The sequence below is a fragment of the Treponema sp. R80B11-R83G3 genome (genome assembly GCF_054786115.1).
In genome coordinates this window covers 1-57,671 of sequence record NZ_BDHF01000068.1, presented here as the reverse complement: position 1 = coordinate 57,671, position 57,671 = coordinate 1, and the positions used below count along the sequence as shown (strand labels likewise).

Below are 57,671 nucleotides of genomic sequence, written 5' to 3'. Positions count from 1 at the left end.
CGTGAGGTGATAAGGGAGAGCAGGAATCTTGAAAATGTAACGCAGGAGATTACCGGAGGCATCAATGAAATAGCGTTAGGAGCGGAGCAGATCAACGAAGCCGTAAACATGGTGAACGACATAACTGTGAAGAATAGGGAGAGTATTAATTTATTAGTAAAGGAGGTGTCATTGTTTAAAGTAGAGTAAAGAGCAATGAGCAGTGAGCAATGAGCAGTGTTGCTGTTAGCAAGCACAGCGTGTAACCTCACGCGCAGATTAGAGAGTGGGATTATTGTTTGAAAGTGCGGCGTGGTACTTCACGCGCAGATAACGAACAAAAACATTGCTCACTGCTCACTGTCACTGCTTCCCACTCCAATTTAAAAAAATTAATTAACAGTTTTATCTATTAAATACTTTTTTAGTACTGAAGACACTACCCCAAAATCCAACGGTTTCCCTACATGGTCATTCATGCCGGCGTTAAGGCAGCGTTCCACATCCTCGCGGAAAACGTTAGCTGTCATGGCTATTATAGGGACGGTTTTCGCTCTTGGGTGGTCGAATGCGCGGATAAGCCTTGTGGCTTCATAGCCGTCAATGCCAGGCATGTGGATGTCCATAAAAATAAGGTCAAAAGAATCGGGATTGGCGCGGAAGATATCGTATGCTTTCTGTCCGTCTTCGGCTTCCATTATTTCCAGCCCGAGAGGTTCCAATACGGTAATGACAATTTCACGGTTTATTTCAACATCTTCAACGAGTAAAATTCGTTTCCCGTGATAATCAGGCTCTTGTTCGCCGTCAGGCGCGTTATGCGCTTCTTTTGCGGGAGCGCCGGCAGTTTCCGGCTTTTGCGTTTCATCGTTTACAGTTTCTACGCGGATAGTAATAATAAAGGACGCTCCCTTGCCTATATCCGATTCCATCTTTATCTCACCTTGCATCAACTCTACAATTTTCTTGGAAATCGCAAGACCAAGGCCGGTGCCGCCGAATTTCCGCCCTATGCCGGAATCTACCTGCACAAAAGAATCAAACAGTTTTTTTTGCTGTTCTTTTGATATTCCTATTCCAGTATCACTGATAATAATTTCCAGAGTGCAGAAATCACGCTCTTGATCCAGGCGCCTGACGGAAAGGGTAATATTCCCGCCTTCAGGAGTGAATTTAACGGCGTTACCTAAAATGTTTGTGATAACCTGCGCAAGCCGCTGATCATCCGTTTTTATCTTTTTAGGAAGGGAAGGATCAAGATTAACGGTAAAATTTTGTTTTTTCTCTTCTAATCTAAATTCAAAAATATTAACCACTCTCTGTATCATGGCGGACAGTTCAAACTCGACATAAGAAAGTTCAAATTTATCTTCTTCAATTTTTGACATGTCAAGAATATCGTTGATAACCCCGAGCAGATGATTGGAGGCGCTCTCTACTTTTTCCAGACAGTAATCTTTACGCTCCAACTCATTTGAATTCTTGGCGATGGCGGTCATGCCGATAATGGCGTTTAACGGCGTGCGGATTTCATGGCTCATGTTGGCAAGGAAAATAGACTTTGCCCTGCTTGCCTGTTCGGCGCGGTTTTTGGCTTCCAGAATGTCGGTCATGTCATGGAAAAGTATAAAAGCGCCTTGAAACTCTTCTTTGCTGTTGAACATTGGGGTAAAGTGAATCTCATAATGGCGGTTGTTTCCCTCGCCGCTAAAATCTAAAATACGCTCAAAAGTTACGGGTTTTTTGTTGTATATTGAATTATTAAAAAAAGTTGTAATTTGATTAAGCATTTCATAATCCGTAAAAAGTCCGAAAACTTCATCATAGCTTGCTTTGCGTATATCTTCAAAACTTTTAATTTTCGCGCTTTTCAGGAAAGTTTTGGCGCAGTGGATAAGGCCGCTGTTTTTATCCATAAGCATAATAATATCGGGACTGTTGTCAAAAACTAAATTCATGTAACTGTCCTGACGCGCCAGATAGCGGTCTTTATATGAACGCACATATTCATATACTATTGTAAGAACCATTACAAAGAAATAAACGCCGCACAAAAGGGCCGCTTCCTGAAAGGAATATCGGTATTTCGACAAACCCCCGAAAGTTCCGAATAGTGCGGCTATTAAAATAAGCAGTGCGGGGATAAGCCCTACGGGAAGCCCCAGCGTAAAAATTGCCATTAACGGAAAAGAATAAATCCACAAACTGGAAAGCCCGTTCATTTCATATTTGACAAAAATTGACAGTCCGCAAAAAGCGCCGAAAATCGCCGTAATTATCAGGCCGCTTGTATTAAAAGGCATTTCAGTGCGCAGTAATAAAAGATTTAAAAAAGTCATAAAGCCAAGAATAACCGTAAGCAGTCCGCCGTCAACATTTCCTTTTTGCATGTCTATAACGCCCAGCGTGATAATTAAGACGGAAGCGATTGAATAGATGATGTTAAGGACTATGAGGCGGAGCATATTGTCCATATTGGTCTCATCCCGAAAACTTGAATACTTGCCGCTGGTTAAAGCCGATATAATTATTCTTTTAATGTTTTTAATCATTAACGGATGATTTCCTTATCTTCACTTTTATTAAGCAGTTTTACCGCGCAGGAAACCGCGACAAGAATTCCCAATACCAGCAACAAAATGGCAATTAACATTTGAATGCCGTCAACTGCGGGATTAAATTCGCCGTCCAATAAAAGCAGAATTTTATTTTTTATGCTCAAAGAAAGGGAAGTATAGGTGACAGCTAACATGATCATGGTTGGAACTATCAGCATAAAAATACGCCGTCCCGTCTTTTTAAAAAACAGGGTGCAGGCGATTAGAGTGAGCGCGGCGAGAAGCTGGTTTGCGGCTCCGAATAACGGCCAGATGATTTCATAACCCATTCTCGCCAAAAGATAGGCCGGCAACAGGGTAAAGATCGAAGAAGCCGCCCTGTTTTTTAAAATTTTTGCCCATAGTTTATTTTTCTGTTTTTGCTCGTCAGCTGAAAAAAGCTCCTGAAAAGAGAGACGCCCCAACCGTGCGACCGTATCCAGCGTGGTAAGCACAAACGACGAAACCGCCAACGACACTATTGTAAATGACACCTGATGGGGCAGTCCAAGCTGTGAAAGAAAACCCGAAACCGCAGTCGCAAAAATGACCGGCGGAGTCCCCTCAGGCAATTTCCCGTTCCACGCAAGAGAGCCGACCGCAATAAGAGCTAGAACCGCCACGAGAGTTTCAACTAACATCGCGCCGTAAGAAATTGGAAGCATGTGTTTTTCATTGCTTATCTGTTTGGACGCGGCCCCCGTTGCTACAAGGGAATGAAAGCCTGAAATCGCGCCGCAGGCAATAGTGATAAAAAGGCCGGGGAACAATAAATTTCCCTTTACATTGAAGCCCGCGAACGCGGGGATTGAAATTGGCGGCGCGGTAAAAACAACTCCTATAAAAGCCGCCAGCAGCATGGCTATCAATAAGAAAGAATTAAGATAATTACGGGGCTGGCCTAATGACCAAACGGGAACAATAGAAGCGATAAAGATATATGCGAAGATAAGGTAGAACCAGACGGATTTTTCCATAAAAACAGGAAAGAAAATCCCAAGAGCAATACAGACAATAAGAAGATCAATCGCGATGATGCCGCTTGCCAAATCGGAAGCCTTGCGCCTGCGGATAAATAAGCCAAGAATTATTGCCGCGAGTATAAAAAGGCTTGAACTGGACGCTACGGAGGCGTTTATTCCGTTACGCGCTCCAAACTCGTTAAACCCGTCAAATGTGCCGGCTACTATGTCCGCAAAAGCCGCCGCTATAAGTATCGAAAAAAGCCATACGAAAATCAAAAAAAGACGCTTGCCTGTTTTTCCCACATATAGCTCAATTACGTATCCGATTGACTTTCCCTTGTTTTTAACTGAAGTGTAAAGCGCCGCGAAATCATGCACCGCGCCGAAGAAGACGCTTCCAAATAAAAGCCATAACAGCGCCGGAACCCACCCAAACATTGCGGCGATAATCGGCCCGTTTATCGGCCCTGCCCCTGCGATAGACGCAAATTCATGCCCAAATAGCACTGCCCCGGACGTGGGAACGTATTCCTGCCCGTCTTCCATTTCGCAAGCCGGGGTTTTTCTGGAAGGGTCTATTCCCCATTTTCTGGCAAGAAATCTGCCGTAGAATAGATAGGCAAAAAAAAGCGTGACTACGGAGATCAATAAAAGCAGTAAGCCGTTCATTTTGTTAATTATATACAGAAATGACCTTATTGTGAACTGTTATTAAATTAAAAAATGACACATTTACGGTAAAATAGTGGTTTTAATGGGATTTGACACAATTAGTCTTGTATGATATTATAACGTATATATGGATATTTAAATGACCGCCTGTGAAATAAGGTTTAAAATAATAATATGCGTGTGTTCAAAATAATTAATATTCTTGTCAACAAATACAAATCGCGGTTTCAATCTTACGGCGAAGATTCAAGCCGTGAAACTTTTTACGGCGAGCTTAATTATATGTCCGGAAAAATATTCTATATAGTTTTCATTACCTTGTTTTTGATGCTGATCTATATTCCCGGCGACATAAAAATTCATCCCTTCCCCACGCTTGCAATTTCAATTCATTTGGGGTATACGCTGTTAAGCGCTATCCTTATCGCCCTTAGGTTTACAAAACATTTTAAAAATCAGCCTTGTATTTTAATGATGGTTTTAACCGCGTATTTTTTCCTTGGAACTTCCGTCATAACCGCGTCCTCAGGCTCAAATATCCACGCGTATATCGGCGCTCTTTCCGTCATACTGATGCTGCCCGTGTTCGCGCCGTTTCCCATAAAATTTAAAATTGCGAACATAGCGTTCGCGCTAATTGTGTTCTTTTCGGTGGCGCGCGTCTGCGGGATGGATTTTTCGGACTACAAGACAAGATATATTATAAACGACCTTATGGTAGCGGTAGCGGTTTCACTTTTGTTTTCTATAAGCCAGGACAGGCTTAGGCGAAAGTCGTGGGAAGCGCGCATAAATCAAAACAAATTAATGCGGGAAGCCAAACAACGGGAAAATTTATTGGGTATGGTGAACAACGCGGCCAATGTTTTGTTGTCCGTCAGTGATGATGAATCGTTTGAAAGCGCGTTGTCAAAGAGTTTTAAGCTTGTTGGGGACTGTCTGGATGTTGACCGCGTTCAAATTTGGCGTAACGAGATGATTGACGGCGAATTGCATTTTGTCCGCCGCTATGAATGGCTCAGCGATTATGGTTATGGAATAACGACTCCCGTAAGTTTATATTTTCCCTACAGTTGGAAGCCTGAGTGGGAAAAATTATTCCTGCGCGGAGGGCATATAAACGCGCCGTTCTCCGCTTTGTCACGGGACGATCAGGCATTCTTGCATCCGTATTATTTAAAGTCTATTGTAATTATTCCGATGTTTTTGGAACGGCAGATGGCGGGTGACAGACGGATGCAAAAAATTGCCAGAAGACAGGCGATATTAGAAAGACGGAAATTAGGATATGAAAACAGGCAGCTTTTTATTTATGACAGGCGGCTGTCAAAAGAAGACAGGCGGAAAATAATAGGCGACAGGCGGCAGGCGAAAATTGACAGGCGGCAGGCATACGGCGCCCAGGGCAGTTTTTGGGGTTTTTTCAGCATTAACGACTGCCGTCGCGAGCGGACATTTACAGAAGAAGAAATCCATATATTAACGTCCGTAGGCTTAATGATGAGCAACGCAGTAAACAGAAACCTGCAAAGTGCTAAAAACATGAAAGAAAGCGAGGATTCCCTTGCCATGAGCCATTGGTATAAATCAATTCTAAACGCCATACCGCTGCCAATATCGGTTACGGACGTGGATGCGAAGTGGACTTTTATAAATTCGGCAGTTGAAAAAATTTTAAATGTTTCGCACAAAGACGTTATTGGAAAACCGTGCAGTAATTGGAACGCCGATATATGTAATACGCCGAACTGCGGAATTGAATGTGCGAAAAGAGGGGAAAAATATACCTATTTCTCAGATGAGGAATCATCTTTCGAGGTCAATGTTGAAATCCTTAAAAGTTTGGACAATAAAACAATGGGCTATATTGAAGTGGTGCATGACGTTACCAATTTGAGAAAAATGGCGAAAAAACAGGCTGACGCTGAAGCTGCAAATAACGCGAAATCCGCGTTTTTGGCAAAGATGAGCCATGAAATCCGCTCTCCCATGAATGTGATTTTGGGCATTACGGAAATGCAGTTGGAAAAAAACGGACTTTCGCAGGACATTAAAGAAGCGTTGGGTAAAATATATAATTCAGGTTACCTGCTTCTTAAAATTATCAATGACATATTGGATCTGTCAAAAATAGAGGCAAACAAGCTGGAACTTTCGCCTGTTAATTATGACGTAGCAAGCCTTATTAGCGATACCGTGCAGTTTAATGTTTTGCGCTTTGACAACAAGCCTATTCAATTTGAACTGAAGGCGGATGAGAACATTCCCGTAACATTATTCGGCGATGAGCTTCGCATTAAACAAATATTAAATAATATCCTTACTAACGCGTTTAAATATACGGATTCAGGAAAGGTTTCAATGACGGTTACGGCGGAAAATAAAATGCTGGAACAGGGAGAACCGCCGTACACTATGCCATGCATATTGCTTATTTTCAGTATAAGCGACACAGGGCGCGGAATGACCCGCGAAGAGGTTGACAAGCTGTTTAACGAATATACCCGCTTTAATCTGGAAGCCAACCGCGCGACTGAAGGCACGGGACTGGGCATGAGCATTACCAATCGCCTTATTCATTTAATGAACGGCGAAATTATTGTAGAAAGCGAAGTGGGCAAAGGATCGGTTTTTACGGTGAAGCTGCCGCAGGGGATTGTTCCCGGCGCGGATGTGATTGGCAGGGAATTGGCCGAAAACATCAAAAAGTACAGCAGTGGAAAATCGGCGCACGTAAAAAAATCATCGCAAATTTTCCGCGAATATATGCCCTACGGAAGAGTACTGATTGTAGATGATATGGAGCCGAATCTGTATGTCGCGCGCGGGCTTTTGACCCCTTACGGATTGTCGATGGAAACCGCTTTAAGCGGAAAAGAGGCGATTGAAAAAATTAATAAAGGCATAACATTTGACATTATTTTTATGGATCACTTTATGCCGGAAATGGACGGTATAGAAACGGTGAAGAGGATACGCTCTCTTGGCTACACGCGGCCTATTGTCGCTCTGACAGCTAACGCTTTGGCGGGACAAGCGGAAATGTTCGCGGAAAACGGTTTTGACGGGTTTATTTCCAAACCAATTGACATACGCCAGCTTAACGACCTGTTAAACAAAATGATACGCGATAAATACCCTGAAGAAACAGTTGAGGCGGCGCGGCGCTTAAAAGACAGCTTGATAAAAAAGACCGGCGCGGTTAATATGGATCTAAGCCATATTAAGGTGCTGGTAGTGGACGATTTTCTGCCTAATCTGAACGTGGCCGCCGGAATGTTGCGCAAATATAAAATGCATGTAGACTGCGTGTTAGACGGGTATGAAGCCATAAAACGGATAGAAAGCAGGAATCCGGTATACGACATTATTTTTATGGATCATCAGATGCCGGATATGGACGGCATAGAAACGGCTCTTAAAATACGTTCCATTGAAACTGAATACGCTAAAAATGTGCCGATTATCGCCTTGACGGCAGATGATGTCTTATTAGGCTCCGCCGAGGAGGGCGGTAAAGTTGGACAAATATTTTATGACAACGGTTTTCAGGCGGTTTTATCAAAGCCGCTTAGTTTTTCAAAAATAGACGCGTTTATGAAAGACTGGATTCGTAAAAAAATCACAAAGGATGCTGATGCTTCTAAAGGGAAGGAGAAAAAAATGGAAATAAAAATACCCGGAATTGACAAAGACAAAGTTATGGAATTGTATGACGGCGATATGGAGATTTATCTGCCCGTTCTTCGTTCTTATCTTTCAGTTATACCGGCGACATTGGCTAAAATGCGCTCTGTATCTGCGGAAAAATTATCGGAATATAAAGTAAGCGTACACGGCGTGAAGGGTACCAGCGAAAGCATAGGCGCTGAAACTGCGCGAAAAATGGCCGCAGAACTGGAAGCGTTGGCAAAAGCCGGCGATATATCCGGCGTTTTAGCTAAAAATCAAGCTTGCATAAGTTATATTGAAAAACTTTTATCAGATATAGAGAATTGGCTGGATCTTAATATAAGTTTAAATTTCACTATTTAAGCCTTAAAAATGGTAAATTTAAACAAATTACCTACAATTAACGGTCAAATATATTGATAAATACTCCAAAATAACGTTATACTATTAAGAACAATACATTAAGGGGCAGTTTATGAATGACAATAAAAAGTTCGGACATTTTGGCCTGCAACTAAAATTATCAAGCATATCAATTACATTTATGCTTTTGGCGATTATCATTTTTTCGATTATCAGCGTAAATGCGATACAGAAATCCAGTCTTGAAACCGCCGTTATCATGGGGAAAAACAAGCTATCGAGCGATATAATTAATTTTGCGTACAGACTTCAAATTGAATATGGGCAATTAAGCCTTAATGACGGCGATCTTAAGGGAGCGGACGGCACTTCTTTAAAGTATAATTATAAATTGATTGATGAAGTGAGTTCCGATCTTAACATAGCGGCGACTGTTTTTATCAAGGATGGCGAAGATTACCGCAGAATAACTACAAGTATTATAGACAACGCCGGAAAACGGGCGGTGGATACAATGCTGGGAATGGGCAGCGCCGCATATCCGTCCATACAATCCGGTAAAAGCTATTCGGGAGAAGCGGTCATTCTTGGCAAAAAATATCTTACCGAATACCGTCCTATTTTAGCGCAGGGAAGCAAGGATGTTATCGGCATTTTGTTTATAGGCAACGAGATGACGGCAATAAACAAAGTCATCAGTAACAACGTTGTTGGCCAAGTAAAAATAATCGCGCTTATCGCGCTTGCGATTCTATTGGTTTCCATCTTGGTAAACACGATGAGTTACAAGTTTATCTTATTAAAGCCCATTAATACCGCGACCGGAATGCTCACGGAAATAGCCGAAGGCGAAGGGGATTTGACCAAACGCTTGAATGTTAAAAGCAAAGATGAAATCGGCGATATGGCCACGTATTTTAACAAAACATTTGAAAATATAAAGGATCTTATAAGCATCATAAAATATAAGGTAAACGCCCTTACCAATACCGGTTTGGAACTTTCCAGCAATATGGAAAAAACGGGAATTGCCGTCTCGCAAATTTCAACTCAGTTTGAAAGCATGAAAGGCCTTGTAGCCCAGCAGGAAAATGAAGCTAAAGAAGCGGACAAGGCAGGGGATAATATCAAGGTTAATATTACGAACCTTAACAAACTGATAGAAGATCAAGCTGAAAGCGTTAATACGTCGTCTTCCGCCATTGAAGAAATGACGGCTAACATTAATTCTGTAACCAAAACATTGGTGGAGAACGGCAAAAATGTCAGCGCCCTTGCGGAAGCGTCCGAAATCGGCAAGACCGGGCTTCAGGCGGTGGCGCAGGAAATACAGGAAATCGCGCAGGAGTCCGAGGGGCTTTTGGAAATTAACGCGGTAATGAACAGTATCGCCGCCCAGACGAACCTGCTTTCCATGAATGCGGCTATTGAGGCGGCTCACGCCGGAGAGGCGGGGAGGGGCTTTGCCGTAGTTGCCGATGAGATTCGCAAACTTGCAGAATCATCAAGCGGGCAGTCTAAAACCACAACCTCTATGCTGAAAAAGATAAAGGCTTCCATAGACAACATAACCAAGTCCTCCAACGACGTGCTTGCCCGTTTTGGCGCCATAGATACAGGCGTGAAAACGGTATCGGAACACGAACAAAATATCCGTAATTCGATGCAAGAGCAGGAAGAAGGCGGAAAGCAGCTGCTGGAATCCGTAGACCGCCTGAAAGATATTACCGTATCAGTCAGAAAAGGCGCGGAAAATATGGCGCAATCGGGCGGGGACCTGGTAAATAAAACCGCCGAATTTATAAAGATAAGCAATCAGGTTGTCGAGGGCATGAATAAAATAGTAAGCGGCGCCATGGGCCAGATAAAGAGCGCGGTTGACAATGTAAATGAAATGAACGCTGAAAACAACCGTAACTTTGAAGATCTAAAAACAGAAACTGAAAAGTTTAAGATTCAAACCGGCAATGAAAAGAAAATTGTGCTTGCGGTGGATGATGAACAGCCTCATCTTGTAGCGGTCAAAGGAATGTTGGATAAAGACTATGAAGTTATTACCGCCTCTTCGGGTCATGAAGCTTTAAAATTGTTCTATCAAGGCCTTGTTCCCCATGTAATTTTGCTGGATTTAATTATGCCGGGCATGGACGGATGGGATATTTATCAAAGGATAAAGCAAATCAGCAACCTGCATTTTGTCCCGATAGCCATTTATTCGTCATCGGATGATCCGTCTGACAGAGCCAAAGCCAAGGAAGTGGGAGCGGTTGATTTTATCAAGAAACCATGCAATAAAGATGAACTCTTATCCAAGGTAGGATCAATTATTAAACAATACGCTGATTCGGTAAAGTGATGAAAACTATCTTTGCGGTAGATGACAGTGACACTAATTTGTCATTAGTAAAAAAAGCGCTGGAAAACAATTATCGCGTATTAACTATGCCGTCGGCGGTAAAGATGTTCGCGCTTTTGGAAAAAATTACTCCTGATTTAATCCTGCTTGATATAGAAATGCCGGATATGGACGGCTCCGAAGCTTTACAAGTTTTAAAGTCTAATTCTTTATACGCGAATATTCCCGTTATATTTCTTACCGGCTTTTCAGACGATGAGACTGAGGCCAGCGGCTTTGAATTGGGCGTGGTGGATTTTGTCACAAAACCGTTTTCTTCGCACGTATTGCTCAACCGAATTAAAACACATTTGGATATTGACGAACTAATACGCGAACGCACTGATCGAATCAAGCGTCTGCAAAACGGCATTGTAACCGTTTTAGCCGACGTAGTTGAAGAGCGTGATGAAGGGACTGGCGGGCATAATGACAGAACGTCGGCGTATGTTAAGATACTGATAGAAGGAATGTTTAAATACCTGGCGTATACCGATGAAATGCGCGAATGGGATATGGAAAAAGTAGTTTCAGCCGCCAGATTGCATGATTTGGGAAAAATCCATGTAAAAGACGCGATTTTAAACAAACCCGGCAAATTGACAAGTGAGGAATATGAACAAATAAAAGTTCACACAACGGAAGGCGCGCGGATAATTGACAGAATGATTAGTCAGATTGGCGAAGATGAATATTTATCTAACGCAAAATTATTTGCGGAATATCACCATGAACGGTGGGACGGCAAAGGTTATCCGCACGGGCTTAAAGAAACTGAGATTCCGCTGCAGGGGCGCATTTTGGCGATTGTCGACGTATATGACGCGGTTGTTTCCAAAAGGCCGTATAAAGAGCCGGCTACTGACGAAGAAGCGATAGACATTATCGCTGAAGGGGCAGGCAAGTCTTTTGACCCGAAAATTGTAGAAGTATTTCTTAAAGTAAAAGATCAAATTAAAGCCGTCAGGGGAGCTTTGTAATGGGTTCTTTTTTTAAGAAATTGCGGAAGCTGCGTTTTCACGCGCAAGTAGCTGCAATTTTTTTGGCTTTTGCGTTAATGGTGGTTACAACTTATTTTTTTGTAAGCAGGATTGAAAATGAAAATTTGCGGAAAAGGGTAAAAGAGTCTATTTCCTATACGGAAGCCAATATCAAAGCCGCGATGTTGGAACCGGAAACGATTTTGGCGGGTATCGCTCAAACAATACGCGGTATGATTCTATGGGGAAATGATACGAAAGCAATAAAGGAATATGTGCAATATATTAATAGTTATGTGCAAAGCAATGAAGAAAACCGTCTTTCGGGCGTAATTGGTTTTTTTGGAATTTTTGACGTTTACGGCAGATTTTTCACAGCTGGAGATGAAGGTTATTTTCCAAAAGGAAGGTATGAGTTGGAAGACCATCAATGGTATAAGGCGGCTGTAAAGGCAAACGGCGATATAGGAATCACACGGCCGTATTTTGACAGCGCGTCTCCAAAAGGCAGAATTACTTTTTCCAGAAGTATTTTTAACGGGGACGGCGCGGCGATGGGTATCGTTTGTCTGGAAATGAATTTTGACAGGATTGGGGATCTTTCAGTTAAAACGCCTTTTTCCGAAAAAAGTTTTGGATTTATGTTAAGCGAAGATCTGATGATAATCGCCCATCCGCAGTCTAATATGCTTGGCAAGGCGTTACATGACGTTAATATCGGTATCGCCGCGTCTTTTGCCGAATTGGAGCATCATGGTTTTGTTTCTGAATTTAAAACAACCAATTACAGGGGCGTTAAAAGCGTTCTCTTTGTTGAAAAGCTTTTTAACGGCTGGTACATCGGGGTTATCACGCCCGAAGACCTGTATTATCAGGGTACAAGAAACCTTGCGTTAATTCTTATCACTCTGGGTACGGTGCTGTCTGTTTTACTGGCTATTATATTGCTGAGTATTTCCTCGGAGAGAAATAACGTTGAAGAACGTTTAAGGGTTTTATTTAACGCCACGCCTTTAGGCGCAAATATTATTAAAAGAAATTATAAGTTTATCGACTGTAATGAGAGCGCTCTCAATCTGTTTGAACTGTCGGACAAACAGGAATATTATGAAAAATTTAATCAGCTTTCGCCCGAATATCAGCCGGACGGGAGCCTGTCAGCCAAAAAAATGGTTGAAAATGTCGAAAAAACGCTTACCGAAGGTTACTATTGCTTTTCATGGATGCATCAAAAGCTGAACGGAGAGCTAATACCGTGTGATGTTACAGGCGTGCGCGTTAATTTTAATAACGAATACGCTTTAGCTTTTTATCTGCGTGATTTGCGCGAATTAAAACAAATGATGGGCAGAATTGAAAGCAGGGAACATTTATTAAACACGGTGAATGCCGCCGCCAATATCCTTTTATCCATAAATGATGAAAAATATTTTAACTCGTCTCTGATAAAGAGTTTTGAACTTTTGGGATATTGTCTGGACGTAGACCGTGTTCATATTTGGAGCTATGAGCTTATTGATGATGAATGGTGTTTTGCCCTCCAATATGAATGGCTTAGCGATTATGGCCATTGTTATAAGCAGATTCCAGTAGGTTTTCATATTCCCGAAAGAGAAAAACCGGAATGGAAAAAAATGTTTTTACGCGGCGATCATATAAACACGCCTCTGTCCGCGTTACAGGAGAGCGAGAGGGAATTTTTCAATACTTACGGGATACAGGCCATCGTCGCTATCCCAATGTTTATAGAAAATAATTTTTGGGGATTTTTCAGCATTGACGACTGTCGGCGGGAGAGGATATTTTCAAATGATGAAACGCGCATATTAACATCCGTAGCTTTAATGATGAGCAACGCCATTAACAGAAACTTGCAGACCAACAAACTGCGCGAGGCGGACAAACGAATGCGCGTTATGTTTGACACCGCCCCTATTGGAACAAATTTTTGGAACAGTAACTGTTATCTTATCGACTGCAACATGGAATTGGTAAAAATGTTTGAACTGACAAGTAAAGATGAATATTGCGAAAGGTTTTATGAGCTTTCCCCTGAATATCAGCCGGATGGCAGTCTGTCAAAAGAGATAGCGCTTAAATATGTAAAAAAAGCTTTTGACGAAGGTTACTGCCATTTTGAATGGATACACCAAAAATTGGATGGCGAGATTATACCATGCGATATTACCCTTGTACGCGTTAAGTATGATGATAATTTTATTGTTACGGGATATACTTATGATTTACGCGAGCTAAGAAAGATAGTCGCCCAAATGAACGCGTCCAAGCGCTCGCTCAATATTATGGAAAATATTTTAAATGGCATTGACGCGGTAGTCTATGTTACCGTTCCCGATACCGGAGAAATTTTATTTGTAAATAACTACATGAGACAGGAATTAGATTTGAGAACGGATTGTATTGGGCAAATGTGTTATAAAGTTGTGCAGAATGCCGATAAAAAATGCGATTTTTGCCCCTGTTACAAACTTGATAAAGAACCGGACAGTACAATCGTATGGGAAGTGCACTACACCGCAACGAAACGCATTTACCGCTGTATGGACAGGTATATAGAATGGTATGACGGCAGAACAGTCCATATCCAACACGCCATTGATATGACTGAATTGATTGCCGCGAAAGAGACTGCCGAGCAGAGCAACCGTTATAAAAGCCAGTTTTTGTCCCGCATGAGCCACGAAGTACGCACGCCAATGAACGCTATTCTTGGCATTACTGAGATACAAATGCAAAACGGAAAGCTTCCTGCCGATATTAAGGAAGCCTTAAGTAAAATCAGCGCTTCAGGTTATTTGTTGCTTGGAATTATCAACGACATACTGGATATGTCTAAAATTGAAGCTGGTAAGCTGGAACTGGCGCATCTTCCTTACGAAACCGCAAGCCTTATCAGCGACGCCATGAATATGAATATTTATAAGTACGACTATAAACCGATTGAATTTAACCTTGTTGTAGATGAGAATATTCCCGTTAAACTGTTAGGTGACGAACTAAGAATAAAGCAAATTTTAAATAACCTGCTTTCCAACGCTTATAAATACACGGATAAAGGCAGTATTGCCATGTCGATCTCCGCCGAATATCCGCAGCAGGAAAGTTCTGGCAAATTGACGCTTGTTTTCCGCATAACTGACACGGGACAGGGCATGACGCGCGAACAGATGGATAAACTGTTTGATGAGTATACCCGTTTTAATATGGAAACAAACCGCTCCGTAGAGGGAACTGGTTTGGGCATGAGCATTACGAATAATCTTGTCAAATTGATGAAAGGCGAAATTTCCGTGGAAAGCGAGGCGAATAAAGGTTCCGTATTTACCGTGCGCCTGCCGCAAGATATCGCGGACTCAAGCAAATTAGGCAAAGAAACCGCTGAAAACCTCATGCAATTTCATCAGACGCAAGCGCGGCAGGCGAATAAAACGTCGCAGTTGGTACGCGAGTATATGCCTTACGGCAGGGTTCTGATTGTGGACGATATGGAAACAAATCTGTACGTGGCAAGAGGGCTTATGGCGCCGTACTGCCTGTCGCTTGAAACTGCCACAAGCGGTTTTATCGCGATTGAAAAGATAAAAGCAGGCTCTACTTTTGATATAATATTTATGGATCATTTTATGCCAAAAATGGACGGGATTGATACTGTAAAAATTATTCGCGGACTTGGTTATACTAAGCCCATAATCGCGTTAACGGCGAATGCTCTGGCTGGAATGGCGGAAATGTTCACGGCGAACGGGTTTGACGGATTTATTTCCAAACCGATAGATATACGCCAGTTGAACTTTTATTTAAATAAATTTATACGCGACAAGTATCCGCCTGAGGTGGTTCAGGCGGCTCAGAAGCAGGCGGCCATTATCAAAATATCAACCGATATGGAAGAAAAACCGACTGCCGACGAAGGATTAAAGACAGTTTTTTTGCGCGATGCCGAAAAGGCGCTTGAAAGATTGACTGTAATACAAAATAATTCTTACCGCAGGGGGGATGATATTAAGCAGTTTATTGTTAATACTCATGCGATGAAAAGTACGCTTGCCAGTATTGGCGAAGCCGCTCTTTCCACCGAAGCGTTTGAATTGGAAAAAGCGGGGAGAGATGAGAATATGCCTTTAATATTGGAAAAAACCCCGCAATTTTTGGCGGAGTTGAAAAAAGTAATAGAAAAATTAAAACCAAAAGAAAACGACATAGATGAGGAGTGGGAGGATTCAGAATATGACGTAGAGTTTCTGGACGAAAAACTTCTTGTTATTCAAAAGGCATGCGCTGAGTATAATGAGCAAAGCGCAAATACCGCGCTGAAGGAATTGGCGAAAAAAAAATGGTCACATTCAGTTAATGAACTGTTGGACTCCATTTCCGAATATTTGCTGCATAGTGATTTTGACGAAACTGTAAACATTATTGGGAATTATATAAATAATAATATTCCTCAAACTGTTAAAGGATAAATATATGTCAATATTTAACGAGTTGATTAAAAGAATTAAATCAAAAAACGAAGCGACGGGAAAAAAAGGCAAGAACGTCAAAATTGGAAAGAAAGCTTTATCCGACCGCCGCGCCGCAATTGTTGAAGCTTTGACCAAATCAATTGAGATATTTTCAGCTAATCAGGAAAAAACATTTGAAGAAGTAATGACCGTCGGCATACGGCCTTTCGCTGACGCTGTCGGGCTGGATCGCGTAGTCTTTTATATGATGGTTGACGTTGAAGACGGCAAACGTCTTGGGCAGGTCTACCGTTGGGACAACTCGAAAGGCGGTTTAATGTCTCTCGCCGATGAACTGCGGATTTTACCACGGATTCCGGTTCTGGATCAATGGATAGCGGCCGCGCGGAAAGGCGAACATGTAAGAATGCGGGAAAGAGATTATAACGAAGATCAGGCGGCTTTTTTGAACGCGTATGGCATTAAATCAATACTGATGATGCCCGTTTTTACGCATGGTGATTTATGGGGAATTGTAACTTTTCAGGATCATAACAACGATCGTTATTTTGACGATGGCTGCTCTGATTTATTCCGCGCTGCGGCGCGAATATTCTCCAACGCGGTTATCAGGGCGGATACTGAACACGCCGCCAAAAGGGCCATTGAAACGCTTAAACGCCGCGAAAAAATGGCGGATACGCTTAACAGGGCGGCGGTAATATTTCTCTCTAACAGTAAAGAAAAATTTGAGGAAACAATGACGACGGGCGTGAAAGAAATCGCCGATGTGTTCGATTTGGACAGATTTTCGATTTGGCGTAACTTTGTCATGCCTGATAATTTGCACGTATCGCAGATATACCGCTGGGACAGGGAATCAGGCGGCACTACGATACCGACTAAAGGGCTGGAAAACGTCACTTATGAGCAGTTAGCGCCGCGATGGGAAGGTCTTTTAGCTTCGGGCGTTACGATTAACAGCCCTGTAGGCCTTTTGCCCGAAGCGGATATGCTGCGCTCGTTTGGCTCAGTGTCGGTGTTTGTAACGCCGTTATTCTTTAATAAAGCTTTTTGGGGTTTTGCCCTTCTTGAAGACCGCCACAGTGAGCGATTTTTTGAAGAAGAAAGCGTTGATATGATGCGTTCGGCAGCGTTCCTGTGCGCAAATACGGTTATACGTTCTGAAATGGAGCGCACGATAGTCGATGTTAACGAATTTAACCGCGCCGTGCTTGATGCTTCGCCGCTTGGATTTACCGTTTTTGACGAAAACGCCCGCGTTATTGATTGCAACGACATTACTTTAAAAGGATTGGGGACTACAAAGGAATACTATATTGATCATTTTTATGATTTTTCTCCTGAATTTCAGGATGATGGAAAAAAATCCACGGATAAGGTGCCGGATGTAATTAAGAAGGCGCTGAGCGGGGAAAAACTGGTGTTCGAATGGATAAATATTACTACTGAGAATAAGCCCGTTCCTTATGAAGTTACGCTGACGCGCACGAAGTATAACGGAAAATATGTGGTGATGGCTTATCAATATGATCTGCGTAATTTTAAAAATTTGGAAAAAAACATACAAGTACAAAGCGAATTGCTTAAAATCAGGCTGGAACAGCAGGAATTGATATCTGAAATTTCAAGAGGTTTTATTTCATCCGGCGATTCTGAAAACTATGTAAGGGAAGCCATTTCAAAATTGGGCCGGTACCATAAAGTTTCTATAGTTTATATTTACGGAATTGATTACAACCGTAAAAACACATATTTGGCGTATCATTGGGTTGCGGATAACACCCCTCCATGTCTCGCGCAATTTGATTTGTTGTCCGTAATCAGGTCATATTTTCCCGAAAGACTGCCCGACTACACCACGACGGCGGTGGTTTTCAGCGATGATATCGCCAACAGTTCAAACGAATCTTTCCGCCCTATGCTGTCTGTTGGCGTGCAGGCTTTTATCGCCGCTCCGCTTTATGTGGAAGGCCGTTTGTGGGGGATTTTAAGCGTTGAACAAAAGTCCGTACCGCGCCAGTGGACGAGCGTGGAGAAAAATTTTGTCGGCATGATAGCAAGTACCATCGCGGGCGTAATTATGCGCGACATTTATAATACGAAACTCAGGGACGCGCTTCACAAAGCTACGCAGGCAAGCAAAGCGAAAGGGGAATTCCTTTCAAACATGAGCCACGAGATGCGCACTCCGATGAACGCGATAATCGGCATGACGACAATCGGCAAAAACGCGAAAGACATAGAACACAAAGATTACGCCTTAGGCAAGATACAAGACGCGTCAACTCACCTGCTTGGAGTAATAAATGACGTGCTTGATATGTCAAAAATTGAAGCTAACAAGATGGAATTGTCTCCCACTGAATTTTATTTTGAAAAAATGCTTCAAAAAGTATCCACGGTTATTAATTTCCGCATGGACGAAAAAAAGCAGAAGTACTCGGTGCATGTTGATAAAGATATTCCCAAATCAATGATTGCCGACGACCAGCGGCTGGCGCAAGTCATTACCAACCTGTTGAGTAACGCGGTAAAATTTACGCCGGAAGAAGGCACCATCACCCTTGACGCGAAATTTTTGGGGGAAGAGAACGGGCTTTGCACCATTCAAGTCTCCGTAAAAGATTCAGGGATAGGCATAAGCCGCGAACAGCAAAAACGCCTGTTCAGTTCTTTCCAACAGGCGGAAAGCAGCACGACGCGCAAGTTCGGCGGTACGGGGCTGGGTCTTGCCATTTCCAAAAGCATTGTGGAAATGATGGGCGGCAAGATTTGGATTGAATCCGAGGTCGGAAAAGGAGCCGCCTTTATTTTTACAGTTCAGGTTAAGCGCGGTACGACAAATGAAAGGCAAAGGCTTTTGCCTTCTGATATTGATTGGGACAATATCAGCGTCATTGCGGTTGACGATGACCCTGAAATATTATCGTATTTCAAGGAAATAGCGCAGGGTTTCAGCATATCGTGCGAGACGGCCAAAGACTGCAAAGAAGCTCTTTCACTTATTGAACAGAAAGGCGGCTTTAATATCTATTTTATTGATTGGAAAATGCCTGATATGGACGGCATACAACTGGCGCGTGAAATAAAGGCGCGAAAGGCGGAAAATTCCGTAATAGTAATAATGTCTTCCGAGGATTGGAGCGCCATTGAGGCTGAGGCAAAAAATGCGGGTGTTGACAAATTTATGTCCAAGCCATTGTTCGCGTCTACCATTGCTGAAATTATAAATGAATGTCTTGGTATAGACGAGGATCAGGCTAAGGAAAAAGAAGTTGATATTAACGGTATTTTTTCAGGACACCGTGTTTTATTGGTTGAAGATATGGAAATTAACCGCGAAGTTGTAATGGCGCTGCTTGAACCGACGCAGTTGGATATAGATTGCGCTGAGAATGGGATGGAAGCGGTGCGAATGTTTAAAGATGATCCTGACAAATACGCTTTGATTTTCATGGATATACAGATGCCCGAAATGGACGGTTATGAAGCGACAAGGCGCATCAGGGTTATTGAAGCGGACTTGGATGTTAACGCAAACTCCATAAAAGAAATAACTGGCAACGGAAGCGATAATAGGAATTTGCGCAAGCAAATTCCTATTATCGCAATGACCGCGAACGTGTTCCGCGAAGACATTGAGAAATGCCTTGACGCGGGAATGGACGACCATGTTGGCAAACCTATTGATTTTGAAGAAGTCATGGGAAAATTGAGAAAGTATCTATTGGAATGAGGAAGATTGGATGCCGGCAATTATGAATAACAAGATAAGGCAGAAGCGCCTTCTTTATAAACAAATATTATTTACTATCCTCATCTTTTTATTGGTTTTATTTTCAGGATGTAAAAAGCCATCAAAAAACGCGAACGATGAACCTTTCGCTTTTACTTCGTATCGTGACATTCCCGGCGTAACAAATGAAGAAATTGCCGCTATTGAGGCGATTAAAGCGAAAACCCCTTCCTTTGTTTACGGGATGCTTTCAACTATTGAAACTTTCGAAATAGGAGACGGGGGAATCGGAGGATTTTCCTCTTTGTTATGCGATTGGCTTTCACAACTTTTTAGAATCCCGTTTAATCCCGCTATTTATGAATGGGGCGATTTAATCGCGGGGATAAACTCAAAAGAAATTGATTTTACCGGAGAGATGACCGCTACCGATGAAAGGCGAAAAACATGGTTAATGACCGACCCTATCGCGGGCCGTACTGTAAAAACAATACGGCTTGCGGACAGCGAGCCTATTTTGGAAATCATCGGTTCGCGCCAACTGCGCTGCTGCTTTTTTGAAGGCACTATCACAATAAGAGACGTTATTTCGCGCTTACAGGGCGAGTATGAAATTATACTGGTGAACGATTATTATTCCGCTTATCAGAAACTTAAAGACAATGAAGCTGACGCCTTTTTTTTAGAGAGTCCTATGGAAAGCTCTTTTAGCGTTTTTAAAGATATAATATCCGAAGATTTTTTGCCTGTAATTTACAGTCCGGTTTCCATAGCGACTTGTAACAGCGGCCTTTGGCCTATTATCTCAGTCGTTCAAAAAGCCCTGCAAAACGGCTCATTAAATTATTTAAACGGCCTGTATAAAATGGGGGAAAAAGAGTATTGGCGGCATACTCTGTTAATGCGTCTGTCCGAAGAAGAAAGGGAGTATATTCAAAATCATCACGTAGTATCATTTGCCGCCGAGTATGATAATTACCCGATCAGTTTTTACAATAAATATGAAAAAGAATTTCAAGGAATTGCCTATGACGTGTTAAAAGAAGTGGAAACGCTTACAGGTTTAACTTTTAAAATTACAAACGGCAAAAATGCCGAATGGCCTGAATTATTACATTCGCTTGAAACGGGAAAAGTATCCATGATAAGCGATCTTTTAAAGACGAATGAGCGCGCCGGATCATTCATTTGGCCAAAGACTGCGATTATGACGGATAATTACGCTCTCATATCAAAGTTAGATTACCCCGTCATTCGGATAAACGATTTACTGGGCATAAGAGTCGGCTTAATGGAGGACAGCGCCTACGCTTCATTGTTCCGAAGCTGGTTTCCTGATCATAAAAACACGGTGGAGTACAAAAGCTCAAAAGACGCCTTTGACGCTTTAGACCGAGGCGAAGTTGATTTGGTAATGGCGAATTTAATTCAACTCCTTATGCTGACCAATTACTATGAACGATCAGGCTACAAGGCGAATATAGTGTTTGATTATTCTTCCGAGTGTACCTTTGGATTTAATAAAAACGAGACGCTACTTTGTTCTATTGTTGACAACGCTCTGCGCCTTATTGATACAAATGGAATCTCAGGGCAATGGATGCGCAAGACTTTTGATTACAGGGTAAAGGTAGGGCGTTTGCAGATCCTGTTTTTAATTACCGCGGCCGTATTGCTTTTATTGGTACTGGCGCTTTTAATTTTCTTTTTTCAAAGAAGGCGCCTTACGGAAATATGGCTTGAAGACATTGTATACAAACGCACCACAGAAATTCAAAAACAGCATACGCTTGTAAGTCTGGTTAATAATGCCGCGGTTATTCTGCTGGAATCAGACGCATGGGACTATAGAACAACGATAAGCAAGGGCATGGAGATGATTGCCCGGCATATTAAAGTTGACCGCGTAAGCATCTGGCAAAACCGCCGTAAAGAAGACGGAAGGCTCTACTACAGGCTTGTGTGCAGTTGGGCGAATAAAGGGCTGCCCGATTTAGACTCGGATACGGATTTCGCGTATAAGGATGTTATGCCAAACTGGGAAACTCTCTTTAATAACGGAGGGTATGTGAACGAAATTATTGACAACCTTACCGAGCCTGAGAGGACAACTTTGTCCGTTTTTAAAATTCAATCCATCCTTGTGTTTCCTATTTTTTTAAAGGAGCAATTCTGGGGATATATAAGTTTTGACGATTATAAAACCAAACGCGTATTTCCTGAAACTGAATTGTTTATCCTTCGCTCTTGGGGTTTGCTTGCCGTAGGATCCATTCAGCGCGGGGAAATCGCTCTTGATATGCGGCGTACCCTCACTGAGCTTGTTAAACTTCAGGTGAACCTTGAAACCGCGCTGGAAGCCGCAGAAGCCGCAAACCGCGCCAAATCCACATTCCTTGCAAATATGAGCCATGAAATGCGCACGCCGATGAACGCCATTATCGGCATGGTCGCGATAGGAAAACCCGCTGCCAATATTGAACGCAAGGATTACTGCCTTACAAAAATTGAAGACGCGTCGCGTCATCTGTTAGGCGTAATCAACGATGTTTTGGATATGTCTAAAATTGAATCTGGAAAATTTGACCTGTCGCCTCAAGAGTTTGATTTTGAGAAGATGATCAGGCGGATTGTGGACGTTGTCAATTTCCGCGTGAATGAAAAGATGCAAAAACTTAATGTGCATATAGACGATAATATTCCGCGAACCATTGTTGCCGACGATCAGCGGCTTGCTCAGGTTATTACCAACTTGCTTGGAAACGCCGTCAAATTTACGCAGGAAAGCGGCATAATCCGCCTTGACGCCAAGTTTTTGGGTGAAGAAAACGATCTTTGCGTTATAGAAATTTCCGTAAGCGACAACGGAATAGGCATAAGCGCCGAACAGCAGAAACGCCTGTTCACTTCGTTTCAACAGGCGGAAGCGTCTACAACGCGCCGGTTTGGAGGTTCGGGGCTGGGACTTGCCATTTGCAAGAGCATTGTCGAAATGATGGGCGGAAAGATATGGATAAAATCCGAACCGGGAAAAGGTTCTGTTTTTACATTTACGATAAAGGTGAAAAAAGGCGAAAGTAATGGAACAATTGACCGCGACTCGGCGGAGCATGGAAAGGATGAAAAAGAGAAAAAAATTAGTATTGACGGAATTTTTGCCGGACGGCGCGTGCTTTTAGCCGAAGATGTGGAAATAAACCGCGAGATAGTGCTGGCGCTGTTTGAGCCTACCAAACTTGAAATAGACTGCGCCATGAACGGGAGGGACGCGGTAAAAAAATTCAGTGAAAACTCTGACCTTTATGAATTAATTTTTATGGACATACAGATGCCGGAAATGGACGGTTATGAGGCGACGCGGCGCATTCGGGCAATGAGCTTGCCAAAGGCAAAAAACATACCGATAATTGCAATGTCAGCCAATGTTTTCCGTGAAGATATTGAAAAGTGTCTTCAGTCCGGCATGAACGATCATGTAGGCAAGCCTCTTGACTTTAAAGAAGTCCTTGAAAAACTAAATAAATATTTAAATTAGAGAGACTTAGCCACAAGATCAATAAAGTCCCAGGAGTTTAGGATTTTATCGGGCGGCGGGTCTGAAAGTTTCGCTAAGTCGCCTGTCATGTTTCCTGATTCAATTATTGTAAGCAGAGTCTTTTCAAGTTTTTTTGCGAAAGAGGCAAGTTCGGGCAGGCTGTCAAGTTCAGCGCGTTTTGCAAGCGAGCCGCTCCACGCGAAAATCAGCGCGGCGGGGTTGGTGCTGGTTTTTTCCCCTTTTTGCCAACGGTAGTAGTGCTGCTGTACGGTCCCGTGAGCCGCCTCATATTCAAAAACTCCGCTTGGGGAAACAAGAACGCTTGTCATCATCGCAAGGCTTCCCGCCGCGCTCGCGATCATGTCGCTTTGAACGTCGCCGTCGTAATTTTTGCACGCCCACAAAAAGCCCCCCTTGCTTTTTACAACGCGCGCTACAGCGTCATCTATCAACGTGTAGTAATATTCAATTCCGGCGGCGGCGCATTTTTCTTTAAACTCAGTCTCGTACACTTCATTAAAAATTGTTTTAAAACGGCCGTCGTATATTTTGGAAATTGTGTCTTTCGCCGCAAACCAGATTTGCAGTTTCTCCGCGATTGCGTACAAAAAACAGGCGCGCGCGAAACTTCTGATTGACTCGTCAAGGTTATGCATTCCCTGAACGATGCCTCTTCCGTTAAAGTCAGCCACTTTTACGCGGCGCTCGGTTCCGTCGGCCTTGGTGTAAACCAGTTCCACCTTGCCCGGCCCTTCAATTTCCATTTCCGCCGCCTTGTAAACGTCGCCGTAAGCGTGGCGGCCGATAACTATCGGCGCTTTCCATGTGTTCACTGACGGCTTCACGCGGCTTACCGTTATTGGCTTACGGAACACTGTTCCGTCAAGAATCGCCCTGATAGTCGCGTTGGGGCTTGGGTGCAGATTTTTTAAATTGTACTCTTTCTGCCGCGCCGCGTTAGCTGTAATGGTAGCGCACTTTACCCCCACGCCGAATTTTTTAATGGCCTCGGCTGATTTTACCGTTATTTCATCATTGGTGTTATCCCGATTTGTAAGGCAAAGGTCAAAATATTCCGTTTTAAGATCAATAAAAGGAAGAAGTAATTTTTCTTTTATTACTTGCCAAAGAACGCGCGTCATTTCATCCCCGTCAATTTCGACAATGGGGGTTTTCATAATTATTTTCGCCATAAGAACAGTATAGCGGCGTTTTTGAGGAGTGTAAACAACAGTTAAAACTCCTAAACTGTTGTTTAAGTTAAAGATTCGTTTGTTTTGCGCGCTCCATGCGGACAAAAACTTGGATTTCTCCTTTGTGATCTGCTAACCTTTGTGTTCTTTATGTAAGTCTCTTACGATAAAATTTTTAAAACAGCCTCTTCAACTGACACTTCAACATTATGCCGCCCGGCAAGATCGCGCAGTGTAAGAGTATCGTCGAGCGGATTTTCACCCGGTATTATCACATAACGCAAGCCCTTTTTTTCGGCGAATATGTATTGCTTGACAAGGTCAATCTGCTCTGTAAAAACTTCGCAGGGCAGTCCAGCTTGCCGCAGTTTCACCGCCAGCGCCTGATATTGTCCCGATTTTTCAACGTCCGTGCAGGCTATGGCGGCGCGGCAGTTGTTTGAAGCAGGCAGTTTGTTAAGGCTTTCAAGGGCGGAAAAAAGGCGGTCAAGACCGATAGACGAGCCGACGCCGCTGATTGAGTCTTTGTCTTTGGAATAAAGGCCCGCAAGGTTGTCGTAACGCCCGCCTGAGCAGATTGAGCCTATGTCGGGAAGTTCGTTTAAAAATGTTTCAAACACTACGCCGGTGTAATAATCAAGCCCGCGCGTTATCGAAGGGTCAAGGATGAAGGGATCGGCCTCGCCAACGCCGGCTTCGCGCATAAATTGATAGAGAGCCATAAGCCGCTTCGACTCCTGTGAAGGGCCGCCTGACAGCTCCGTTATGCGATTAAGAGTTTCAGTAAAGCCGCCTTTTGTCCCTATAAACCCAAGTATTTTTACCGCGTTTTTTTCTCCAACAAGTTCTGTTAAGGTTTTTCGGGTCTCGTCCGCGCCCACTTTTGAAAGTTTGTCAATGGCGCGTAGAATATCGGCTGATTTCTCTCCTTGCCCTATGTATAAAAGAAAACGGTTAAGAATGCCCCGGTGGTTTACATGGATGGAAACGTCCAGCCCCAGATTTAACATGGCGGAACGGATTAAAAAAATAATCTCAAAATCGGACGCCGCGTTGTCGCTTCCGATGATGTCAAAATCGCACTGGGTAAATTCACGGTAGCGTCCCCTCTGGGTATTTTCGCCACGCCACACCTTGCCTATGTGGTAGCGTTTAAATGGGAATGTAAGCTCGGCGCGGTGAAGAGCGACAAAACGGGCAAAGGGGACCGTCAAATCGAAACGCAGGGCGACATCGCGCTCCCCATTGTCCTTAAAGCGGTAAATTTGTTTTTCCGTTTCGCCGCCGCCCTTGCCAAGCAGAATTTCCGCGTATTCAAGAGCGGGAGTGTCAATCGGAACAAAGCCAAAAGAGCGGAATGTGTTTTCAATATTTTCGATCAATGCCCTGCGCGCGATTTCCGCAGAAGGGAGAAAATCTCTAAACCCTTTAAGAATCTTAGGTTCGATATATGTTGCCATATTGATACTATATTTTAAAATTTTAGAACAGGCAAGGGATTAATCGGAATGCCTGTCACAAAGAGCGCAAAGGGACAAAAAAATCAACAATCGCGTAATCTGCCTCGGCTTTTATTTGCTCCCAATCCTTTTCCGACGCTTTGTCATATACGGCGCAGACGCTAAAACCTGCGCTTTTGGCGCTTTTTACCGCCGCAAGTATGTCTTCAAATACAAGACAGTCCGGCGGCGGCGCGCCTATTTTTTGGGCGGTTAGCAGGAAAACATCTGGGCGCGATTTTCCTTGTCCCGCTTCATCTGTTCTGCAAATAACGTCAAAAAAATTGTCAATGCCGTTGCCGCGCAGTGCCGGTCCGCACAACTCTGCGGACAAGCTGGTTGCGACTGCCAACTTTGCCCCGCGTTCCCGTAACATTATAAGAAACTCTTTCGCATAAGGCTTCATTTGCACCGTGTGAGCGTAGGCGTATGCCGCCATGTCGTTCCATTCGCGCATTAAATCTTCAACGCTGTCAGGCAAAGAAAAACGTTTAATAGTATAGGCGGCGGTTTCATGAAAAGTCATCGGCGAAATCGCGTCCATATAATCAGGTGGGAGTGAAATTCCCCGCTTCGCCAGGAAATCAGCGTCAACTTGACCCCACACGCCCATTGAATCAAAAAGCGTTCCGTCAAGATCAAAAATATACGCTTTATATTCCTTCATTTTTTTCCCATTGTATTTTTGAATAACGCTATTAATTCACGCGCCGCGCCGCTTGCGTCTTTTTGAGAAACGATGGCGGAAACAACCGCTATCCCGTCAATTCCCGTACCCGCAAACAACGGTATGTTGCTTTTGTTAATGCCGCCGATTGCCACAATCGGGAGTTTGACTTTTTCGCGTATGCGCCGCAATTCGTCCATTGTTGTGCTGTCCGCGTCTTTTTTGGTGTCGGTAGTGAACATCGCGCCCACGCCAAGATAATCAACGCCCTTTTCGGCGCCTGCGGCGACTGCCTCTTTTAAATTACTGACTGAAACGCCGATAATTTTATTTTTTCCCATTATGCGGCGTACTTCTTTGTACGGCAAATCTTTCTGCCCTATATGCACGCCCTCCGCGTCTACAGCTAATGCAATGTCGGCGCGGTCGTTTATAATCAGCGGTATGCCGTAATCTTTTGTAATTTTTCGCGTCCGCATGGCTATTTCGTAAAACTCGCGCGAAGACGCGGTTTTTTCCCGAATCTGCACTACGGTACAGCCGCCGCGAGCCGCCTGTTCCACGCATTCTTCAACGCTTTTGGCGTACATTAAATCCCTGTCCGTTACCAGATACAGGCTATAGTCAATTTTATTCCTCATGGTATTTCGCCCTCTTTTCAAATGCCGCCGCATCTAAGCGGCTTACCGCGTCGTGAAGCGCGATGCGGAAACTTCCGTTGCCGCGCTGACCTGAATTCTCATAAGCCAATTCGCCTGCAATGCCCATGCACAACATTGCGGCGGCGGCGGCAACAAGAGGTTCCTGCGGCGCGGCTGCGCAAAAAGAGCCGATGAGAGACGAGCACATACAGCCCGTGCCTGTCAAGTTTCCTAACATGGGGTGTCCGTTTTCCGCAAAAACTGTTTTTTTGCCGTCAGAGACGGTATCGACGGCGCCGCTTATCACCACCACGCAGCCGAGTTTTTGCGCGAGCGCTTTCGCGGTTTGCCCGGCGCTTTCCGCCGTGGCAATGTCGTTATCTGAAGCGTCAACTCCCTTAGTTTGCGAACTGATACCAGCGACAAATTTAATCTCGGAAATATTTCCGCGTATTACGCTTAACTTTACTTCGCGTATTAAACTTGCCGTAGTTTCGTTTCGCAGTTTTGACGCGCCCGCGCCTACCGGGTCAAAAATAACGGGGATTCCCTTTGCGTTAGCCGCTTTTCCGGCGGCAATCATCGACGGAATGGTACGCTCGTTGAGCGTCCCCATGTTCAGAACGACAGCCCCAGCGATTGAGGCGATGTCAGCCGCTTCGCCGATAGCGTCAGCCATCACGGGCGACGCTCCGATAGCGAGCGTGATATTGGCGCAGTCATTTACAGTTACATAGTTTGTAATGTGATGCACCAACGGCTTTTTTTCCCGCACCTTGTTTAACAGGGCGGCATACGAATTAACCATTTTCTTTCTCCTTTACGCAAAAAAAAGACGCTTCCCCATAATAGGAAAAGCGCCCGACAATCTTGCGGTACTGTCATTTGCTTCCTACGCTGGTATTAACCAACAGGTTCAAAGGGTCAGGTTTTACCTTCTCAACTCATGGCGTTTTGTACAAACGCCGCAGTTCCCCTGCAAACACTAAATTGTTAATTATTTATAGCATATTTTTGTAGAAAACGCAATAGGAAAAATTAATTAAAAATACTCCGTTACATGCTGAGGTCTTTGCGTAAATACGCGCTTTAAGGTTTCTAAATTGCCATGAAGGTCAAGCCCTTCCCGCCGTGAATAAAGCGCGTTTTCTAGCGTCCTGTAACCCGTGACAAGCTGGCTTAAAGTTTGAATGTCGCATGATAAATCGGCGTCTTTTTTTGTCATCGAAACTTTTACCCCGTCAGCTCCGTATTGAACAAGGTACTTCCCGTTGTTAGCTGAAATATTTTCATCCTCAACTTCAAGTGCATATTCTCCCTCGCCGCAGGGGCGGCGCATTAATTCAAGAGCGGCTTTTACATTTACCACCCTAGTCATGTCTCTGGGCCTGGTTTCCTGTTCCACAGACCACGCGTCGCCTGTGAAATCAAACGGGTCTATAAATGTGGGCATGAGCCATTTGAAATTCTCAAATTGGGCGGAAAGGCCGCCCACTATGCCAAGAGCGCCGTAAAGCCCTTTTTTGTCGATAAAGGCTAGTTCCAATACGGACATATTATGTTCACCGTCTTCAAGTAAATCTTGATATTTGATGTAACTTCGCGCTTTTCCGCTCTCATCCTTCCACAAGTAAATGTACGTCCCTGTCGCGCAAGGGTCGTCTCCTGTAAAACGTTTCCACGCGCGGTTATCGGGCCAATAATCCCTGTGTATCCCATGATTGATATTTTCGATATACGCCGAGTGAACTTGCGCAAGCTCAGCAAACTGTGAAGCGTCGTTTCCGGGAAGAATATGAACAAACTCGCCTGAAGATTTTATTTCCGATAAATCGCCTGTCGATATGCTTATTTTATTTCTGTTACACGCAATTTCATAGCCGAACTTGCGGTAGAAATCGTGCGAGAACGGAGTCAGATTGGAAAAGATAACGCCTTTTTCGTAAGCTTGCGGTAAAAGTTTTTCAAAAATATGCCTTATATGCCCGCCCTTACGCGCTTCTGGCAAAGTTCCCACTCCGCCGATGCCTGACATTTTTACGCTGTGCCCGTCAAAGCGCATAAGGTATTCAATCTCGAACATTCCGGCGAGGAGTTTTTCGCCGTCAAAAACGCCCCATGCCCAATTTGCCGGATGTTCCAGAGGATAGATTTTTTGATTTTCTTCTTTTGAATAATCTTTTCGTTGGTTGTAAACGATAGTATGTAATCTGTATAACTGAAGCATATCATCAGTTACAAGCCTTCGAATTTCAATCATATTTGCCCCTGTTTTGGCTTTTTGCGGCATTATTGCATATAAAAAAGCCAAGATTGAGTATAAAACGGCAGTTGGATATTGTCAATAATCGTTTTATATAGACTGTTTTTGTAATTTATGCTATTATTATAGTAATGAGTAAATCAAAATCATTTGTAGTTGACCAGAAAGTGGTTTACCCAAGTCAGGGAGTCGGGGTAATAAAGTCCATAGTCCAAAAAAAGTTTAAAGATTCAAAAATCCCTTATTATATTATTTATCTTGAAGTAACTGATATGACGATAATGGTTCCCGTTGACAAAGCCGTGGGGCTTGGCATTCGTCCTACCGTTTCAAGAGATGAGGCGAATAAGGCGCTTGAGTTAATAAGCGAGGACTACGACCCGATTCCCACTGACTGGAAGATGCGTTATCAGATGAATCTTGAGCTTTTAAAAAAAGGAAGCATCAGGGATATAGCCAGTATTGTCCGTTCATTGTACCACCGAAGCAAAGTAAAAGAGCTGCCTATTCTGGAGCGAAAACTTTATGACTCCGCAATGAGATTGCTGGAGGATGAAATTTCTATTTCGCTTAAAAAACCTAAAGAGGACGTTCAGAGTATGATTTTAGCGCGTCTGGAAGTTGAATAACTATGGATACCGCGTTAAACATAGCGGTAGTTATCTGTGCCGCCGGCGCGTCTTCAAGAATGAAAATAAAAGATACGCCGGCTTGTAAAAAAGAGTATCAAAAATTGAGTAACGGAAATACGGTGCTTGGAACTGCGGTAACCGCTTTTGCCTGTGTCCCATCGGTACAGTTGATTGTAATTTCCGTCCCCGAAAACGGCGAAAACGCCGCCCGCGCCGCGTTACCTGCAAATTTATTAGACAGTCAAAAACCTAAAATCCTTTTTGTTACAGGCGGCAGTACGCGCCGCCATTCAGTTTTTAACGCCCTTCGCCTCCTCGCGGATTTTTCCCCCGATTACGCGCTAATCCATGACGGCGCAAGACCGTGGGTCAGCCCTTCGCTTATAGAAAATATTATCACGGCGGTAAAAAAACACAACGCCGTCATCCCCCTCCTGCCGCTTACCGATACCCCAAAGGAGTGCGAGTCTCCCTGGGAAACGCAAACAGATAACGATGCGTCCGCAGTTTTTATAAAAACCCACCTGAAACGAATAAATACCGGAATAGCCCAGACGCCGCAGGCTTTTAAATTCCCTGAAATTCTTAACGCTCATAAACAGGCGGCAAAAGCAGAAACGGAAGAATTTACAGATGACGCTGAAATATGGGGCAGATTCTGCGGACAAGTAGCCGTTATTCATGGAGAGGCTGAAAACAGGAAAATAACTTTTCCACAGGATTTAATTTGAAAAAATTAATTATAGGATTATTTGTTTTTCTTCTCCTGTCCTGTACGCGTAATAAACCCGCTGAGGATTCCAATACAGTCGTGTGGTACGGCGCGTACCCGATGGCTGTTTTACAGCCGGGAAAATACCCGCTCTGGTTTCAGCTAACGGACGAAGGCCCCGTTCACATTGAAACGATTGAAGACGCCGCTTTTTCAACCGCGCTTGTTCCGTGGCCCCTTGCCGCCCATATCCGTTTTTTGCATGAAACTGACAATGGGGTAGTGATGGTTGTAAACCGGGACGGTTTTTTAAAACTGGCTCCCGTTAGCGCAAACGCGCAGGATATTGCGGTATACCGTTTTTCAGGCGGCGAGTATTGGCGGCAGTATACGGCGGGGGGATTTATTTACTATGAGGGAAATCCCACGGCGCTTCTGTATCTGGACGAGCGTTTCTTGTCTTCTGACGCGCCTCTTCCCAAGCAGAGAACGTGGTCGATCAATATGAATTCCAATGTTCCCTTCCCCGTGAATATTCCGCTTTTTGACATTTTCCCTTCTGAAGACGGCTGGGACATAGACACCCTTCGTCTCGCGGGAGACGGTTTAATTTATTACAGAGTGGCAAAAAGAACCGGCTCTTCCGCTCTTGTGCGAATGTTCCGCACGGCCGATTTCGAGCAGGCTGGCAAGGAAATAACAGTCGATGTTTTTTTTAGTTCCGCTCCCAAAGAAACGGTATTTTCCAACTCTTCATTGCCGCCCCTGCCCGAAGGATTTGTTTATACGGGAATAGGCAGAGTCAGCGGAAGCCTTTTCGCGTCATGGGAAGAGCAGACGGATTTTAGCATAGGGGCCGCCGGTTTTGTCGTGGTAAAACCGTGAATTATTTTTTTGCCTGAAGCAGATGAATGGCAAAGCCGAGGATTTCTTCTTTCAGGTAAATTGCAATCATGTTACCCTTTGCGTCTTTTTTGGCGCTGTTATGGTCTAAGGCAATGCCGCAACGTTCCATATAAGCAACCGCCCGCGAAATACTGTTAGTAGCAATGGCGATATGCCCGTGGGCGCCGGCTGCGGTTGTTTTAACCACTTCAATGCTGTCCCAGGCAAAAATGGAACTGCTTCCTTCTTTGATTGCGGAACCGAACAGGGAACTGAAACGTTTAGCCGCTTGCGCCGCCGCAGTATCCCCTCCGGCATTTATGCCGATATGCGCTACGCTGAAACCCAGCAGGCTCAACACCGCTTCACGCGTCAGGGCGGTAATTTTTTCAAAATCACCGGCATTGATAAGATCGGCTCCCGCCATCCACGAACCTCCGCAAGCGAGAATTTTGTCGAAAGCGATATACTTGGCGATATTGCCCGCATTTATGCCGCCTGTGGGCATGAATTTAAGGTTGGGGTAAGGGGCGGAGATGGCTTTGATGTACTCAAGGCCTCCAGCCTGTTCCGCCGGGAAAAACTTTACCACTTCAAGACCAAATTCAAGGGCCTGTTCGACATCCGACGGATTGGCGCAGCCGGGGGTGACGGGGATTCCTTTTTTCAAGCAGTGCGCGACTACCTTAGGATTGAGACCGGGGCTGACGATAAATTGCGCTCCCGCTCCAACGGCGCGATCAACCTGATCTGTCGTCAATACCGTTCCCGCTCCCGCCAACACATCAGGTACTTCTTTTGCTATACGCCTTATAGCCTCTTCGCCCTGAGCGGTTCTGAAGGTAATCTCCGCGCAGGGGATACCTCCCGCAGACAGCGCTTTTGCCAAGGGGACGGCCTTTTCCACATCATCGATCTTAATAACCGGTACAATGCCGATTTTTTCCAATTTTTCTAAAATAGCATTCATAGTTTAAGGTATATGAGTTATTTAATATGTGCAAGTCCCAGTTAGATATTGTAATCTTTTTACCTTAACATTTTCTTTTTTTTCCATTAAACTGTCATTATGGAAAGACTAAGGATACTGATCCCTAAAGGAAGAATTTTTGACAATGTAAGCCGCCTCTTTTGTGAGGCAGGTTTTCCCATTGCCTTGAGCGACCGTACCTACCGCCCCGCGTTGGGAGCGGATTGGCTTGACGCTAAAATTATGAAGCCCCAAAACGTGGGAGAGCTTTTGGAACTTGGAAGCCACGACGCGGGTTTTACAGGGATTGACTGGATACGCGAAAGCGGCGCTGACGTAAACGAGGTTTTAGACCTTGGTTTTGACAAAGTGCGCATTGTCGCGGCGGTTCCGCAGGATTATGACGAGGCGAAACTTCACTCCAAAAAACTGGTTGTTGCCACGGAATATGTCAATCTAGCTGAGCAGTGGCTTAAATCGTCAGGCTATCAATATAAAATTTTGCGCACTTACGGAGCGACAGAAGTTTTTCCGCCGGACGATGCCGACATGATTATCGATAACACTTCTTCCGGTCAGACGCTCAAAGACAACGGGCTTAAAATTATAGCGACCCTGCTTGAATCTTCCACGCGCTTTGTCGCCTCAAAAGCAGCCCTTGCCAACGCGGAGAAAAAACGCAGAATTGACGAACTTGCCATGCTTTTTAGCGCCGTCCTTGACGGGCGTGATCGCGTAATGCTTGAAATGAATATCCCGAAAGAGCAGTTCGAATCTTTGGCGAGCCTTCCCGCGATGCGAAGCCCTACGGTCGCCCCGCTTTATGGAGACGCGGGTTTCGCCGTTAAGATTGCCGTTAAAAAACATGAGGTTCCCGATATTATTCCGAAATTAAAAAACTTAGGCGCGATTGATATTGTGGAGTATGATTTGCGGAAAGTGGTGTTATGACAATTAGCAATTAGCAATTAGCAATTAGCAATGAGCAATTAGCAATGAGCAATTAGCAATGAGCAATGAATAATTAGCAATGAATAATTAGCGATTAGCGATGAAATGGGGGTGGTTGATGAGTAGGATGGCGGAGATTGAGAGGAAGACTAAGGAAACTGAAATATTTATTTCTTTGAATATTGACGGCAGGGGTAACGCAAAATTGGATTACCCTGTCGGATTTATGTCCCATATGTTGAATACGTTTGCGCGTCACGGATTGTTTGATATTGAAATACGCGCGAAAGGAGACCTTGAAGTTGATCAGCACCACCTTGTTGAAGATACTGGGATTGTGCTGGGTCAATGCTTCGCGAAAGCGTTAGGTGACAAGCGGGGCATTGTCCGCAGCGGAAGCTGTATTTTCCCGATGGATGAAACTCTCGCCCGCGCCGCTGTTGATTTGAGCGGCAGGCCTTTTTTGTGTTTTGACGGACAATTTTCAGGCTCCCCGTTAATTTCAACTGAAGACGGGAAAGAATATAAGTTTCAAACGGACGTAATCGAAGATTTTTGGCAGGGGTTCGTTAATGCTGCGGGTTGTAATCTGCATTTGGAGATTATTCGCGGCAGAAGCGATCACCACAAGATTGAGGGGATGTTTAAAGCCGCATCCCGCGCTTTTCGCGCCGCCTGCGAAATTGACGAACGCGCCAAAGACTCAGTCCCCTCAACTAAAGGCTCTCTGTTTGATTCTCCCGGGGTGCGCGTGTGTTAGGCGTAATTGACTACGGCGCGGGAAATCTCGGCTCCGTTATGAACGCATTAAAGAGGCTTTCCGTTCCGGCGCGGTTTGCGGCTGGGCCTCAGGAGCTTTCGCTTTCAACTTCGCCGTTTGAGAAAATAATTTTTCCAGGAGACGGGCATTTCGCTACCGCGATGGAGTCGATAAACAAGTCAGGTTATGCGCAGGCGTTATGTGAATGGATAAAAGCGGACAAGCCCTTTTTGGGAATCTGTATCGGCTTACAGTTGTTGTTTGAGACTTCGCAAGAAGCGCCGCCTGTTGACGGCAGGGAAGTGCGCGGTCTTTCCGTAATACCGGGAACTGTACGGCGTTTTCCCGGGCGCAAGGTTCCGCAGATTGGCTGGAATCAGACAAGAACGCGAAAAGAATCAAAAATATTTAAAGGATTAACCGAAAACAGTTTTTTCTACTATATACATTCATACTATGCCGACCCAACCGATGATTCGGTAATCGCCGCCCAGACGGAGTATTATGTACGCTACTGTTGCGCCGTGGAACGCGGCGCGTTAGCCGCAGTGCAGTTTCACCCTGAAAAATCAGGTGCGGCAGGGCTTGCCCTTCTGCAAAATTGGGTGGAGGGATAATGCAGGCAAAACGTATAATTCCTTGTTTGGACGTTGACGACGGCAGGGTAGTAAAGGGCATTAAATTCAAGGGCATTCAGGACGCGGGAGACCCAAGAGAACTTGCCAGGCGTTACAACAACGAAGGCGCTGACGAACTCACTTTCCTTGACATTGGCGCTTCATACAAAAGCCGCGCCACATTGCTTGACGTGGTGCGAAAAGTAGCCGCTGAAGTTTTTATCCCCCTGTGCGTCGGCGGCGGCATACGCGTAATTGACGACATGCGCGACGCGATGAACTCAGGCGCGGACAAAGTTTCAGTCTGCACATCAGCCCTAAACCGCCCCGAATTGTTACGCGAAATGGCAAACGCCTACGGCAGCCAGTGTGTCGTACTTTCAATAGACGCAAAACGCGTTGAAGGCAAAGGCTGTTTGCGTTGGCACGCCTATTCCCACGGCGGCAGAACCGACACGGGTATTGACGCGATTGAATGGGCAATTCGCGCCGTAGAGCTTGGCGCTGGAGAAATCCTTCTCAATTCAATTGACGCTGACGGCACCGGCGGAGGCTACGATTTGGAACTGACGCGCCGAATACTGAACGCGGTTCCCGTCCCCGTAATCGCCTCAGGCGGCGCGGGTACGCTTGATCAAATAGCGGAAGTTTTACTTGGCACTGCGTCACCTGAAATGCCGCAGGGACTTGCGCCCGATGAGGCGCCGGGAGCGGATGCCGCGCTTGTAGCGTCGCTTTTACATTTTGGGAAGACGACAATTGGGGAGATTAAAAAGTGCGCGCAGGCGAAGGGCGTTTGCGTCAGGTGGTAGGGTGGGTAGAGGGTGCCCACTGAGCAATATGAAGGGAATAGGAAGCGTTAAGGTACGCTAGGAATTAAAATGAACAGAACAAAAGCGGGATATGTTGAAGGAACCGTTTCAATAGTATTAAATTTTCTGTTATTTATCCTGAAAATGTGGGCAAGCATAATATCAGGTTCCATCGCGCTTGCCGCTGACGCATGGCATACGTTATCCGATTCAATCAGCTCGGTAGTGGTCGTTGTTGCTGCGAAATTAGCGGCGAAAAAAGCCGACAAAGAGCATCCGTTCGGCCACGGCAGATGGGAACAGATTGCCTCGATTTTTATCGCGGTAATTTTAGCCGTTATCGCGTATGGTTTCTTGGAAAGCTCAATCAGGCATTTTTTAGATAAAGATAAATTTGAATATGGGACTATAGCGGTAATTGTTACAGCCGCTTCAATTCTTGTTAAAGAACTGATGGCGCAATACGCTTTTTATATCGGGCGCAAGGCGGATAATTCCAGCGTAAGAGCCGACGGCTGGCACCACAGATCGGACGCGCTTTCTTCCGTAGTCGTGCTTATCGGCATATTATTCGCAAAACAGTTCTGGTGGATTGACAGCGCGCTGGGGGCAATCATCGCCATTATGCTGTTTTACGCGGCTTTTACAATTTTAAAAGAAGCTATAAATAAAATTTTAGGCGAGCGCCCGGATCAGGATCTAATAGATAAACTGACAAAAGAGATCCAAAATATATATTATGATGATTTAAAAATCCATCATTTGCATATTCATAATTATATTTCTCAAAAAGAATTAACTTTTCATATAAGGCTTAATAAAGATTTAACAATAGAAAGAGGCCATAAGATCGCGTCAGATATTGAAGAAATTATTTTAGATAAATTTGGCATGACCGCCACTATCCATGTAGAGCCGTTAAAAAATTAACGCCGTTAATTAACGCAATGTCCTTAATAACGCCCTTAATTCCGGGTTTGCCGCGCCTTCTGCGGGCTTGCTTGTTTTTTTTGCTTGAAGGATTACCTCGTCTCCCGGTTCAATGCGGTCAAAAAAACCGTTTCTCGCTAAAGCGCCAATGGCTATTTCTTCGTCAACATTTGTGATTGTCAGTTTTCCTACAAGTTCGTCGCTTGAATAAATAATGGCGATGCCTTCATTGGCCGTTTGCAGACGGCCGCGTTTTACAACATCATATACGGTATCCTGCTGTATGCCGTCGGCCTTTCCTTTGTTAATCAGCGCCTGTCCCTGCTTCCTGATAAGAAGCCTGCCGCGAATCGGCAATGCCGATGAAAACTGCGTTACTATGCCTCGTGAAGCGTCCCTCAATCTGTCAACTCCGGTACGGTAAGTGTAAAAAGTTCCGGCGGGAGAACCTGTCCTTCCCACAAAAGTTTCGGCTTTTATCGCAATGTCGCGCTCGTTTTCCGTAACGGAAACAAGGATGAAATAATCCGCCCCGCTTTCCCTTGCGTGTCTGAACGCCTGTGAAAAAACCGCCTGGCGCAAATCCATTATCATTGGAGTAATATTGCGGTCATGCACGAGCAATTCGCGGATAACGCCCGCGGCGACAGACCCCGCGTCCGCGTGGCAGAAGCTTGACTGCCCCGCAAGCGAAAAGACCGCGATCTTCCAATGCCTCTCCGCCAAATCAACGGGGTTTACCTGCCATTGTTTAAAAAGCGCGTTGGATAAAAGTGAGCCGTAGGCTTCCACCGCGTCGTTTATAGTGCGGTCTGCTATGCCCTGATCCTGCAAGAAGCGAAGTTCTTCAAGGTAGCGGGCGGGGTAGCCTGAAAGCCTGAGCAATTCCGCATATTCGCGCCTGTCTGCCGCAAAGGGATTCATTCTTAAACCCCGACGGTATTCAAAAAGCGCCTGTTCAATTAAATTGCGCTGACGGAAACTTCGCGCCTTGTTAAAATGCCAGACGGCGTATCTTGCGCGGCGCGGATCTTCCAGAGCGGTGGAAGAGAATAGAGTTTCTTCTAACACGGCGCGGATAAATTCGTCTTCTTCATTAACGGAAACTGCGGTTGAAAGGACTGTTATCGCGTCCTGATTGCGGTTCATCCTGATAAGGGACAGCCCCTTTAAATACCACGCGCTCATATCCTGCCTGTTATTCGCGATTATCACGTCGCAAAGCCGCGCCGCTTCTTCGTATTCGCCGTTACGGTAACGAAGAACCGCCATTAAAGAGCGGCTCGGCGCGTGATCCGGTTTGTAGTAAAGGGAACGTTCCGCAAAACCAATAGCGTCCGTAATTTTGTTGTTCATTGAATAAATGTAAGACGCGTAATAATAAACGCGGTAATCGCCGGGATGCTGTAAAAGGGCGCTGTTTATGTAATTAGCGGCTGTATCGCCATCTCCAAGTGAAAGGGTTACAAGGGCGAGTGAGATTAACAGCCTGCGGTCGTCGGGGTAGCGCCTTACCGCGTCCCGATAGCGCAACATGGCCTCTGAAGGCCTGTTTCTAGCGATGTCAAGTTCTCCGGCGGCAAACAAGGTTTCCCTGTTGTAAGGTTCTTTCGCGAGTATTTCGTTGACAAGAGTAGAGGCGGCATCCAGTTGCCCAAGCGCAATAAGGGTAAAAACTTCAAGGTTTGCAACAGACATATTAGCCCGCGCAAGCTGTTTCGCCTTTCTTACCCAATTAAGCGCTTCGTCAAATTCCGCAAGCTCATAGTAACATTCCGCAAGGGAAGCGGTTCCCTCGGCGTGGGCTGGATTGAGCCTTAGGCATTCAAGGAAGGATTCAACTGCGGAGTACCAGTTTTCATCGGCCATTTGGTTTCTGCCGCGCTCAAAATACGCAGTCGCCGTTCCCTGCGCCTGCGCGGCGGCCGTTACGGGAAAAAATGACAAGGCGCAAATAAGACAAATTAAAATTCTCAAACACTGCATTTTACCCCTCCCCTTTAAAAACAACTATTCCTTTTTATGGGTTACGATTTTTATCAAGTTGATTTTATGCCCGTCCATTTCTTGTATTATAAAGTCGTAATCCCTATATTCAATTTTTTCATTCATTACAGGTATTTTGCCAAACAGATCAAATACAAAGCCGCCAAGCGTGTCAAAATCGTCAACGGGAAGATCCATGTTTATTTCTTCCGCTAAAAGATCAAGGTTTACCCTCGCGTCGCACAACCACGCTCCTTCTCCAAGTTTTACCACGTCTTCGGTTTCGTGGTCAAACTCATCCTGAATGTCTCCTATTATTTCTTCTATTATATCTTCCATGGATACAATGCCCGACACCCCGCCGTATTCGTCCACCACTACCGCTATATGTACCTTTTTTCTGCGCAGTTCGCGTAAAAGATCGTCGATATGTTTTGACACCGGCACGAAAAATGGCTTTCTAACCATCGTGTTAATGTCAAAAGGCCTGTCGTTTACAAGGGTTTTTAAAACGTCTTTTACGTGCAGTACGCCTATAACATTGTCTACCGTGTCCTTGTATACGGGAAAACGCGAATGTTCGCTTTCAGAAATGCATTTAAGCAATTCTTCTTTTGACGCGTCAGCTGAAAGAAATACGGTGTCGGTTCTTGGAACCATCACTTCTTTGACTGTGGTGTCCGGCAATTCCACAATGCCCCTGATCATCTGTCTTTGATCTTCTTCCAGTTCTTTAATTGCCTGCGTATTGATCTTAAAAGGGGCTTTCAATTTTTTACTTCCTTTTGAGGAATTATTTTTTCGGTTCCCAGCTTTATCAGTATCTTCTCCTGTAATGCGAGCATAGGCTCATCCTTTTCCAAAGTTTTATGATCCATTCCGTCTAAGTGCAGAATACCATGAATTAGCAATCTGCGTAACTCCTCATCTTGAGGGGTTTGAAAATAAAGGGCGTTTTCTTTCAGAGCGTCCAGGGAAATGACTATATCCCCCGGCAGGAAAACTGTTTTTTCCCCTTCTTTTATTGTTTCGCCAAGATTAAATGAAAGTATGTCCGTAGGTTCGTTTATATCGCGGTATTGACGGTTTAAATCGGCGATTGTTTTATCATCGCAGAAAAGAACTGACAGTTCCCAATTATCGCGCTTTATTTCATCAAGGACTTTCAGGGCGAAGTTGCACGCATTGCCGCTCCATGAAGGCAGGGGGACTTCTTGCGCGTTTACGGTCACGTTATTCATCCTGCTTTTCCTCTTTTTGTTTAGGGTACTCGATTCTGGCGTGATAATAGCCTGCAAGCACTCTGACAAATGACTTTTTAATTATTTCAAGGTCGCGGAAAGACAGATCGGATTCTGAAAGCTGCCCATGATCGATTTTTGCCTCGAATAACTGTTGAATAAATTTATCAATCTTGCCAGCCGTAGGCTTATTTAAAGTCCGAACAGCAGCTTCGCTAATATCTGCAAGCATTACAATAGCCGATTCTTTTGAATGCGGCGGACTTCCCGGATACGAAAAATCTTCGGAACTGACGGTAACTTCCTGCTCGGTCGCCTTGTTGTAAAACCACGAAATAATCGAGTTGCCGTGGTGTTCCGCGATTATTGAAATTACGTCTTTAGGAAGCCCAAGACTTTGCGCTTTTTCAACGCCAAGTTTTACGTGGCTTCGGATTATTGTGGCGGAAAGGCGCGGATTTATTTCATCGTGCCTGTTATGATCGGTTTGGTTCTCGACAAAGTAGTCGGGATTTTCCATTTTCCCAATGTCATGGTAATAGGCGCCGACCCGCGCGAGGAGCGCGTTTGCGCCAATATCCTGACACGCCTGTTCGGCGAGATTTGCCACCATTAGCGAATGGCTGTAAGTTCCCGGCGCCGTTGTGAACAGTTTGCGTAAAATAGGGGCGTTTAAATCAGACAGTTCCATAAGCCTGAAAGGGGTTACCGCGTTCAAGGCGTGTTCAAGGGGAGGCAAAAAGCCAAGTGTTAACATTCCGCAGATAATGCCATTAAGCGCCGCCCAAAATAAAAGCGCGGGGTATTCATAAAGGTGAGCTTGGCGGATTAGCAATACCATCACGACCGCGAAACAATTTGCGGCGGCGATGACGACTCCGGCTTTTATCAGGCTCATCCTGTTTGATTCATTGTGAAGGACGGTAGACGCCGCAGCCCCTGAAACAAGCGCGAATAAATATGAATAGAAGTCAAAAGCGCCGGTAAAATACGCGCCTAACGGCAAAGCTATCGCCATGATCATTGCGGCTCTTTTTCCCATAAAAACCGCCAGCAGCATTATAAAAAGCCCGGTGGGAATAGTGAGGGCTATTGGGAACGCGTCAACAAAGGAAGCAAGATATTTAATTAATACCGAACCGATGATGTAAGCTCCGGCAATGGAGGCAAGCAGGTAACGCTCGCTTGTATTTAACTCTTTGCCAAGGATTGCGCGTCCCTGTAAAATTACGTACATTGCGTAAAATGAGAAAACAAGGAAAATTGTACCGATAATTTTTCGCATTTCTTCAATAGAGCCGATTTTTTCGCATACAATTATCACCGCTATAGTAATGACGCATAACGTGATGCTGAATAGGGCAGGACCGGAGCGTAAACGGCTTAATACCGAGTTAATGGCTTTTTTTTCGTTTTCATTTTTCGCTTTCATTGTATGCCTGTATTATTTTTTTTATCAGCGGATTACGCGCCACGTCGGTTGTATGCAGGAAAGAAAAGTTTAACCCCTCGACATTTCTTAATATTTCCATGGCGTGCAAAAGCCCTGAATCTGATTTGCGGTGAAGGTCAATTTGAGTGCTGTCCCCGGTAATTACCGCCCGCGTGCCGTTTCCAATTCTTGTTAAAAACATTTTCATCTGTTCTTTGGTAGTATTCTGCGCTTCGTCTAAAATTACCATGCAGTCGTTTAAACTTCTTCCCCTCATATACGCCAGCGGCGCGATTTCTATTGAACGGGTTTCCTCCATTCTGCTAATCACGTCATAAGGGACAAGCGATTCCATAGCGTCATAGAGCGGCTTTAGATACGGGTCTATTTTTTGCGCGAGATCGCCGGGAAGAAAGCCCAAGTTTTCGCCGGCTTCCACTACCGGGCGCGTAAGGACGAGTTTTCGCATTTTTTTGGAAAGCAGCATTTGCAGGGCGTGGGCTATGGCAAGATATGTTTTACCGGTACCCGCCGGTCCAATGCAGAAACATATTTCATTCTCCCTCATTCCTTGAATATAGAGCGCCTGATTTCTTGTGCGGGGATAAACGCGGTTAAAACCGTGGGGGATTTGAATCATTGAATCGCGGAAAAAACTGCCGCCTTTTTCCTCAGTTTCAGAAAACGGCAAATCATCCGCAAGGGCGCGGATATACTCGGCAGAGGGCTGTTCGCCCTCATTTACCGCTGTGATAAGATTATCCATCATCGTCCTAAAGCGTTTGATTCCGGCTTCATCCCGGCTTTCAAAATGAATTTCATTTCCCCTTGCCGTTATGAAACCGCCCAGAGTGCCCTCTATAACCTTCAGGTTTCCGTCATTTGCGCCGCAAATTCCGGATAGAAGCTCCCTGTTCTCAAAAGCTATAGTTATCCCGTCCTCCAAAAATACCTCTTTAATGATTTTATATCTTGATAAATAAGCTAGTCAAGTGGAGTTAGAGGCCAAAAACATTATTCATTTTACCGTCCATTTTTCCAGCTTGCCGTCATAACTAATATCAGTTTTAATTTCTGTAATTGGCTTCCATGTTACAAGGAAGCTAATATCGGAGATGATATTAATTGTCGGAATTCCTCCCGATTGGTCAGCCTTCTGGTATGGGTACATGCTGATTTTAAATGACGCCGTCCAATCGCCCAAATGATGATTTAAATCAAGATCGAATCTTTGCATTTTAAACCCTGACCTGTGCCGTTTTGACTCATCAAAAAAATTAAATGAGTCAAATAAATCCACAAACAGATTATTTTGTTCCCCTTCGGTATACATTGATGTTAATTCTTCCATTCCGGGAACGTTTTTAAAATACCTGAAAATTACCGCATTTTGGGACGTTGCCGATATATTTAAATCCAGAAAATTGGTAAGGTTTAATTTAAAGCCCATTGTAAATTGAAAGTTGGAATTGGTGTACTGTTGTAATTCGAAATTTAATGACGTATTTATATTAATAGACAGATCAAAAATATTTTTAATTATTTTTGTTTTAGGAAAAGAATAATAAAACGAAAATTTTAATTCTTTAGGAAACAGATCAGGCTCTCCTTCAGTCGTCCATGGATTATTAGGAATACTCGGATCAAAAACCGATTTTTTTGTCCATATCATTAAATACTCAGTTGTAAAATTCCATAACTTTAATGTTGATTTTAGATAAGTTAACTTTATATCGTCAATATTATCCTCTTGCGGGGTAAATTTCATATTATGGGTGAATGATCCTACTTTATTGAAGGCAAGAGTTTCATTCACGTCAAAAGGTTTAAATTTCCATTCTTCTTCCGTTTCAGGTTTTTCCATACGAAAATTAAGATATGTTTGCGTTATCCAGATTCTGAATGTGGCATTGGCGGTAATAAGCCCGTCAAGAGGGGGAAGTTCCGCGTTGAAGGAAATATTCTGATCCTTGTCCAATAATTTTGCCGAAAGATTTGCCGTAAGCCTGTGGCTGTTAAGCCCTAGTATGTCTTCCCCGTCTTTTCTTTGTTCTTTTACCCATGCTCCCCATTCAGGCGTAAGCTCAGGTCCGTCTCCGTCCGTATATTTTTTTGATCTTACCAATGTGCCCCTGAAAGTATATTGAAAATTTGTTTGGGCAAATATAGGATCAGAAAAAAACGGTTTTACCGTACCGGTATAAGTGTAAGAAGACGTGTAGTTCGTAAGAGCGTATTGTTGTTTGCGTACCTTTTCCATTTCTGCCGGATCCGTATACATTTCTTCATTTAAGTATGAATAATCACGCCATGTTCCGCTGCCTGAAAGAGTAAAAATATTATTGAACAAACCTGTTGAATGATCCAAGCGAAAATTTAAATTTGTATTTCCGCTAACGCTTGTCAGTATTGATTGAGATTCGTTCCAATCCACATCTTCATACGTTTTCCAGTTTCCTGACATAAATTGCATTTCTGAAGAGCTTGTAGGAGATAACGAATAATCAAAGCTGAATTTTGTATTTCCGGCCGCCGGCAGGCTAAAAGTTTGAGAAAGAACAGGGGGAGTTAAAATTTCCGATGATGTTGTTTTTTCCTTGTTAACGTCATCCGCCGCCCACGGTGATATTGGAACGCCAATACCGTTAAATGGATCTTCAGGCGTTTGAAACTCGGATGTATTACTATCCGATTTTGACTGTACGCCGCCTAAGGAAAGCGGGGTTCCGGAAACTGAACCTGAAATACTGTAAATTGTATATTTGTCAGGCGCGTAAAAATAATAGTTTGGAGAATCCGTATTGTTACTGAAAGCAATATCATTTAGTTTTTTAAAGGACACTGTTGTAGAAATACTGGAGATTGATACATTGGAAATGAAAGGGGAGAGTTTATTAAATGACGGATTTATGCTTCCTGATATATTCCAGTTATATGAGTCTATTTGGCCTTCCGATGATTGTTCTTCAAATGACGCTCCTTTTTCCAGCATATTCATCCAATCCATGCTTTCCGAGCGGCTATTTGTAAAGTCTCTGTCTACAAATGGATCGGAATAATACGGGATATCCCAGGAAAGACTGCCGTATTTCATGCTGATGCCGCTTGTAAATTTCATCCGGTAACGGAAAGGAACAGCCAATGATAAAAAGTTGGATTTATTCCAGTCAAACGTACCGTCATCATTGTACGGAGAAAAGCCGTAGCTTGTTTTAGTTAGCGTTCTTGTAAATCCTACGCCAAAAGACAAACCGGTTTGATTTAAAATTCCCGCCTTTGGAGTGGTAAGCTCAAGGCCCGCATATGCGCCCAAATTAACATAATAATCAAGTAAAGCTTTAAGACTGGTTGAATTTGTATTGGTTATGGGCCTGCTTGTACTTCGAAGGAACAGGCCTTGAAGTTCTTTTTCCTTGTTGTCTGAGTTGCCTATTATTCTGCTAAGAGAACTTTTTTCCGTAGATTCCGACTTAGGCTGGCCTATAAGATAAGTTGTTGTTTGAATAAATCCGCCTTCCCTGCTGCGGTATCCGATAACGGGATGAAAGACGACCTCATCCGTCGGGAAATAAAAAAACGGAATATATAATACGGGGATTTCTCCTACATTTAAAACCGCGTTAAAAATCGCGAAGTCAGAACCCGGCAGGAGCCATAGTTTTGAGGCTCTGATAGACCAATAGGCGTTCTCATCTGTTCCGCTGGAGATCATGGCTTGTTTTAAAACTGTCGTGTCCTGATCGCTTCTGGAAATTACCGACCCTGAAAAAAGATATGAAGACCCTTCGTTTTCCATTGTTGAACTGCCGTCAAGAAAAACGCTTGACCAGTTGTCAATGTTAACCGTTATGCTTTTTCCGCGAAATGTTTCCGTTTTATCCGATTCTATTTTTTCGTACATTACATTTCCGCTTGCCGTAATTATGTTTCTCGTGCGGTTAAACAGTATTTCATCCGCGCTTATTTTATGGGTTTTATCCCCGTCCTTTAAAGTTATTTTAACGTCGCCTTTTAATCTCGCGTAATCTTCGTCAATTACGTCAATTGTGAAATACTCGGAAGCTTGGGAGGATTCTATTGTTATTATTTTTCGTTTGTCATCGTTATTGGATATTGTTTCACGCAAGTTAAAATGCTCCCTTAAACGTTTTGATAATTCTTCTCTTGTACCTCCTTCCGAAAGCCCAAGAGTGCGGCACCATGCCGCTAGTTCGCTTAAGGTTGATGTTTTTATTTCCATTTCTATGCGCCGGTTTAAATGGGAATTGACAGTTTTTTCTTCTTGATGTTCTTCTTTGGCGTTTTCATCAGTTTTTTCTTCTAACGGCGGCGATTCTTCTTCCTGCGCGTAGAGTACCGTAAAAAAAAGAGACATTAAAATACATAACAAGAAAAACTGTCTATTTATCATTGCTTTTTATTCTTGCGTACCGCGTTACGATTTAACATTTCAGCCAGAAACGCGCCCGTGTAGGACGCTGTGCATTTGGCAATTTGCTCAGGCGTCCCTGTCGCAATTACTTGCCCCCCTTTTTCACCGCCTTCAGGCCCTAAATCAATAATGTGATCCGCCTGCAAAAGAACGTCAAGGTTGTGTTCTATCATTATAACCGTATTTCCCTGATCTACCAACCGTTGAATTACGTCCATTAATTGTTTTACGTCGGCAAAATGAAGGCCGGTTGTCGGCTCGTCAAGCATATACAGAGTTCTGCCGGTGGAGCGTTTTGAAAGCTCCAAGGCGAGCTTTACTCTCTGCGCCTCCCCGCCTGAGAGCGTAAGGGCTGACTGCCCCAGTTTCACATAACCCAATCCTACGGACAAAAGCGTTTGCATTTTACGGGCAATCTGCGGAATGGGGGCGAAAAACACGGCGGCTTCTTCGATGGTCATATCCAGCACTTCGGCGATATTTTTCCCTTTATAACGGATTTCCAGCGTCTCTTTGTTAAACCTTTTTCCCTGGCATACGTCGCAAGTTATGTAAACGTCCGGCAAAAAATTCATCTCTATTTTAATCGTCCCGTCCCCTTCGCAATTTTCGCATCTGCCGCCGCGCACATTAAACGAAAAGCGCCCAGATTTATACCCCCTCATTTTTGATTCCGGCAGATTGGCGAACAAATCGCGAATTGCCGTAAACCCTTCGACATAAGTAATCGGGTTTGAGCGCGGCGTTCTGCCTATTGGGCTTTGATCGATATCGATTACTTTGTCTATGTGCTCCGCGCCGTCCAGTTTTTTATAAACGCCTTCCGTGTGATTGGAACCGTAGATTTTATTCGCGAGCGCGGGGTACAGAACGTCGGAGAGCAAGGTAGATTTTCCCGAACCTGAAACGCCCGTGATGCAGGTAAAAACCCCAAGCGGAATTTCCACGTTGATATTTTTAAGGTTGTGTTCGCTTACTCCCCTTAATTTTATAAATGCGCCGTTTCCGCTGCGGCGTTCTTTGGGAATGTCGATCTTTAACGCGCCAGCCAAATACTGGCCGGTAAGGCTTTCCTTTACTTTCATTACTTCATCGGGTTTCCCCTGCGCTACAACATATCCCCCGTGAACGCCCGCGCCCGGCCCCAAATCGACAATGTGGTCGGCAGTGCGTAAAGTTTGCTCGTCATGTTCGACGACAATGAGCGTGTTGCCAAGGTCGCGCAGGTACATAAGAGTGTCAATCAGGCGCTGGTTGTCTCTTTGGTGAAGCCCAATGGACGGTTCGTCAAGAATGTACAATACGCCCACAAGGCTTGAGCCTATTTGAGTCGCGAGCCTTATTCTTTGGGCTTCACCGCCTGAAAGAGTGGAAGCTTTGCGCTCAAGACTGAGGTAGTCAAGACCGACATTCTGCATAAAGCCAAGACGCGCGTTTATCTCTTTTAATATCTGATACGCTATTTTATTTTCATTCTTGTTAAATTTTACAGTCTTAAAAAAATGCAGGGAATCAGTTACCGATAACTTTGACAATTCCCAAATATTTTTTCCGGAGACGGTTACCGCCAACACTTCCGGTTTTAAGCGTTTGCCGCCGCAGTCTTCGCAAGGTTTCTGGCTCATAAATTTTTCAAGCCACTCCTTGATGCCCTGCGACTGCGTTTCTAAATAACGCCGTTTAAGTTCTTCCAAAATGCCGGGAAATTTTGACTGGTATTCAAAATGCCCAGTTCCCTCACGGTTCACATAACGGACTTTAATATGGTCATCGCTGCCGTAAAGAATCGCATTTACCACTTTTTTTGACAATTTATTAAAAGGAGTATCAAGACTGAATCCGTAATGTTTGGCGAGGCTTTGAAAACGGCTGCTGTTCCACGCGCTATCCGGGTTGTATGGTATAACGCCGCCTTTGTTAAAGGAGAGCGAGCGGTCTGGAATTACAAGATCGGGATCAAATTCCAGTTTTACGCCAAGCCCGGAACAGCCGGGACATGCGCCAAAGGGGTTGTTAAACGAAAAAAGCCTCGGCTGCAATTCGGGAATTGACACGCCGCAGTCGGGACAGGAATTTTTTTGCGAAAAAATCTGTTCGGAATTTTTTCCGTCCTCGTTAATCAGTACGATTAACAAGCCTTCAGCCGTTTGCAAGGCAGTTTCCACCGACTCCGCTAACCGCGAGCGTATCTCTTTTCCAATCACAAGCCTGTCAACGATAATTTCGATAGAGTGTTTTTTTTGTTTGTCAAGTTTGATGCTTTCGTCAAGGTTTACGGGAACTCCGTCTATTCTTGCCCTGGCAAATCCCGCCTTACGCGCGTCTTCGATTATTTTTTGATGTTCTCCCTTTTTCCCGCGAATGACGGGGGAGAGCAGTTGAATTTTCGTTCCTTCTTTAAATTGTAAAATTGTTTCGATTATGGAATCCACCGGCTGTTCGCGGATTTCCTTGCCGCAGACGGGGCAGTGCGGGATGCCGATTCTTGCGTAAAGAAGACGGTAATAATCATAAATTTCGGTTACTGTTCCGACAGTTGAACGCGGATTACGGTGGGTAGTTTTTTGCTCAATGGAAATTGCGGGGGAAAGCCCTTCAATGTAGTCCAAATCGGGCTTGTCCATACGCCCCAAAAACTGGCGCGCATAGGCAGACAGGCTTTCCACATAGCGGCGCTGCCCTTCGGCGAAAATTGTGTCAAACGCAAGCGAACTTTTGCCGGAGCCGGAAAGCCCTGAAATAACGATTAATTTGTCGCGAGGAAGTTCAAGATCGATGTTTTTTAAATTATGTTCACGCGCACCCTTGATGATTAATTTGTCCATAACGTGAGTATAGCGGTTTTTAGAGGAGTGGGGAATAGGGAATGGGGAGTAGGGAGTGGGGAATAGGGAGCTTTGCCTTGTATTTTTAAAAAAAATGATATTATTTACCCTGTATAATAAGTTAATATAACATAATAAAGACTTGTAAAAATAACAAAAATATCATAAATATACCTTGTATAAAATACAATAATAACTATTTATAAACTAGTAAATTTGATAAAAATAATATATATTAGCATTGTGTAATAGATATAAATATTATTATTTGCATTGTATATTTCATAAAAATAACAGTTTTTTGACCTGTATAATTTATAAAAATTACCGTTTTATACTTGTATTTTTTTAAAAAACCAATTATACTGGTTTTGAGGTTAAAAATGGATAATACTCCCTATATAAACAGAAAAATAGACAATGATTTACTCTTATGGATGAAGGAAAGTAACCGCAAGCCTCTATTGCTTAGAGGCGCAAGGCAAGTAGGAAAATCCAGAGCCGTAAAACGTCTGTCGGAACAATTTGAGTATTTTTTTGAAATAAACTTTGAGTCAAATAACGAAGCGAGGGATTTATTCGCGAAAGGCAACTTGTCTCCTTTTAAACTTTGTCAGGAACTTTCCGCGATTTATCAAATGCCTATAATCCCTGGAAAAACACTATTGTTCTTCGATGAAATTCAAAGCTCAGTTCCGGCAATCTCCTCACTGCGTTTTTTTTACGAAGAATACGGCGAACTGCACGTTATCGCCGCAGGCTCTCTTTTGGAATTCGCTTTTCAGGAAATACCGTCATTCGGAGTAGGGCGCGTGCGTTCCATGTTTATGTATCCGATGAATTTCTTTGAATTCTTAGAGGCCTGTAATCATAGCTTGCTCCTGCAAGCCATTCAAAAAGCGGATTGTAAAAATCCACTGTCGGAGGCTGTTCATAAAAAAGCGATTGAACTATTAAGAAGATTTCTTATACTTGGCGGAATGCCGGAAGTAGTGTCCGCTTATGTTAATAATAACGATTTGCTTTCCTGTCAGCGGATTTTAGACGATCTAATAATTTCGTTGAGAGCGGATTTTACCAAGTACAAGAAAAAAGTTTCGACATCGCAATTATCAGCCGTGTTTGATTCAGTTACGGCGCAAATGGGAAGAAAATTTGTATATACGAATATGTCAAACGATTATAACAGCAGGCAAATAAAGGAGGGAATGGAGCTTTTAATTATGTCGGGGCTGGTTATTCCCGTTTATCATTCCGCAGCAAACGGAATACCGCTTGGGGCGGAAATTGACAGTAAAAAGAAAAAACTCCTTTTATTGGATACGGGCGTTTTTCAAAGATTATTGGGGCTGCCATTATCTGATTTATTAATAAGCGATGATTTTTCATTGATAAACAAAGGCAGTATCGCTGAATTATTCGCCGGTTTGGAAATACTAAAATCATCTTCCTGCTATGAGAAAAAAAATCTTTACTACTGGCACCGTGAAAATAAAAGCAGTAATGCGGAAGTCGATTTTGTCATACAGCACGGGCAGAATATCGTTCCGATAGAAGTAAAAAGCAGCGGCAAAGGGGCAATGCAAAGCATGCGTTTATTTATGGAAGAAAAACAGTCCTCTTTCGGCATCCGCACCTCACTTGAAAATTTCGGCGAATTGCCCGGCATTAAAATTGTCCCCCTTTATGCGCTGGGGAATTTTTTAGGGAGTAGGGAGTAGGGAATGGGGAGTAGGGTTCTTGTTAGTAATCTAATCGTGTTGTCAATATTAATAGCTTTCGTACCACGATCCCCATTCCCTACTCCCCATCAAAAATACAGCTTGAAATTAAAATCTTTTTACTATAATCTATTAAATACAGAGGAGAAAACCATGCTGCTTACCGAATTGGGCGCGCCCATTGAAGATTTAGAAAAGAAAATAAATGATACATGGAGGCGTCTTTGAAGACGCTTCGTTTGCGCAGCGTATAGCCGAAGTCGAGGCAAAAACGGCGGAGCCGGGTTTTTGGAACGATCAGGAAATAGTCGAAAAGACAATGGCTTCCCTTAAAAGCCTTAAAAACCGTTATGAGCCGTGGAAAGCCCTGCGGGATGAAGTCGCCGATTTGCAAGCCTTATATGAATTGGCAACTGAGGCGAAAGATGAAAGAGAAAGCCCCGGTATCGAAAAAACAATCAAAGACTTAACCGCCCGCTATGATAAACAGAATATGTTTGAACTTATGACGGGCGAAATGGATAAAAACCCCTGTTTTCTTACCGTCCATTCAGGAGCGGGCGGGACGGAAGCCTGCGATTGGACGCAAATGCTCTACCGCATGTACCTGCGCTGGGCTGAGCAAAAAGGCTTTTCCGTTGAAGAAGTTGATCAGCAGGAAGCGGAAGGGGGGCTAAAATCAGCGACTTGCCGCATTGACGGAGACTATGCCTACGGTTATTTAAAAGGCGAATCGGGGATTCACCGGCTTGTCAGAATCAGCCCGTTTGACGCAAACGCGCGCAGGCACACGTCTTTCGCGTCAGTTTACCTTTTTCCCGTTATTGATGATACAATCGAAGTAGACATAAAACCCGAAGATTTGCGGGTGGACACCTACCGCTCGGGAGGCGCGGGAGGGCAGCATGTAAACAAGACGGACAGCGCGGTTCGTTTTACGCACCTGCCGACAGGCATTGTTGTAGCCTGCCAAAACGAGCGCAGTCAGATTAAAAACCGCGCGATTGCCATGAGCATGCTTAAGGCGCGGCTTTATGAATATTACAGGCAGGAGAAGGAAAAAGAAAACGAAAAATATTCGCAGGAGAAAAAGGATATTTCCTGGGGGCATCAGATAAGATCATATGTGTTTCAACCGTATACTATGGTAAAGGATTACCGTACAAAAGTTGAGAAAGGAAATATTCAAGCCGTGATGGACGGCGATATTGATCCTTTTATCGAGGAGTATTTAAAATTTTCATGGCGTAATGGGGAGATGAATTGAAAGAAGCGCGGTGTCTTTTAGTGTTTATTTTTCTCGTTTTAACTATGCCGTTATTTGCAAAGGGAAAAACCGACGAAACTGCAATAAAAACGCAAAATGACGAATGGTTTCTGTGTATTACAAATTTCGATGCAAAGGCGCTTCCCTCCGATAAATTAAACATTTCAGACGTAGTGTTAAAAGAATTGACAAACCGTTTAAAAACAATAAATTATCATACCCGTATATCTCCTGAATACGCATATTATGAAGAGTATGCATGGGCGCGCGCGCGGGCAAGCTCGGCAAAGACTCTTTCCGCGAAAATTGATGAAAGATCCAAACAAGTTTACATGGGAGAGCCTGATTGGAAGTACCGTCAGAATATCGTAAAGCTAGACGCTGAGATAAAAAAATTAAGGGAAAATCTGGAAGAAATTGATAATAACGCCCCATTAATAAATAAGGAACCTGTTTTTAAATTAACTTCCGGCACCCTTAATCTTACATTTCCAGCCGCTCCGGAAAAGGGGAGTGAAAACAGATTTTGCGCAACCCAGAAAGCTGACGCTTTTTTAACGGGGAATATTTCGGATTTTCACGGAAGATATTTTTTAAAGATAAAACTTTATACCGTATATACGAAGTCTTATGTTTGGGAGGATAGCGCTGTTTTTTCTTATGGCGATATTAACGCCGCTATTGATGAAATTACGCGAAAATTACTAATTGTTCTTTCGGGAAACCATCCTGCGGCTGTGGCGGTTAAAGCGGAACCTGAAACGGCATTGGTATTGATTAACAGATCATTTGCGGGCAAAGGCGATGTTTCATTAACTGAATACCCTCCCGGTAAAATCACGGTAACCGCATCGGCGCCTGATCATGAAAGCATTGTCCTTGATACTGAACTTGTCTCGGGAGAACTTACTGAAATTAACTTAAAACTTAACCCTATTGAATATGTAAATACGGAAATTACAGGTAACGGGCGCGTATACCACGGCGCGTTGTATATAGGGGAATCTCCGTTGACCCTCAGGCTTCCCGCAAATAATTTAGAATATGTGGAGATGGAGAATGTTAACGGTAAGAAAGGTTCTATAGTTTTTAAAACGCTGGATTCGGCGGAATATGAGCAATCGGTATCCGTAAAAACATCGTTGCCAATAAAAAAAGGCCGCGTTGACAAAGAACGCAGGGGGTATTACTGGGCGTGGGGCAGCCAATGGATTACGGGCATTGCCGCATGGATTTTTTATTATTCTTTTTTAAGCGCAAGTGACGCGTATAATCAAAGTGGGGCGCTAGACCTTCAGGAAAACATGATAAATATGTATTACTTAAGCACGGGTTCCGCCATTGCTTTTGGAGTCGCTTCTGCTTATGGAATTTACCGCATGATCAGATATATCTACTATTCAGGAAAAGATTCAGCGTCTATCGCGCCTCAAGGCGGGAAAAAATGAAATTCAGCGAAAAGATAAAAAATTTTTTCAGAGGGAAACCCGCGATTAATGAAGAACTGTTTGACGATCTTTGCGATTTGTTGATAGAAGGCGATTTTGGCGCCTCGCAGGCGTATAAAACGGTTGAATTATTAAAAGAACAGTATAAAAAAGACGGCTCTATTTCGTTGCCTGAAAGATTATCTGAATTGCTTGAAGACGAATTAAAAAAAGCGGCGGCGGTTAAAACTCCTGATGATTGTGAAAATCTGGCGGCTGTTCTGCTCCTTGGCGTAAATGGAGTAGGCAAGACGACTACTGCGGCGAAACTTTCGTATTTTTACAATACCGAGTACAATAAAAAGACAATTATCGCGGCGGCTGATACGTTCAGGGCCGCCGCGATTGATCAGATAAAAATACACGCTCAGAAACTAAATACGCGCTTAGTTGCCCATAAGCAGGGGGGAGACCCGGCGGCTGTGGTTTATGACGCGCTTGAAGCCGCGCTGTCAGGAGGGGCGGACGTTGTTATTGCGGATACCGCCGGAAGAATGCACACAAAATCGGCGTTAGTTGAAGAATTGCGGAAGATTGACAGGGTAGTGGAGTCAAAAGCGGACGGCATATATTATCTGAAATACCTTGTGCTGGACGCGACTACGGGAAGAAACGCTTTCGCCCAAGCGGAAATATTTCATGGCGCGGTCGCTCTGGACGGGGTAATATTGACAAAGTACGATTCTACCGCCAAGGGAGGAGTAGTTTTTTCTTTGGCGTCGGAATTAAAATTGCCCGTCGCGTATATATGCACGGGCGAAAAATACGGGGATATTGAATTGTTTGATCCCCATAAATTTGCGAGGGAATTTGCGGGTATCGGGTAAAAAAATAATTCTTATTGTTATTCCCGTTTTATTACTCTTTGGGGGCATTATAGCGTTAACCCAGGAAGCGGACGAGGTGTTACCTGACATAGAATCTGAAGAAACTGAAATCGCTTTAGATTATAAATTAGAGCAGGGAGACGGTTGGATAAGGCCGGCGCGGTGGTTCCGTTCAAATTCAGGCGGTATGGCTTTAGAAGAAATGCAGTCCCGTTTTACCGCGCTGCGCAGCCAATATGCGCTTGCCATAAACTATGTGTCAAATGAAGAATTGCCGGAGTATCTTCTTCCCTATTTTAATGAAAAGTATAATGTTGAAGTCCGTATTCTTTATAAAAAAGGCGAACAAATTAGAACGCAATGGATATTAAGGGATGAAAAAGGCAATACGAGGCTAAACGCCGTTTTTATTGAGCCTGAATTAGAACCTGAAATTAAAGAAGAAATTGTTATTACGGAAAAATCAACGGAATTAGTTGCGATTGGGGAAAAAGAAGCTGAAATTTTAGCGCGGACGGAAGAAGAAAAACAGGAAGAAGAAGCAAAAGAAGAAAAATCGGAAGAAAAACCGAAAGAAGAGGCAAAAGTAGTTATTAATAAGAATATAAAAAAAAGAAAGGGATTTATAGAGATATACGATAAAAATTTATTTTTAATGTCTGAATTTAAATTTTTTGAAGACGGAAGGGCGGAAAAAACGGAGTATACGTTAAAAGACAATATTTTAATTAGCGCCGCATCTTTAATGTCAGATAACAATGGGGAGAATTTTAAAACGTCTTATATTGATTATTACCGTTATAACCGTTCTCAATATTTAAGATGTATTGAGCGGATATTTCAAAAAGACGGGGTATTGGATGAGCCGGTTATAGTGGCTTTTCCAAAACGTATGATGGATTCGGTGGAAAAGGACGTTTTTATCGGCGAAAAAATCAATATATATCCTGAATTTTTTGAAAATGAATATGTCGGCGACGGTTTTAAAATGATTTTTGATACTGATGAAAGGGGCAGAATTTTAGGTGAAACTCTATATGATGATGAGGATAAAATAGTTTGGACTATAAAAAACACGTGGAAAAACGGCCGTATCGTAAAGACATTAAAGACGGAAGGCGATACGGTATTAACTGCGGAATTTGTTTATAATGCGGAGGGGGACAAGATTCTTGAAAGAAATTTTAAAGACGGCGTTTTGGAAAGGATTGTAAGCACGGAAGGGAAAATGGAGATTGAAGAACTTTACATGGATGATCTTGTAGTGCTTCGGGCCGTTTGGGAAGACGGAAGGAAAATTTCTGAAACAAGGGTTAATAATTGAAAAAATTATGGGTTTTATTTGTAGCTTCCCGTTATATTTTTAAAGGACGAAGCAGTTCTCCCGTCTTGGCAATTATAGGAATAGCCGTAGGGGTACTTGCCCTGATAGTGATTATCGCCGTTATGAACGGATTTCAATTAGGTTTTATAGAAAGTATTTTAGAAGTTTCATCGTATCATTTGCGCGTGGAGTCTTTTGAACAGGATAAAATTAATGAAATACAGGCTGCTATTCTTGGAATTCCCGGCGTTAAGGCGGCTGTTCCGTTTAAGGAATATCAGGCTATCGCAAGGGGAAGAAGGTCGTCACAACAAGCGGTATTGGTAAGAGGGTTAGGTGAAAACACGCAGGAAATTGACAAGGCAATGATGGGCAGGCTGGATTTTGAAGAAGGCTCTTTTGACATTTCAAATAAAAAGAACGCGTTATTAGGCTCTGAGCTTGCGCATCGTCTTGGCCTGTCCATCGGAGATGAGATAACCGTGTTTTCCCTTACCGGTATTCTGTCACAGGAAGACGAAAGCAGTTTTACCGGCTTTGTTACGGGAATATTCAGAACCGGATATTATGAGTACGATTACAGTTGGGTTTTTCTTAACATTGAAAACGCTTCTTTTTTGCAGAATGAATGTGAATTAAAACTTGGAATTAAACTTGCGAACCGTTTTATGGACAAAACGGCGTTAGAGCAGGCGAAAAAAAAATTATCTTCTTATGAGGGAATAAAATTATCAAGCTGGCGCGATTATAACCGTTCTTTTTTTGGCGCCCTAAGAACGGAAAAACTGTTTATGTTTATACTTGTAGGCTTAATTTTTATAGTAGTAGGCTTAAATATTTTTCAGGCGCAAAGAAGAGCGGTTTTGCAGAGGCGCGAGGAAATAGGCCTGTTACGCGCTATAGGCGGCACGCAGACTGAGGTGCGTTTTGTATTTGTTCTTGACGGGGCGATTATTGGGCTTACAGGCGCGTTTATCGGGTTAATTATCGGCTTGGCCGTAGCATTAAATATATCCGGTTTTTTTACAATAGTAGAAAATATAATAAATTGGTTTATTGATATTATTAATATATTGGCGGGACGGCTTGGAATCGGAATGACGGGGAATTTCTCCGTTTTTTCACCGGCGGTATTTTATATAAAAGAAATACCTTCGAGAATTCTGCCTCATGAGGTCGCGTTAATATTTTTATTCGGCTTTGTTTCGGCTCTTTCTGCGGCATGGTTTGCGTCGCGAAAAGCGTCAAAAATACAACCGGCGGAGGTGCTGCGTTATGAATGACACGCGGGGAAAAATTCTTTTAAAAGTTACAAACATAGTAAAAAATTATGTTTCAGGCGCTGAAACTCTTCACATTCTGAAAGGAATTAATTTTGAAATTGAAGAAGGAAAATCTGTCGCGATAAGCGGGCAGAGCGGGAGCGGCAAAAGCACGCTTTTAAATATCATAGGCGGCCTTGATCATACCGACGAGGGAAATGTGTTCTTGGATGGTACGGACATAACTTCGCTTTCGGAAAAAGAAATTGCGGTATACAGGTCAAAACAAACGGGCTTTGTTTTTCAATTTCATTATCTTTTAAAAGATTTTACCGCCCTTGAAAATATTATGCTGCCTGCGTACATTGCGGGGTTAAAGAAAAAAGAGGCGGTTGACAGGGCAAGGCAGTTGTTAGCCGACGTTAAACTGGAAGACAGAAGCGGCCATTTTCCTTCTCAGCTTTCAGGCGGGGAGAGGCAAAGAGTGGCGGTGGCTCGTTCAATGGTAAATGATCCGGCGTTAATTCTTGCCGATGAACCTACCGGAAATCTTGATCCGCAGAACAGCGATATTGTCGCGGAACTGTTATATGAAAACGCGCAAAAAAGAAATAAGACGCTAATTATAGTTACCCATGACGGAAAAGTCGCGCAAAGGGCGTCTGTCAGATTTGTTTTGGACAACGGCCTGTTGTCAGAGGAATTATCTTGAAAAAGAAAACTTCTTTTTATATTGCGATTAGATACTTATGGGGCAGGGCAAAAGAGGGCGTGCGTTATCTGCGCGGCGCGGCGGCGGGAATAGCCGTCAGTCTTGTCCCAATAATTGTAACTTTAATTGTAGCTGACGGTATGATAAGGGGAATTACGGACAGGTATCTGGAACTTGGAACCGGCCATATACAGGTTTTTGATTACAATAATTTCATGGGTTTTGAGACGACAAAGAGG

General features: G+C 43.7%; 38 protein-coding genes, 1 pseudogene and 1 riboswitch (1 of these 40 running past the window's edge). Of the genes and pseudogenes, 23 read left to right on the top strand and 16 right to left on the bottom strand.

What is annotated here, in order from left to right; genetic code table 11:
* Positions 1-189: the 3' portion of a methyl-accepting chemotaxis protein gene (locus ACYVRH_RS09435; protein ID WP_461256663.1), read on the top strand. It extends 2,016 nt beyond the left edge of the window; 189 of the gene's 2,205 nt are visible here — the last part of the coding sequence; its start codon lies beyond the left edge, outside the window; it ends in the stop codon at positions 187-189.
* Positions 190-371: 182 nt separating this feature from the next.
* On the opposite strand, the gene ACYVRH_RS09430 is transcribed toward ACYVRH_RS09435, so the two are convergent.
* Together ACYVRH_RS09430 and ACYVRH_RS09425 are read right to left on the bottom strand one after the other, a co-directional pair.
* Positions 372-2,531: an ATP-binding protein gene (locus ACYVRH_RS09430; protein ID WP_461256662.1), complete on the bottom strand. Its 2,160-nt coding sequence runs from the start codon at positions 2,529-2,531 to the stop codon at positions 372-374.
* Positions 2,531-4,210 carry a carbon starvation CstA family protein gene (locus ACYVRH_RS09425; RefSeq protein ID WP_461256661.1) on the bottom strand — a complete coding sequence of 560 codons (1,680 nt, stop codon included), beginning with the start codon at positions 4,208-4,210 and terminating at the stop codon, positions 2,531-2,533. Before ACYVRH_RS09425 ends, ACYVRH_RS09430 begins: the two co-directional genes overlap by 1 nt.
* Positions 4,211-4,387: 177 nt before the next feature.
* On the opposite strand from ACYVRH_RS09425, the gene ACYVRH_RS09420 reads away from it, so the two are divergent.
* The 6 genes from ACYVRH_RS09420 to ACYVRH_RS09395 all read left to right on the top strand — a co-directional run bounded on the left by ACYVRH_RS09420 (position 4,388) and on the right by ACYVRH_RS09395 (position 23,384).
* On the top strand, positions 4,388-8,248 hold the full coding sequence (locus ACYVRH_RS09420; RefSeq protein WP_461256660.1) for a response regulator: 3,861 nt from the start codon (positions 4,388-4,390) through the stop codon (positions 8,246-8,248).
* Between the two features lie 112 nt (positions 8,249-8,360).
* On the top strand, positions 8,361-10,604 hold the full coding sequence (locus tag ACYVRH_RS09415) for a methyl-accepting chemotaxis protein (protein WP_461256659.1): 2,244 nt from the start codon (positions 8,361-8,363) through the stop codon (positions 10,602-10,604).
* Positions 10,604-11,623 carry an HD-GYP domain-containing protein gene (locus ACYVRH_RS09410; protein ID WP_461256658.1) on the top strand — a complete coding sequence of 340 codons (1,020 nt, stop codon included), beginning with the start codon at positions 10,604-10,606 and terminating at the stop codon, positions 11,621-11,623. The genes ACYVRH_RS09415 and ACYVRH_RS09410 overlap by 1 nt, the downstream gene beginning before the upstream one ends.
* Entirely contained in the window at positions 11,623-16,107 is a 4,485-nt protein-coding gene (locus tag ACYVRH_RS09405) for an ATP-binding protein (RefSeq protein ID WP_461256657.1), read from the top strand. Before ACYVRH_RS09410 ends, ACYVRH_RS09405 begins: the two co-directional genes overlap by 1 nt.
* A gap of 4 nt (positions 16,108-16,111) precedes the next feature.
* Positions 16,112-19,849 carry a response regulator gene (locus tag ACYVRH_RS09400; protein WP_461256656.1) on the top strand — a complete coding sequence of 1,246 codons (3,738 nt, stop codon included), beginning with the start codon at positions 16,112-16,114 and terminating at the stop codon, positions 19,847-19,849.
* A gap of 22 nt (positions 19,850-19,871) precedes the next feature.
* Positions 19,872-23,384, top strand: coding sequence for an ATP-binding protein (locus tag ACYVRH_RS09395; protein WP_461256655.1), 3,513 nt, complete (start codon positions 19,872-19,874; stop codon positions 23,382-23,384).
* Here ACYVRH_RS09395 and ACYVRH_RS09390 read toward each other — a convergent pair.
* The 6 genes from ACYVRH_RS09390 to ACYVRH_RS09365 all read right to left on the bottom strand — a co-directional run bounded on the left by ACYVRH_RS09390 (position 23,381) and on the right by ACYVRH_RS09365 (position 29,644).
* Complete coding sequence (locus ACYVRH_RS09390) at positions 23,381-24,577, bottom strand: NADP-dependent isocitrate dehydrogenase (RefSeq protein WP_461256677.1); 1,197 nt, start codon at positions 24,575-24,577, stop codon at positions 23,381-23,383. The genes ACYVRH_RS09395 and ACYVRH_RS09390 overlap by 4 nt on opposite strands.
* A gap of 161 nt (positions 24,578-24,738) precedes the next feature.
* Positions 24,739-26,037 (bottom strand): histidine--tRNA ligase, encoded by a 1,299-nt coding sequence (gene hisS / locus ACYVRH_RS09385; protein WP_461256654.1) that lies wholly within the window; start codon positions 26,035-26,037, stop codon positions 24,739-24,741.
* A 55-nt stretch (positions 26,038-26,092) separates the two neighbouring features.
* Positions 26,093-26,743, bottom strand: a complete 651-nt coding sequence (locus tag ACYVRH_RS09380) for an HAD family hydrolase (protein WP_461256653.1) — start codon at positions 26,741-26,743, stop codon at positions 26,093-26,095.
* Positions 26,740-27,384 (bottom strand): thiamine phosphate synthase, encoded by a 645-nt coding sequence (gene thiE / locus ACYVRH_RS09375; protein ID WP_461256652.1) that lies wholly within the window; start codon positions 27,382-27,384, stop codon positions 26,740-26,742. The genes ACYVRH_RS09380 and thiE overlap by 4 nt, the downstream gene beginning before the upstream one ends.
* A complete protein-coding gene (gene thiM / locus ACYVRH_RS09370) occupies positions 27,374-28,192 on the bottom strand; it encodes a hydroxyethylthiazole kinase (RefSeq protein ID WP_461256651.1) in 819 nt (272 codons plus the stop codon). The genes thiE and thiM overlap by 11 nt, the downstream gene beginning before the upstream one ends.
* A gap of 64 nt (positions 28,193-28,256) precedes the next feature.
* Positions 28,257-28,372: riboswitch (TPP riboswitch) on the bottom strand.
* Between the two features lie 54 nt (positions 28,373-28,426).
* Positions 28,427-29,644, bottom strand: coding sequence for a GNAT family N-acetyltransferase (locus ACYVRH_RS09365; protein WP_461256650.1), 1,218 nt, complete (start codon positions 29,642-29,644; stop codon positions 28,427-28,429).
* A gap of 134 nt (positions 29,645-29,778) precedes the next feature.
* Here ACYVRH_RS09365 and ACYVRH_RS09360 point away from each other — a divergent pair, with 134 nt between their 5' ends.
* The 3 genes from ACYVRH_RS09360 to ACYVRH_RS09350 are packed head-to-tail and all read left to right on the top strand — an operon-like array spanning position 29,779 to position 31,876.
* Positions 29,779-30,276, top strand: a complete 498-nt coding sequence (locus tag ACYVRH_RS09360; protein WP_461256649.1) for a CarD family transcriptional regulator — start codon at positions 29,779-29,781, stop codon at positions 30,274-30,276.
* A 2-nt stretch (positions 30,277-30,278) separates the two neighbouring features.
* On the top strand, positions 30,279-31,010 hold the full coding sequence (locus ACYVRH_RS09355) for an IspD/TarI family cytidylyltransferase (protein ID WP_461256648.1): 732 nt from the start codon (positions 30,279-30,281) through the stop codon (positions 31,008-31,010).
* Positions 31,007-31,876 carry a hypothetical protein gene (locus ACYVRH_RS09350; RefSeq protein ID WP_461256647.1) on the top strand — a complete coding sequence of 290 codons (870 nt, stop codon included), beginning with the start codon at positions 31,007-31,009 and terminating at the stop codon, positions 31,874-31,876. Before ACYVRH_RS09355 ends, ACYVRH_RS09350 begins: the two co-directional genes overlap by 4 nt.
* A gap of 1 nt (position 31,877) precedes the next feature.
* Here ACYVRH_RS09350 and ACYVRH_RS09345 read toward each other — a convergent pair whose 3' ends face one another.
* A complete protein-coding gene (locus ACYVRH_RS09345) occupies positions 31,878-32,846 on the bottom strand; it encodes a bifunctional 4-hydroxy-2-oxoglutarate aldolase/2-dehydro-3-deoxy-phosphogluconate aldolase (RefSeq protein WP_461256646.1) in 969 nt (322 codons plus the stop codon).
* Positions 32,847-32,945: 99 nt separating this feature from the next.
* On the opposite strand from ACYVRH_RS09345, the gene hisG reads away from it, so the two are divergent.
* The 5 genes from hisG (at position 32,946) to ACYVRH_RS09320 (ending at position 36,916) form a co-directional block, all read left to right on the top strand.
* Positions 32,946-33,797: an ATP phosphoribosyltransferase gene (gene hisG / locus ACYVRH_RS09340; RefSeq protein ID WP_461256645.1), complete on the top strand. Its 852-nt coding sequence runs from the start codon at positions 32,946-32,948 to the stop codon at positions 33,795-33,797.
* 118 nt (positions 33,798-33,915) lie between these two features.
* Positions 33,916-34,557: an imidazoleglycerol-phosphate dehydratase HisB gene (hisB, locus tag ACYVRH_RS09335; RefSeq protein WP_461256644.1), complete on the top strand. Its 642-nt coding sequence runs from the start codon at positions 33,916-33,918 to the stop codon at positions 34,555-34,557.
* On the top strand, positions 34,551-35,174 hold the full coding sequence (gene hisH, locus ACYVRH_RS09330; protein ID WP_461256643.1) for an imidazole glycerol phosphate synthase subunit HisH: 624 nt from the start codon (positions 34,551-34,553) through the stop codon (positions 35,172-35,174). The genes hisB and hisH overlap by 7 nt, the downstream gene beginning before the upstream one ends.
* Positions 35,174-35,986 carry an imidazole glycerol phosphate synthase subunit HisF gene (hisF, locus tag ACYVRH_RS09325; protein WP_461256642.1) on the top strand — a complete coding sequence of 271 codons (813 nt, stop codon included), beginning with the start codon at positions 35,174-35,176 and terminating at the stop codon, positions 35,984-35,986. Before hisH ends, hisF begins: the two co-directional genes overlap by 1 nt.
* A gap of 69 nt (positions 35,987-36,055) precedes the next feature.
* Positions 36,056-36,916: a cation diffusion facilitator family transporter gene (locus tag ACYVRH_RS09320; protein ID WP_461256641.1), complete on the top strand. Its 861-nt coding sequence runs from the start codon at positions 36,056-36,058 to the stop codon at positions 36,914-36,916.
* 9 nt (positions 36,917-36,925) lie between these two features.
* On the opposite strand, the gene ACYVRH_RS09315 is transcribed toward ACYVRH_RS09320, so the two are convergent.
* The 7 genes from ACYVRH_RS09315 to uvrA all read right to left on the bottom strand — a co-directional run bounded on the left by ACYVRH_RS09315 (position 36,926) and on the right by uvrA (position 48,832).
* Positions 36,926-38,902: a tetratricopeptide repeat protein gene (locus tag ACYVRH_RS09315; protein ID WP_461256640.1), complete on the bottom strand. Its 1,977-nt coding sequence runs from the start codon at positions 38,900-38,902 to the stop codon at positions 36,926-36,928.
* A 24-nt stretch (positions 38,903-38,926) separates the two neighbouring features.
* Positions 38,927-39,673 (bottom strand): hemolysin family protein, encoded by a 747-nt coding sequence (locus ACYVRH_RS09310; protein ID WP_461256639.1) that lies wholly within the window; start codon positions 39,671-39,673, stop codon positions 38,927-38,929.
* The gene (gene ybeY, locus ACYVRH_RS09305; protein WP_461256638.1) at positions 39,670-40,143 is read right to left on the bottom strand and encodes an rRNA maturation RNase YbeY; all 474 of its coding nucleotides are present in this window, start codon (positions 40,141-40,143) and stop codon (positions 39,670-39,672) included. Before ybeY ends, ACYVRH_RS09310 begins: the two co-directional genes overlap by 4 nt.
* Positions 40,136-41,575, bottom strand: coding sequence for an HD family phosphohydrolase (locus ACYVRH_RS09300; RefSeq protein ID WP_461256637.1), 1,440 nt, complete (start codon positions 41,573-41,575; stop codon positions 40,136-40,138). Before ACYVRH_RS09300 ends, ybeY begins: the two co-directional genes overlap by 8 nt.
* Positions 41,559-42,521: a PhoH family protein gene (locus tag ACYVRH_RS09295; protein WP_461256636.1), complete on the bottom strand. Its 963-nt coding sequence runs from the start codon at positions 42,519-42,521 to the stop codon at positions 41,559-41,561. Before ACYVRH_RS09295 ends, ACYVRH_RS09300 begins: the two co-directional genes overlap by 17 nt.
* Positions 42,522-42,593: 72 nt before the next feature.
* A complete protein-coding gene (locus ACYVRH_RS09290; protein WP_461256635.1) occupies positions 42,594-45,986 on the bottom strand; it encodes an LPS-assembly protein LptD in 3,393 nt (1,130 codons plus the stop codon).
* Complete coding sequence (gene uvrA, locus ACYVRH_RS09285) at positions 45,983-48,832, bottom strand: excinuclease ABC subunit UvrA (protein WP_461256634.1); 2,850 nt, start codon at positions 48,830-48,832, stop codon at positions 45,983-45,985. Before uvrA ends, ACYVRH_RS09290 begins: the two co-directional genes overlap by 4 nt.
* A 383-nt stretch (positions 48,833-49,215) precedes the next feature.
* On the opposite strand from uvrA, the gene ACYVRH_RS09280 reads away from it, so the two are divergent.
* From ACYVRH_RS09280 to ACYVRH_RS09245, 8 genes and pseudogenes are all read left to right on the top strand, one after another.
* Positions 49,216-50,553, top strand: a complete 1,338-nt coding sequence (locus ACYVRH_RS09280) for an ATP-binding protein (RefSeq protein WP_461256633.1) — start codon at positions 49,216-49,218, stop codon at positions 50,551-50,553.
* Between the two features lie 153 nt (positions 50,554-50,706).
* A protein-coding gene (gene prfB, locus ACYVRH_RS09275) for a peptide chain release factor 2 (protein WP_461256632.1) occupies positions 50,707-51,820 on the top strand; the annotation gives its coding sequence in 2 pieces (ribosomal slippage) (positions 50,707-50,778 and positions 50,780-51,820; 1,113 coding nt in all).
* Positions 51,817-53,268, top strand: coding sequence for a PEGA domain-containing protein (locus ACYVRH_RS09270; RefSeq protein WP_461256631.1), 1,452 nt, complete (start codon positions 51,817-51,819; stop codon positions 53,266-53,268). The genes prfB and ACYVRH_RS09270 overlap by 4 nt, the downstream gene beginning before the upstream one ends.
* The gene (ftsY, locus tag ACYVRH_RS09265) at positions 53,265-54,134 is read left to right on the top strand and encodes a signal recognition particle-docking protein FtsY (protein WP_461256630.1); all 870 of its coding nucleotides are present in this window, start codon (positions 53,265-53,267) and stop codon (positions 54,132-54,134) included. Before ACYVRH_RS09270 ends, ftsY begins: the two co-directional genes overlap by 4 nt.
* The gene (locus ACYVRH_RS09260; RefSeq protein ID WP_461256629.1) at positions 54,118-55,458 is read left to right on the top strand and encodes a hypothetical protein; all 1,341 of its coding nucleotides are present in this window, start codon (positions 54,118-54,120) and stop codon (positions 55,456-55,458) included. Before ftsY ends, ACYVRH_RS09260 begins: the two co-directional genes overlap by 17 nt.
* Positions 55,455-56,741 carry an ABC transporter permease gene (locus ACYVRH_RS09255; protein WP_461256628.1) on the top strand — a complete coding sequence of 429 codons (1,287 nt, stop codon included), beginning with the start codon at positions 55,455-55,457 and terminating at the stop codon, positions 56,739-56,741. Before ACYVRH_RS09260 ends, ACYVRH_RS09255 begins: the two co-directional genes overlap by 4 nt.
* A complete protein-coding gene (locus tag ACYVRH_RS09250) occupies positions 56,734-57,432 on the top strand; it encodes an ABC transporter ATP-binding protein (RefSeq protein WP_461256627.1) in 699 nt (232 codons plus the stop codon). Before ACYVRH_RS09255 ends, ACYVRH_RS09250 begins: the two co-directional genes overlap by 8 nt.
* A pseudogene (locus ACYVRH_RS09245) lies at positions 57,429-57,671 on the top strand (ABC transporter permease); the annotation flags it as partial. The gene ACYVRH_RS09250 and the pseudogene ACYVRH_RS09245, both read left to right, overlap by 4 nt.

What these genes read in the sequence shown, in the direction of transcription:
- ACYVRH_RS09430 (WP_461256662.1), bottom strand. Translation starts at nt 2,531, where the DNA reads ATGATTAAAAACATTAAAAGAATAATTATATCGGCTTTAACCAGCGGC.
- ACYVRH_RS09425 (WP_461256661.1), bottom strand. Translation starts at nt 4,210, where the DNA reads ATGAACGGCTTACTGCTTTTATTGATCTCCGTAGTCACGCTTTTTTTT.
- ACYVRH_RS09420 (WP_461256660.1), top strand. Translation starts at nt 4,388, where the DNA reads ATGCGTGTGTTCAAAATAATTAATATTCTTGTCAACAAATACAAATCG.
- ACYVRH_RS09415 (WP_461256659.1), top strand. Translation starts at nt 8,361, where the DNA reads ATGAATGACAATAAAAAGTTCGGACATTTTGGCCTGCAACTAAAATTA.
- ACYVRH_RS09410 (WP_461256658.1), top strand. Translation starts at nt 10,604, where the DNA reads ATGAAAACTATCTTTGCGGTAGATGACAGTGACACTAATTTGTCATTA.
- ACYVRH_RS09405 (WP_461256657.1), top strand. Translation starts at nt 11,623, where the DNA reads ATGGGTTCTTTTTTTAAGAAATTGCGGAAGCTGCGTTTTCACGCGCAA.
- ACYVRH_RS09400 (WP_461256656.1), top strand. Translation starts at nt 16,112, where the DNA reads ATGTCAATATTTAACGAGTTGATTAAAAGAATTAAATCAAAAAACGAA.
- ACYVRH_RS09395 (WP_461256655.1), top strand. Translation starts at nt 19,872, where the DNA reads ATGAATAACAAGATAAGGCAGAAGCGCCTTCTTTATAAACAAATATTA.
- ACYVRH_RS09390 (WP_461256677.1), bottom strand. Translation starts at nt 24,577, where the DNA reads ATGGCGAAAATAATTATGAAAACCCCCATTGTCGAAATTGACGGGGAT.
- hisS (WP_461256654.1), bottom strand. Translation starts at nt 26,037, where the DNA reads ATGGCAACATATATCGAACCTAAGATTCTTAAAGGGTTTAGAGATTTT.
- ACYVRH_RS09380 (WP_461256653.1), bottom strand. Translation starts at nt 26,743, where the DNA reads ATGAAGGAATATAAAGCGTATATTTTTGATCTTGACGGAACGCTTTTT.
- thiE (WP_461256652.1), bottom strand. Translation starts at nt 27,384, where the DNA reads ATGAGGAATAAAATTGACTATAGCCTGTATCTGGTAACGGACAGGGAT.
- thiM (WP_461256651.1), bottom strand. Translation starts at nt 28,192, where the DNA reads ATGGTTAATTCGTATGCCGCCCTGTTAAACAAGGTGCGGGAAAAAAAG.
- ACYVRH_RS09365 (WP_461256650.1), bottom strand. Translation starts at nt 29,644, where the DNA reads ATGATTGAAATTCGAAGGCTTGTAACTGATGATATGCTTCAGTTATAC.
- ACYVRH_RS09360 (WP_461256649.1), top strand. Translation starts at nt 29,779, where the DNA reads ATGAGTAAATCAAAATCATTTGTAGTTGACCAGAAAGTGGTTTACCCA.
- ACYVRH_RS09355 (WP_461256648.1), top strand. Translation starts at nt 30,279, where the DNA reads ATGGATACCGCGTTAAACATAGCGGTAGTTATCTGTGCCGCCGGCGCG.
- ACYVRH_RS09345 (WP_461256646.1), bottom strand. Translation starts at nt 32,846, where the DNA reads ATGAATGCTATTTTAGAAAAATTGGAAAAAATCGGCATTGTACCGGTT.
- hisG (WP_461256645.1), top strand. Translation starts at nt 32,946, where the DNA reads ATGGAAAGACTAAGGATACTGATCCCTAAAGGAAGAATTTTTGACAAT.
- hisB (WP_461256644.1), top strand. Translation starts at nt 33,916, where the DNA reads ATGAGTAGGATGGCGGAGATTGAGAGGAAGACTAAGGAAACTGAAATA.
- hisF (WP_461256642.1), top strand. Translation starts at nt 35,174, where the DNA reads ATGCAGGCAAAACGTATAATTCCTTGTTTGGACGTTGACGACGGCAGG.
- ACYVRH_RS09320 (WP_461256641.1), top strand. Translation starts at nt 36,056, where the DNA reads ATGAACAGAACAAAAGCGGGATATGTTGAAGGAACCGTTTCAATAGTA.
- ACYVRH_RS09315 (WP_461256640.1), bottom strand. Translation starts at nt 38,902, where the DNA reads ATGCAGTGTTTGAGAATTTTAATTTGTCTTATTTGCGCCTTGTCATTT.
- ybeY (WP_461256638.1), bottom strand. Translation starts at nt 40,143, where the DNA reads ATGAATAACGTGACCGTAAACGCGCAAGAAGTCCCCCTGCCTTCATGG.
- ACYVRH_RS09300 (WP_461256637.1), bottom strand. Translation starts at nt 41,575, where the DNA reads ATGAAAGCGAAAAATGAAAACGAAAAAAAAGCCATTAACTCGGTATTA.
- ACYVRH_RS09290 (WP_461256635.1), bottom strand. Translation starts at nt 45,986, where the DNA reads ATGATAAATAGACAGTTTTTCTTGTTATGTATTTTAATGTCTCTTTTT.
- uvrA (WP_461256634.1), bottom strand. Translation starts at nt 48,832, where the DNA reads ATGGACAAATTAATCATCAAGGGTGCGCGTGAACATAATTTAAAAAAC.
- ACYVRH_RS09280 (WP_461256633.1), top strand. Translation starts at nt 49,216, where the DNA reads ATGGATAATACTCCCTATATAAACAGAAAAATAGACAATGATTTACTC.
- ftsY (WP_461256630.1), top strand. Translation starts at nt 53,265, where the DNA reads ATGAAATTCAGCGAAAAGATAAAAAATTTTTTCAGAGGGAAACCCGCG.
- ACYVRH_RS09250 (WP_461256627.1), top strand. Translation starts at nt 56,734, where the DNA reads ATGAATGACACGCGGGGAAAAATTCTTTTAAAAGTTACAAACATAGTA.